Genomic DNA, 57,671 nt, shown 5'->3' with positions numbered 1-57,671 from the left:
GCGTGGCGGAGCGCGCGGACATTGCCGGGCCATTCGGCGGCGGCCAGCGCTTCTGCCGTGCCGGGCGCAAGGGTCGGGATCGGACGCCCGTAGCGTTCGGCATTGAGCGCGAGATAATGGTCGATCAGCGCCGCCACGTCCTCGCGCCGTTCACGCAGCGGCGGCAGCTCAATCTCGACGGTGTTGAGCCGGAACAGCAGGTCCTGTCGGAACTGGCGCGGATCGCGCAGGTCGGCGGGGGCAAGGTTGGTCGCGGCGATCACGCGGATATCGACCGGCACCGCGCGGTTCGATCCCACCGGCGTCACCCGCCGCTGTTCGAGCGCGGTGAGCAGCTTGGGCTGCAGATGGAGCGGCAGGTTGCCGATCTCGTCGAGGAACAGCGTGCCGCCATCGGCCGCCTGGATGCGGCCGGTCCGGTCGGCGCGCGCATCGGTGAAGGCGCCCTTTACATGGCCGAACAGCTCCGAATCGATGAGTTCGGGGGCGATCGCGCCGAGGTCGATCGTCACCATCGGCCGCTCGGCGCGCCGCGACTGGCGGTGGAGCGCGCGGGCGACCAGTTCCTTGCCGGTGCCGTTCTCGCCCAGGATCAGGACATTGGCCTCGGTCGGGGCGGCGCGGGCGATCAGCGCGTGGACGCGCGCCATGCCGGGCGAGCCGCCGATCAGGCCGCTGTCACCCGCCGGCGGGGGCGGGGGCGGGGGCGGTGTGCCGGGGGTCGCCCGCCGGCTCGCGCCGAGAGCCGCGGCGGTGCGGACGGCGGCGATCAGGCGGTCGTTCGACCATGGCTTGGCAACGAAGTCGGCGGCACCGCGCTTCATCGCCTCGACCGCGACATGGATGCCGGCATGCGCGGTAATCATCACGACGGGCAGCGCGGGGTCGGCGCGCAGCAGGTCGTCGAGCAGCGCCAGCCCCTCGACCGCGTCGGTCGCCCCGCGGGCGAAATTGGCGTCGAGCAGAACGATATCGGGCGATGCCTCCTGCACCACCCGGCGCGCTTCCTCCGGCGTGGTGCAGGTCGTCACGCCGGCGAACAGGCCGCGCAGCGCGAGGCGGGCCGCGACGAGAATGTCGGGATCGTCGTCGACGACCACGCACGATCCGAATTGCTGCTCCTGATGCGCCATAACCCCCCGGCTGTCCCGGCCGCATTCGTACAGCGGCCGTCCGGGATCGCACACACAAAAGCCGTGCCAACCGGGAAACATGCCTTCGAAAAGGCTTGGCACGGAAGCTGCTACCCGTCCGGGATGACGATGCACACCGAGGATGACCGGACGATGAAACCCGACCGCCTGCTGCCCCTGTCGATCGCGCTGCTGGCCGGCGCAGCAGGGGCGCTCACGGCCGCGATGCCTGCCTCATGGGCGGTCCGGCTCGACGTCGCCTCGGTCCGCCTGTCGATCAGCAGCGGCGGCGCGGCTGTCCGCAATCGGACGCCGCTGTTCGAAATCGGACAGGTGACGGAATGGCGGCGATGACGAGTGTCCGCACGCTCGACCGGCCCGCGACGGGCGGGGCGATGGACCGCGTGGTGGCGAAGCGGCGGCTTCCGCGCTGGGCGTGGGGCGTGGCCGCTGCTGCCGCGCTGGCCGTCGCCGCGCTCGTCTTCTGGCTCTATGCCCCGCGCGGCGACAGCCAGACCGTCGCGACCGACCGGCTGACGATCGCGACCGTCACCAACGGCAGCTTCGACGACTTCATCCCGCTGCGCGCGCGGGTGACGCCGCTGTTTACCGTCTATCTCGACGCGATCGAGGGTGGGCGCGTGGAAAAGATCCTGGTCGAGGATGGCGCGGTGCTGACTGCCGGCCAGCCGATCGTCGAACTGTCGAACGCCGAGCTCCAGCTATCCACGCTCGCCCGCCAGACCGAGGTGGAGCAGCAGATCAACAACATGCGCAGCCAGGAACTGGCACTGTCGCAGACGCGCCTCGCCAACGAGCGTGCGCTGCTGGAGGCGCAACTGGGGCTTCAGCGCGCGAAGCGGCAGTACGAGCGCGAAGCGCCGCTGGCGCAGAAGGGCTTCGTCGCCGGCCGCGTGTTTGCCGACACCAGCGACCAGTATCGCTACGAGCAGCGCCGCCTCGCCGCCGTCGCGCGCAGCCAGTCGAACGACGAGCGGCTGCAATCGAGTCAGTTGTCGCAGCAGCGCGCCTCGATCGGGTCGATGCGCGCCGGCCTCGACATCGCTCGCGCCAACCTCGCGGCGCTCAATCTGCGCGCGCCGGTGGCGGGCAAGCTGTCGGGCTTCGACCTTCAGGTCGGACAGAGCCTGCCGCGCGGCGAGCGGATCGGCCAGATCGACAGTCCCGGCCGCAACAAGCTGATGGCCGGGGTCGACGAATTCTATCTCGGCCGCATCGTCCTCGACCAGAAGGCGGCGGTAGAGCTCGGCGGGCGCAGCTATCCGGCGCGCGTGTCGAAAATCTATCCGCAGGTCGCCAATGGCCAGTTCCAGATCGACCTGCAATTCACCGGCGCCGAGCCTACCGGCATCTCGCGCGGGCAGACGCTTCAGGCGCGGCTGACGCTCGGCGATCCGGCGCACGCGCGGCTGATCCCCAACGGCGCCTTCTATGCCGAAAGCGGCGGGCGCCACGTCTTCGTCGTCGCCGCCGACGGACGGAGCGCGGTCAAGCGCCCGGTCCGCCTCGGCCGCCGCAACGCCGCCTCGATCGAGGTGCTCGACGGGCTCGACCCCGGCGAGCGCGTCATCACCTCTCCCTATACCGGGTTCGCCGACAAGGATCGGCTCGACCTCTCGCCCACGAAGGAATGACCATGCTTCAGATGCGCCAATTGTCCCGCGTCTATCAGACCGACACGGTGGAAACGACGGCGCTCGACGCCATCGACCTCGACGTGGGCGCGGGCGAGTTCGTCGCGATCATGGGACCGTCGGGGTGCGGCAAGTCGACGCTGCTCAACCTGATCGGGATGCTCGATCGCCCGTCGAGCGGCTCCTACGTCTTCGACGGACAGGAAGTCGCGACGCTGGGTGAGGCGCAGCTGTCGGCGGTGCGCAAGGCGAACCTCGGCTTCATCTTCCAGAGCTTCAACCTGGTCGACGAACTGACGGTGCGAGAGAATATCGAGCTGGCGCTCCTCTATCACGCGGTCCCGGCGGCCGAGCGGCGGGCGCGGACCGACGCGGTGATGGACCGCGTCGGCATCGCCCACCGCGCGCGCCATCGCCCCAGCCAGCTGTCGGGCGGGCAGCAGCAACGCGTGGCGGTCGCCCGCGCGCTGGTGGCCGAGCCCAAGCTCATTCTGGCGGACGAGCCGACCGGCAACCTCGACACCGCGCACGGCGAGGAAGTGATGCGGATGCTGCAGTCGCTGAATGCGGCTGGCGCGACGATCGTGATGGTCACGCACTCGCCCGCGCATGCCGACTATGCCGGTCGCATCGTCAATATGCTCGACGGCCGCATCCTCCAGGAACGCCGCCGCGCCGCCTGATCCTCTCGCCTGATTTCGGAGCCGTCCATCATGTGGCGCAACTATCTTCTCGTCGGCCTTCGCGCGCTCGCCAAGAGCCGGGTCTATGCCGCGATCAATATCGCCGGGCTCGCGCTCGGGCTGGCGGCGTGCCTGCTCATCCTGCTCTATGTCCGGTACGAGGCGGGTTACGACCGCTGGATGCCCGGTAGCGACCGTGCCTTCCAGCTCCAGACCTTCTACTCGGCGACGGAGACGGGCGGCGAGGAGATGAAGCTTCAGGTCAGCTCGATCGTCGCCGGCCGGGCGCTGGCCAAGGATTATCCCGATCAGGTCGAGCGCCGCGTCTGGGTCCGCGGCTTCTCGCCCGTCGTGATCCAGGACGGGCAGGCGAGCCAGATCGAGAAGCTGCGCATGGCCGACGGCAATCTGTTTGAGATCATGGACGTGCCATTCGTCCGTGGGTCGGCGGCGACCGCGCTGCCCGACGCGCACTCGATCGCGCTCAGCGAAAGCGAGGCGAAGCGGCGGTTCGGCGATGTCGACCCGACCGGTCGGACGCTGACGATCGTCGACAACAACGGGCCGGTCGACTACCGCGTCACCGCCGTGTTCAAGGACTGGCCGCGCAATTCGAGCTTCAGCGCGGGCGCCGTCGCGCGCTTCGACCTCGAGGCGCAGTTCGCCGACCGCCGCGATCAGTTGACGGCGTGGGACAGCCAGTCGGGCTGGAACTTCTATCGCCTGCGCGCGCCCGCCGATGCCGCGCTCATCATGTCGCGGATGCCGGCGTGGGAGAAGCGCAACATCCCCGACTATCCGGGTGGCGGGCGGCGGGTGAACCCCGGCGACTATCAGGACTATCGACTCGTCGCGCTTCCCGACGTGCATCTGGGCGAGGCGCAGAACAGCGGGCCGACGCCGGGCAACGACCGGGCGACCGTCGCCACCTTTGCGGTGATCGCGTTCCTCATCCTCGGCATGGCGTGCGTCAATTTCACCAACCTCGCCACCGCCCGCGCGTCGCAGCGCGCGCGAGAGGTGGCGCTGCGCAAAGTGCTGGGCGCCAGCCGCGGGCAATTGATCGCGCAGTTCCTGACCGAGGCGGTGCTGGTGACGGCGATCGCGATGCTGCTGGCGCTCGCCGCGGTCGAGTTGCTGCTGCCGTCGTTCAATGCCTTCCTCAAGGCGGACATGCAGCTTCAATATCTGGGCGGCGACGGCTGGCTCGGCTGGATCGTCCTGCTGACGCTGGTCGTGGGCCTGCTCGCGGGGCTATATCCCGCCTTCTATCTCGCCCGGTTCGAGCCGGCCAAGATCCTGAAGGCGAACAAGTCCGTTGCCGACGCGCAAGGGTCGGGGCGGTTGCGCAACGCGCTCGTCATCGGGCAGTTCGCGGTGTCGATCGGGCTCATCATCTGCACCGCGGTCATCGATGCCCAGACCGCCTATGCGCGCACCGCCGATGCCGGCTATGTCCGCGACGGCCTGCTCCAGATCGGCAATATCGGCTACAAGGGCGTCGACGGCCGCGACCAGCAAGTGGCCGAGCAGCTCCGCCGCGTGCCCGGCGTCGTCGCAGCCGCGCGCACCCAGATCGCGGTCGATCCCGACAATAATTCGATCAGCGCGATCTATACCGGGCCGAGTGCCGGCGATCAGGTCGATGTCGGGCGCTACGGCGTCGAGCCGGGCTTCTTCCGCGCGATGGGGATGAAGATCCTGGCCGGGCGCGACTTTTCCGAGGGCATCGGGCGCGACGACGCGACAACGCCCTATCCGCTCGATCGCGCCGCAGAACAGGCGTTCGCACAGCGCGGCGCGAACGTGGTCGTCACGCGCGAAGCGGCGCGGCGCCTCGGCTTCGCCAACCCCGCCGATGCGATCGGCAAGGCGCTCTATGCCAGCCTCTCGCTCGACGAGTTCGGGCGCGTGCCGATCACGATCGTCGGCGTGGTCGAGGATGCGCGCTTCCGCTCGATCCGCGATCCGCTCCAGCCGATCATGTACAACATGCAGCGCAACGGCTTCGACAGTCTGGTCGTGCGGTACGAGGGCGATCCGGCGGCGGTACGGGAGGCGGCTGAGCGCGTCTGGAAGCGAAACATTCCGCAAGTGCCGTTCGCGGCGCGCTATGCCGACGACATCGTGCGCGAACTCTACGATCGGGAAGCGGCGCGGGGGCAGTTGTTCGCGGCGTTTGCGATCCTTGCGGTCGTCATCGGCTGTCTCGGCCTGTTCGGGCTCGCCGCCTTTACCGCCGAGCGGCGGACCAAGGAGATCGGCATCCGCAAGGTGCTGGGCGCGCGCACCGTCGATATCGTCCGGCTGCTCGTCTGGCAGTTCAGCCGGCCCGTCCTGATCGCCAACCTGATCGCCTGGCCGGTCGCGTGGTGGCTGATGCGCGACTGGCTCAACGGCTTCGATCAGCGGATCGCGCTGACGCCGGTGCCGTTCCTGATCGCCGGGGGCCTCGCGATGGCAATCGCGGTGCTCACCGTCGCCAGCCACGCATGGCATGTCGCGCGGACCAGCCCGGTCCGGGCGCTCCGTTACGAGTAGCCGGCGTCAGCGCAGGATGAACTCGGCGCCGTGCTTGTGCGCCCGGATCTCGTGTTCGGTCAGGCCGTTGATTTCGTGCGGGAAGATCAGCCAGTCGCTCGTCTCGTGGACGAAGTAATCGGGCGTGAGGTCGGTCACGTTCCGCGACGGCTTGTAATAGACCGTTGCGACCCGGACGTCGTCGGGCATGTTCCTGCGGCACCGCTGGCGCAGTTCGGCGATGAGCGCGCGGATCGAGCGCCCTGTGTCGAACACGTCGTCGATCAGGAGCAGCCGGTCCTCAGGGTTCAGCACGTCGACCAGATGGCCGAGGCCGTAGATCCGCACCTGCGGCTCCTGCTGGTCGATGCCGGTATAGGACGCGGTGCGGATCGCGATGTGGTCGCTATGGACGCCGCGATATTCGAGCAGTTCCTGCACCGCGATGCCGACGGGCGCACCGCCGCGCCAGATCCCGACGATGTGGCTGGGGCGAAAGCCCGAGTCGTGGACGAGATTGGCGAGGCGGAAGGAATCGGCCAGCAGGCGATCGGCCGACAGGTAGAGTTTGGGGGGCGAGGCGCTTGTCATCGGCCGGTGACTAGCCGCCCCGCCACCCGTTGGGCAACCGCGCCAGGAGCGGGGAGGGGGGCGTCAGCGCCAGCCCTGCCGGATCGCCGCGGCTTCGCCCGCGCCGTCGAGCGGCTGCCCGGCCATCATATCCTGTGCCGCCGCCATCAGCCCGGCATCGGCCGACCCCGCCTGACGATAGGCGCCGCCCTCCGCCCGGCCGGATGCGGTGCGGCGCAGCGTCCAGGCATCGCCGTCGCGGCAGGCGATGCCGCTCGTCGCGCTGCCCGCGAACACGCGGCAATAGCCGCCGTCCGCCGCCCTGAAGCTCGCGAGCATCCGGACGCCGCTGGCCGCGCCGTCGCTGCCCGGCTGCGTGTCGAGCGCGCGCGCCAGCGTGCCGCGCGCGACGAGGCCGTCGGGGCCTGCCTCGATCGGGCCGCCCGGTGCGATCCCGCGACCGATCAGGAGGCCGAGGACGAGGCTGGCGGCGGCGGCCCCCGCCCAGCCGGCGGGGAAGCGGCGTTTCGGGCGGGCGGGGAAGGTGACGACATTGGACGCGGCGAGCTCGGCGATCCGCGGCGGCACTGGCGCGGCGGCGATGGGCGCGAAGGCCGCGCCGATCCGCGCCCGGAGCGCGCGCTGCGCCTCGACCTCCGCCGCCAGCGCGGGGTCGGCGGCGATCGCGCGTTCGACACGCCGCGTAGTCAGCGGGTCGCACTCGCCATCGGCATAGGCCATCAGCGTCTCGCGATCGATCGTCATGCCGCTTCTCCCAATTTCGTCATCAATGCCGCCCGCCCCCGGACGAGGCGCGAGGTGAGCGTCCCCATCGGAATGTCGAGCACGGCGGCCGCCTCCTTGTAGGCCAGCCCCTCGACCAGCACGAGCGCCACCGCCTCGCGCTGTTCGTCGGGCAGCGTCGCCATCGCGCGGCCGACGCGATCGAGTTCGACCCGCGCCTCGATCGCGCGGTCGCCCGCGTCGCCGACCTCGGCCCCCGCTTCCTCCGCGACGAAGGTCTGGGCAGCGCGTCGGCGCATCCGCGCGGTGTCGATCCAGGCGTTTCGCATGATCCGGTACATCCAGCTGTCCATCCGCGTCCCCGCCGTAAAGCTCGCCCGCGCGACCAGTGCGCGCTCCACCGCCACCTGTGTCAGGTCGTCGGCATCGGCCGCGTCGCGCGCCAGCGCATGCGCGAAGCGGCGCAGGCGCGGCAGCAGGGCGGTCAGGTCGCGCTCGAAACTCAACGGGGGTCCTTGGGGTCGGGCATGGGGATGAAACGGATGGGATCGTCCGTTTCATCCCGTGACAGCGCGATCATGTGCGTCAAGAAGGATCGGGATGACACGCCACCTCTTCGTCCTCCTGCTCGCCGCCGCCGCCCCGGCAAGCGCGCAGCTGCTGCCCGCGCTACCGCCCCGGATCGGTGCGCTGCCGGGGCAGGTGCTGGGGGCCGTCGACCGGGTGGCCGATGCCGCACCGCGGACGCTGGCGGCGGCGCGCATCGACCGGATCGCCGCGCTCGTCCGGTCGAGCGGCGGGCGCGTCGTCCGCGACGACCGCGGCGATGCGGCAGTCGCGGGCGAGGTCGTGCTGACCGACCCGACCGATGCGGCACTCGCCGCGCTGACGCGCGACGGCTTTCGCCTGATCGAGCGCGAGGAAGTCGAGGGGCTGGGCGTCGGCTATGCGCGGCTGGCGGTGCCGGCGGGGCTTCGGCTGGACCGGGCGCTTGCCCGCGCGCGGCGACAGGCGCCGTCGATCGCCGCCGACGTGATCCATTTCGAGAGCGGCAGGCTCGCCGCGTCGATTGCGATGCCTTCGTCGCCTCCAGCGGCGGCGGGGCCGATGGTGGGCATGATCGACGGCGGCGTCGCTGATGCCGGTGTGCGGCAACAGGGCTTCGCCGGTGGCGCGCCGCGGCCGAGCGACCATGGCAGCGCGATCGCCTGGCTGATCGGCCGCGGGGCGCCCGGCGCGCGCGTCGTCGCCGCCGATGTCTATGGCAGCGATCCGGCGGGCGGCGGCGCGGTCGCGATCGCGCGCGCGATCGGCTGGCTCGTCCGGTCGGGCGTGGGCACCGTGTCGATCAGCCTGGTCGGGCCGCCCAACCCGCTGCTGGCGCGCGTCGTCGCGGCGGCGCAGGCGCGGGGGATGACGATCGTCGCGGCGGTGGGCAATGACGGGCCTGCCGCGCCGCCCGCCTATCCCGCCTCCTATCCCGGCGTCGTCGCGGTGACCGGCGTCGACGCACGCGGCCGCGTCCTGATCGAGGCGGGGCGGGCGAGCCATCTCGATTATGCCGCGCCCGATACCGGGTTTGCCGCACCCGATGCGCGGGGGCGGATGCGGCCGGTGCGTGGCACCTCGTTCGCCGCGCCGCTCATCGCCGCGCGGCTTGCCGCGGTGGGCCGCGCGCGCGTCGATGCCGAGGCGGCGGCGGGGCGCGGCTATGGCCGCGGGCTCGTCTGCGGGGCGTGCGTGCCGGGACGCTAGAAAAAAGTTCGCGCGCCGGGATTAAGCGGGCACCGGGCGCCGTTCCCCTCTCGAAGCTGAGAGGAGACAAGAGATGCGTTCCATTCTGTTCACGACGGCGGCGCTCGCGCTGACGACGCTCGCGGCGCCTGCCTCTGCCCAGTTACTCGGCGGCGGCGGCCTTGGCGGCAGCCTCGGCGGGTCACTTGGTGGCAGCCTGGCCGGCACGCTCCGTTCGCCCGGCACGATGACCGAGAGCACGCTCAGGCGCACCGGCAGCGGCGAACTGCGGACCGACCGCCAGGTCGATCGGCGCAGCGGCCGCGTCCGCGCGGGCGGCAGCGCGTCGGGCGAGGGCGGGACGCTCATCGACGGGCGCTCACCGACCGGCGGCGGCAGCGCCGCGACGCGCGGCTCGGGCAGCGGCGCCGGCGCGGTCGATGCGCAACTGATCGGCACCGACGCCGTCCGTTCGACTGCGACCGGCGCGGTCGGCGAGGCCCGCGGCCTTGCGAACCGCGGGCGCGATACGCTTCGGCAGACGCGCGATGCCGTCGGCAGCGGCGCGGCGAACGCCGCGGGCAGCGCGAGCGGCACCGCGACCGGCAGCGCCGGGGCCGGCAACGGGATGCTCGCGCTGGCGGGCAGTGCCGCGGCGGCGGGTGCGGGCAGCTTCGCCGTGCAGCCGGGCATGACCGTCGTCGATGCGAAGGACCGGGTGATCGGCACCGTTCGCGACGTGCGCAGCGAGGCCGACGGCCGCGTTCGCGCTGTTCTCGTCCAGCTCGGCGACCGCGTGGCGACGCTTCCTGCCGCCAATTTCTCCGGCGAGGGCAGCGTCCTCGTCTCGGCGATGAAGCGCAGCGACGTGAAGCGCGAGGCGGCGGACTGAGGGCGAGGCGGGGCCGGCCGAGGGAGCCGGACGGCCCCGCATACGCTCGGCGATTGAAAACGCGGCGATTGGCTGCGATCACCCGGTCTTGAGATCGCGCGCCCCGCCGGGCGCCGGACCGGGAGACATGAATGTCCAACCCCCTGCGGGCCGCGCTGGCGAGCCTGTTCCTCCTGCCGATGGGCGTCGCCGCGGACGCGCAGGCGCCGGCCGCGAACCGCCTGACCGCCGCCGAGCGCAAGGCCGGCTGGACATTGCTGTTCGACGGCCGGGACCTGTCGGGCTGGCGATCCTTTGCCGGGGGCGCCGCGCCGCCGACCTGGCGGGTGAAGGACGGCACGATCGAGCTCGTGAAGGCCGACGGGCAGATGAGCGGCACCGACCTGGTTACCGCCGGGCGCTACGGCGCGTTCGAACTGACGCTCGACTGGAAGACGGCAAAGGGCGGCAACAGCGGCGTCCTCTATCTGGCGCGCAACCTTGCCGATACGAAGCAGGTCTATGAGACCGGGCTCGAGATGCAGGTGCTCGACGACGCCGGCCATTCGGACGGCAAGATCCCCTCGCACCGGGCCGGCGCGCTCTATGACATGACCGTGCCGCCGGCGGGGGCGGCGCGGCCGGCGGGCAGCTGGAACCACGCGCGGCTGCTGGTCGAGCCGGGCCGTATCCGCCAGTGGCTGAACGGGGTGATGACCGCCGACGTCAGCTATGGCGACGATGCGTGGCGCGCGCGTGTCGCCGAGTCCAAGTTCGCGAAGATGCCGCATTTCGGCACCTTCGGCAGCGGCGTCATCGCGCTTCAGGATCATGGCGAGCCCGTCGCCTATCGCAACATCAAGCTTCGCCCGATCGGGCCGAGCGCCATCGTGGACAAGCCATGACCCCCGGACAAGAAACCGCACCCGCAGACGTCATCATCGTGGGTTCTGGGGCCGCGGGCGGGATGGCCGCCTATACGCTGACCAAGGCGGGGCTGCGCTGCCTGATGCTGGAGGCGGGGCGCGACTACGACCCGCAGGCGGAGGTCAACATGCTTGCGCCCGAAAGCGACGCACCGCTGCGCGGCAGCGGCACGCCGGACAAGCCGTTCGGCTATTTCGACGCGACGGTCGATGGCGGCTGGGAGGTGACGGGCGAGCCCTATACCTCGGCGCCGGGCAGCGATTTCAAATGGTGGCGTCCGCGAATGCTGGGCGGACGGACCAACCATTGGGGCCGCCACGTGCCGCGCTGGGGCGCGTACGACTTCAAGCCCTTCTCGCGCGACGGGCTCGGCGTCGACTGGCCGATTTCCTATGACGACGTCGCGCCCTTCTATGACCGGGTCGAGAAGATGATCGGCGTCAACGGCGGTCCGATCGGGCTGGAGAACCACCCGGACTCGCCCGCCGAGTGCCTGATGCCGCCGCCAAAGCCCCGCATCCCCGAGATGCTCATCAAGGCGACGGCCGAGAGCATGGGCATTCCCGTCCGCGCAGCGCACACCGCGGTGCTGACGCGCGACATGCCCGATCCGGTCGCGCCGCGCGCCGCCTGCTACAACGCCTCGCCCTGCACGCGCGGCTGCACGATCGGGGCGATGTTCCAGACGACGACCTCGTTCCTGCCGCAGGCCAAGGCGACGGGGAAGCTCACCGTCCAGACCGATGCGATGGTCAGCCGCGTCCTGACCGACAAGGCGGGCCGCGCGACCGGCGTCGAATATGTCGATCGCAAGACGGGGATGCGGCACGAGGTCAAGGCGAAGGCGGTCGTCCTCGCCGCCGGCACCGGCGAGACGACGCGGCTGCTCCTCAATTCCGGCACGCCGGGCCGGGGCCTTGCCAATTCTTCGGGTGAGCTTGGCCGCAACCTGACCGATTCGACGGGTGCGTCGTTCACCGCCTACATCCCCGGCCTTGCCGGACGACCGCGCTATAACGAGGACGGGATCGGCGGGCAGCACATCTACATCCCGTTCTGGCTCTACGAGCAGCAGAAGCGCGGCGAGCTCGACTTCGCGCGCGGCTATCATTTCGAGGTTTGGGGGCGGTTCGGCGTGCCGTCGTCGAACGTCCTGCCGCGCGTCTGGGGCGCGGACCTCAAGAAGGCGGTGCGGCAGGCGTCGGGCGCGACGATCGGCATGGCGCTGCGCGGGGAGATGATCCCCAACAAGGACACCTATTGCGAGATCGATCCGGGCGTGAAGGACCGCTTCGGCATTCCGGTCCTGCGCTTCGCATTCAGGTTTTCGCAGCACGAGATCAACCAGGTCGCACACGGCCGAAAGACGGCGCACGCGATCTTCACGCGGATGGGCGGCCGCATCCTCGACGATCCCACCCTGCCGCCCGAAAAGATCATGGCCGCGGGGGGCGAGATCATTCACGAACTCGGCACCGCACGGATGGGCGCGGACAAAAGGTCCTCGGTGGTCGACGGCTATGGCCAGGCATGGGACGTCGACAATCTGGCGCTGATGGACGGTGCGATCTTTGCCTCGGGCGCGCACAAGAATCCGACGCTCACCATTCTCGCGCTGGCGCTGCGCTCGTCCGAGCGGCTGGCCGCGCGCTTCAAGTCGGGAGCTTTCGCATGACGCTGTCGCGCCGCACGACGATGCAGTGGATGATGGCCGCCGCTGCCCTGCCGCTCGCCCGCCTCGCCCCCGAAGCGGGCGCGGCGGTGGGGGAGGGCGCGCCGCTGCCCGTGGTCGCGGACTGGCCGGGGCCGGTCCCGCCGCTGCCGCCGACCAGGGGCTATGGCCGCGATCCCACGCTGATGGAGCCGAAGGTCGTCTGGCCGCTGACGCTGACCCCGGCGCAGCGCGCGTCGGTCGATCTGCTGGCCGACATGATCCTGCCCGCCGATGACGTGTCGCCGGGCGCCGCCAAGCTCGGCATCGGCGCGTTCGTCGACGAATGGATCAGCGCGCCCTATCCGGCGCAGCAAACCGACCGGACACTGATCCTCGGCGGCCTGACCTGGCTCGACCGCCAGGGCGAGGCGCAGTACCGCAAGCCATTCGCGGCGCTGGACGCGAAAACGCGGGGCGGGTTGCTCGAAACGCTCTGCACCGCGGCGCCCACAGGCGCGATGGCGATGCCCGTCCGGTTCATGGACCGGATGCGCGGGCTGCTCGTGCTCGGCTTCTATACTCTGCCCGAGGGGAAGGCGGACATGGGCTATATCGGCGACCAGCCGACCGAGGGGCCTTATCCCGGCCCGTCGCAGGAGGCGCTGGCCCACCTGTCCGCGCTCCTCGCGACGCTCAAGCTGACGCCCGCCTAGCCGCAGACGACAAGGCAACCTGAAAAGCCCCTGCCGAGCCATCGGTGGGGGCTTTTTGCGTTCGGGCTCGCAAAGAGGTGCCCAGCGATCATCCGAAAGGATCATCGAACAAACAAACAATCGATTGCAGGAAATCGATTGCATTGCTATGTGAACCCTCAACGCTGGGACCCGCAACGATGGTCCGCAAAAAGGGGAGGTTGTCTTGAACCGTACGCTGCTGCTCGCTTGCACGTCGCTGATCGGGGTCGCCGCGGGGAGCGCGCCCGCTTTTGCCCAGACGGCCACCGTGCCCCCCGCGCCGATCGATGCGCAGGCAGGACAGCCGAGCACCACCGACGCCGATCAGGGTGCGCTCGACGATATCGTCGTCACCGCCTCGGGCCGTGACAAGCGACAGCTCGACAGTTCGGTCTCGGTCACGACGATCTCTGCCGAGACGGTCCAGACCTTCCGCCCAAGCTCGGAATCGGAGGCGCTGCGCCTGATCCCCGGCATCCAGGTCGCGGGCACCGCCGGCCCGGGCGGCAATTCGAACATCGCGGTCCGCGGCCTGCCGGTAGCGACGGGCGGCTCGCCCTTCGTCCAGTTGCAGGAGGATGGTCTGCCGACGGTGCTGTTCGGCGACATGCAGTTCGGCAACAACGATTACTGGACCCGCTTCGACGCCTCGGTCGCCGACGTGCAGGCGGTGCGCGGCGGCGGCGCCGCCACCTTCGCCTCGCAGGCGCCGGGCGCGGTCATCAACTATATCAGCCATTATGGCGAGCAGGCGGGCGGCTATGTCGCCTTCAACCAGGGCATCGGCTATAACGAGCAGCGCGTCGATTTCCGCTACGGCGCGCCGATCGGCGAGACGACGCGCTTCCACATCGGCGGCTTCTATCGCACCGGCAAGGGGCCGCTGCGCGCCGATTACCGCGTCAGCGACAGCTATCAGATCAAGGGCAACGTCACCCAGACGTTCGACGACGGCAACGGCTATGTCCGCGTGCTGTTCAAGCTCGCCGACACGCGGGAGCCGAACTACACCGGCGCCCCCGCGCTCGCGACGATCAACGGGCTGAACGTCAGCGATGTGAAGCCGTTTCCGGGTTTCGACGGGCGGCGCGCGTCGAATTATTCGATCTACAATCGCGACTTCCTGATCTACGACCGCGACAGCACGCTTCGTCGTGTGCCGATGGACGGCATCACCACCAATGCCAAGGCGATCCAGGCGCAGTTCCACTACGACTGGGGCGATCACTTCACGATCGACAACAATGCCCGCTACACCGCGATGGACGGCGCGTTCTCCTCGCCGTTCCTGAACGTCGCGACGCGCGCCAGCGTGATCGGGTCGCAGCTGTCGCTGAACGGCGTCCCCTATGCCACCGTCGCGTCGATCCGCTACGCCAACGGGCCCCGCGCGGGCCAGGCGTTCACCGGCACCTATGTCGACAACAACGTCAACGTGCGCACCAACATCCGCGACGTGGGCAGCTTCGCCAACGACCTCGGCCTGTCGGGCAAGTTCGAGGCGGGCGGCTTCGGCCGCATCACCGCACGCGCGGGCCTGTTCTACATGAACCAGAAGATCGCGATGGACTGGCACGTCGACCGCTCGCTGCGCGAGGTGTCCGGCGACAATCCGGCGCAGCTCGACCTCTATGACGCGGCCGGCGCCAAGCTGACGCAGGAGGGGATTTCCGGCTACAACAACAACTGGGGCAGCTGCTGCAGCCGCGATTACGACTATTCGTACAAGAACACCGCGCCTTATGTCGGCCTCGACCTGACCGGCGACCAGTTCCAGATCGACGGCAGCGTCCGGTTCGAATCGGTGAAGGCCAGCGGCAGCGGGCGCGCGGGCGGGGCCGAGTTCTTCGTCAATTCGGGCGGGGTGCGCATCCCGACGATCACCGCCAACGGCCCGGTCGAGGTGCTCGACTATACCCGCAACTATGTCAGCTGGACGGTGGGCGGCGGGTTCAAGCCGGGCGCCAACACCAACATCTTCGCGCGCGCCTCGCGCGGCGGGCGGTTCAACAGCGATCGCCAGACGTTCGGCGGCAAGTTCTCGCGCGACGGCGACCTTTGCAACAGCGCCGATGCGCGGGCGGGGACCAACGGCTGCGCGGCCGACGGCCTCACCCCCTCGGTCGATTTCGTGAATCAGTACGAGATCGGCGTGAAGAACCAGGGCCGCTTCAGCTTCGGCCGCTATTCGGTCCAGCTCTCGCTGCTCAAGGCCAATTTCAAGCAGAGCACGTTCGAATTGTCGGCCACGCGCTGCCCCGGCGGCGCGGGTGGGTGCATCATCGACGCGAAGTTCAAGTCGCAGGGGCTCGAATGGACGGGCACCTTCGACAGCGGACCGTTCTCGCTGTTCACCAACGCGACCTATACCCAAGCGAAGCGGCTCAACACCGGCGCGGCCGACTATACGCGCTCGCCGAACCTGCCCGACCTCACCTACAACGTCGTCGCCAATTACCGGGTGGCGGAGATCGTCGGGCTGGGGCTCGCCATGACCGGCCAGACCAGCGCCACTGACGATGCCGGCCGCGAATATCCGGGCAAGGCGATATTCAACGCCAACGTGACCGTCGCGCCGCTCCGGAATGTCGAGCTCGGCGTCAACGTCTACAACCTGTTCGACACCTTCGACCTGCGCGGCAATGGCGGTGTCGCCGATCCGACCGTCACCCCGACGGTCATCAGCGGGCAGCCGGCGCTTGGCCGCACCTTCACCGGCTCGGTCCGTTTCAACTTCTGACCCCGGCCTCGCGGGCGGGCGCCGACTTGGCACCCGCCCGCGCTTTATCCTAACGATACCGCCAAAGGAGAGGGCGGCATGAGCGGCAACGACCGGCGCATCCGATCGGTGGCGATCGTCGGCGGCGGCACGGCGGGATGGATGACCGCCGCGGCGCTGGCACAGGCGCTGCAGCGCGGCACGACGATCACGCTGGTGGAGTCCGACGAGATCGGCACCGTCGGCGTCGGCGAGGCGACGATCCCGCCGATCCGCATCTTCAACGACACCCTCGGCATCGACGAGCGCCAGTTCGTTGCCGAGACGCAGGGGACGTTCAAGCTCGGCATCGAGTTTGTCGACTGGGCGAGGATCGGCCACCGCTATTTCCATCCGTTCGGCCCGCACGGCCGCAACTTCGACATCGTGCCGCTGCACCAGCACTGGCTGCGCGCGCGGGCGGAGGGCGAGGGGGCCTCGCTCGACGAGCATTCGATGGCCTGGCACTTGGCCCGCACGGGCCGGTTCGCGCCGCCGAGCCCCGATCAGCGCAGCGTCCTGTCGACCTACGACTATGCCTTTCACTTCGACGCCGGGCTCTATGCCCGCTTCCTGCGCCGCTATGCCGAGGGCAAGGGCGTCGTGCGCGTCGAGGGCAAGGTCCGGGATGTCTCCCTGAATGGTGAGACCGGCCATGTCGAGCGCGTGACGCTCGAGGACGGGCGCGCGATCGATGCCGATCTGTTCGTCGACTGCTCGGGCTTTCGAGGGCTGCTGATCGAGGGGGCGCTGGCGACTGGGTACGAGGAATGGACGCACTGGCTGCCCTGCGACCGCGCGGTCGCGGTGCCGTCCGCGCGGGCCGAGCCGCCGATCCCCTATACCCGCTCGACCGCGCGGGAGGCGGGGTGGCAGTGGCGCATCCCGCTCCAGCACCGCACCGGCAACGGCTATGTCTATTGCAGCGCACATCTGGACGATGACGCGGCGGCGGCGGCGCTGCTGGACCGGCTGGATGCACCCGCGCTCGCCGATCCGCGGCACCTGCGCTTCGTCACCGGGCGGCGGCGGCTGGCGTGGAACCGCAACGTCGTCGCGATCGGCCTGTCTTCGGGGTTTCTGGAGCCGCTCGAATCGACCTCGATCCACCTGATCCAGGCGGGCATCTCGAAGCTGCTGGCGCTGTTCCCCGACCGCGGTTTCGATCCCGCCACAATCGACGAGTTCAACCGCGTCACGTCGATCGAGACCGAGCGGATCCGCGACTTCCTGATCCTCCACTACAAGCTGACCGAGCGGACCGATGCCGAGCTGTGGCGCTATTGCGCGGCAATGGACGTGCCCGACACGCTGAAGCTGAAACTGGAGCATTTCCGCCGCCACGGCAGGCTGGTCGCGCGCGAGATGGACCTGTTCGCGCCGCCGAGCTGGCTCGCCGTCCATATCGGCCAGCTCAATTTCCCCCAGGGGCTCGATCCGCTGCTCGATCACCGCAGCGTCGATGCGCGCGGCTGGCTGGCGAAGCTGCGCGCGGCAATGGCGGCGGAAGCGGCCCGCGTGCCGACCCACGCCGAGTTCATCGAGCGCAATTGCCGGGCGGCGGCATGAACGAGGTTGCGGCCTGCCTCGACCGGGGCTTGGCACTGCGCGGCGAGGAGCGGATGGGTGAGGCCGATGCTGCCTTCACCCGCGCGCACGCGCTGGCGCCGCGCGATCCGGTCGCAGCGCGGTGCCTGGCACAGATCCGGTTCGAGCGCGGGTATCCGGCCGCCGCCCTGTTCGCGGCGGCGCGGGCGCTTGCCCCCGGCGACCGCGACCTGTTGCGCAACGAGGCGCTGGCGCTCGCCGCGGAGCGCGCGCCCGATCAGGGCGAGGCGCTGCTCGCCGATGCGGTCGCCGCGGCGCCCGACTGGCTCGACGGGCAGCGCGTGCTGGCGACCCTTCGCTGGACGCACGAGCTGGGTGATCCGTTCGCGGGCTATGCCGCAGGGGTCGAGGCAATGCCCGGCAACGCGGCGCTGTGGCTCGCTTGGTTCGCCGCGGTGGCGCAGCAGCGCGACTGGCCGGCGGCACGGACGATCCTTGACCAGGCATGCGCTGCGATCGGCGAAACGCGCGGATTGCTGCTTGCCGAGACGTTCATGGCGGTCGAGCGCGACGCCGATCGGGGCGAGGCCCGCCGTCTGCTTGACCTCACGACGGGCATTGACGACGCCGGCCTGTCGATCTGCCGTATCCGGTTCGCGCTACGTGAGGGGGACTGGGTGGGTGCCCGCGATACCGCGCAGGCGATGCTCGGCGGGCCGGCAGCGATGCTCGCTTGGCCATATCTGGCGTTGGCGTGGCGCCTGCTCGGCGATCCGGCGGCCGAGTGGCTGGAGGGCGATCCGCGGCTGGTCGGCGAATACCCGGTGGCGCTGTCCGACGCCGAATTTGGTGAGCTGACCGAGACGCTGCGGTCTCTGCACACCGCCCGCGCACCCTATGGCGAGCAGTCTGTGCGTGGCGGCACGCAGACCGATCGCTCGGTCCTGCTTCGCCACGAACCGATCCTCGCGCGCACGCGCGCCGCGCTGATGGCGGCGGTGGAGGCGCATGTCGCGCAACTGCCGCCGCCCGATCCGCGTCACCCGCTGATCGGGCGCCCGCGCGCGCCGCTGCGGCTTGCGGGCAGCTGGTCGGTCCGCCTCTCGGGCGGCGGGCGCAACGTGCCGCACACCCATCCGGCCGGCTGGCTGAGCTCGGCCTTCTACGTCACGCTGCCGGATGGTGAGGGTGGCGCCCTGGCGCTCGGCACGCCGCCGCCCGAGCTTGGCCTCGACCTTCCGCCGCGCCGCGTCGTCCGGCCCGTGGTCGGCCGGGTTGTCCTTTTCCCTTCAACGCTTTGGCATTCGACGTTACCGTTCACATCCGGCGAGCGGCTCAACATTGCGTTTGATATCGTACCTGCGGCAAGGCGGGGTGGATGACGAAGACCAACGATCCAGAAGGAACGCCGCCGCGGGTCCGCACGCTCGCCGATCTCGCGCGGCTGGCGGGGGTGACGGCGGGCACCGTGTCGCGCGCGCTGGCAGGCAAGGAGCTCATCAGCGCCGAAACGCGCGAGCGGATCCAGAAGCTGGCCGACGAGCACGGCTTTCGCCCCAACCAGATGGCGCGCCGCCTGCGCACGCAGCGGACCGGCGTCATCGGCGTCGTCGTGCCGCTGGGGCACGAGCGGCGCCAGCATCTGTCCGACCCGTTCTTCATGACGATCCTCGGCCACCTTGCCGATGCGCTGACCGAAAACGGGTACGACCTGATGCTCTCGCGCATCATTCCCGATGCCAACGACTGGCTGGAGCGCATCGTCACCTCGGGCATGCTCGACGGCGTGCTGCTGATCGGTCAGTCGGACCAGTTCGAGGCGATCGAGCGGGTCGCCGCGACCTATCGCCCGCTGGTCGTCTGGGGCAGTGCGCTGCCCGGACAGGTGCATTGCGCGGTCGGCGTCGACAACCGGATGGGAGGACGGCTTGCTGCCGAGCGGCTGATCGAACGCGGCTGCCGCCGGCTCGCATTCCTGGGGGAGGTGCGGACGCTCGAACTGATCGAGCGGCATCGCGGCGTCTGCGATGCGCTGGCCGCGGCGGGCCTGCCGCCGCCGTTGCAGCTCGATACGCACCTCGCCTCCGACATCATGGCCGACGAGATCGCGGGCCATGTCGATGCGCTGCCGCCCGAAGTCGACGGTATTGCCGCCGCGTCCGACGTGATCGCGATGCGGACGATCCGCGCGCTGGTCGATCGCGGCATATCGGTGCCCGGCCGCATCGCCGTCACCGGCTTCGACGACCTGCCGCTGTCCGAGAGCATCGTGCCGCGCCTGACGACGGTGCGACAGGACTTGGTCACCGGCGCGCGCGCGATGGTCGACGCGCTGTTCGCCCGGATCGGCGGCGCGGACGCCCCCTCGGTCGAGATGCCGCCGGTGCTGGTGCCGCGCGACAGCGCCTAGGCGACGGCGATCCGGTCGCCGTCGATCACCAGGTCGAAGAAGGGCGCCGGAACGCCGCCGAACGCCGCGCGCCGCGCCTCTGGCGTCGCGGGTTCGGTTGCGGGGCCGCCGCGCCAGTAATTGACGAAGCTCGCGACGCGAAACTCGTCCATCACCCACCAGCAATAGGCTTGGACCGGCGCCGATGCGGGGTTCGCGGCCACCAGCCCCGATCCGTTGACCGGTCGCCACGGCCCCTCGATCCGCTCGGCAACCATTGCATAGAGGCCGGAGGGCGCGCCGATCCCCGGCGCGAAGCGATGGGCGTGCGTCGACCAGAACAGATAATAGCGGCCGGCATGCACGACGATATGTGGTCGCTCGAGCTCGCTGTTGGTGCCCACGGCCGACACGATCGGCGGCAGCAGCGACCAGCCATCGCCGCTTGCCGTCGCGGCCCCGATCACGCCGTCGGGAAAGCGGTCGGCGCCGCCGGCATTCGCGGTGAAGAACAGATATTCGCGACTATCGGCGGGATCGCGGAAATAGCCCGGATCGCGAAAGCCTTTGATGCCCGTCGGCGCGGCGACGGCGTCGCGTGCGACCGTGTAATGCGCGCCATCGGCGACCACGCATTCGATCGGCGGGCTCCACGCGCCGAAGCGCGGCTCGCCGTCGACGACCGCGAAGGGGGCGCGTGTTTCGAACACTCGCTGCTCGAACGTCGTCGGCTCGCCCCGGCGACCGGCGGCGGTGAAGAAGTGCCGGACGCTGCCGTCGGCCGTCCGCACCGCCGATCCCGACCATTCGCGGCTGCCCGGGGTGAATCCCGGTTCGAACGTCCAGCCATGATCGCGCCACCCACCATCGCCATGACTCAGCAGGCGGATACGGGCATGGTCGTGCCGCGCCTCCGGATCGGGAAAGCGGGGCGTGGCGAGGAAGAACCACCAGCTTCGCCCGCCGTCGAACACCGTCGACCCGTCGGCCTCCGTCAGATGCCACATGTCCCACAGGTCGAGATCGGGAAGCCCCGGATCGTGCGAGACTTCGGCGAACGGCACGATCGCGGCACCCGGCTGCGCGGCGGCGAGCCGGGCGGCGTCCGCAGACCAGACCCCGGCGAGCGGGTGCGTTCGAGCCACGGTCATATCCTCCCCCACAACGATGACGGCCACCTTGGCGCAAAGCCGGATGCGTTTCAACAATCGATTGCATCGCTGCCTCTAACCGCCTAGCCTGCGTTCAAAGCAAGGGTGGAGAGGGCATGAGCGGCTATCAGGGCGTGGCACCGCAGGCATCGTCGATGGGCGGTCGCCGGATCAGGCAGGATGGCGCGCCGGTCCTGCTCAAGGCGCTGGTCTTCCTCATGTTCGCGATGTTCGCGATGACCACGGACTCGGTCGGCACCGTCATTCCGGAGGTGATCCGCGAATTCGGCCTTGGGCTGACCGCGGGCGGGTCTTTCCAGTATGCGACGATGTCGGGGATCGGCATTTCGGCGATCGCGCTCGGCTTTCTAGCGGATCGCATCGGGCGCAAGCCGACGATCCTGATCGGCCTTGCGCTTTTCGGCCTCGGTTCGGCCCTGTTCGCGGCGGGCCATGATTTCCTGTTCTTCACCTTTCTGCTGTTCGTTTCGGGCCTCGGCATCGGCATCTTCAAGGCGGGCGCGCTGGCGCTGATCGGCGACCTGACCCGCTCGACGCGCGAACATGCCGCGACGATGAACCTGGTCGAGGGGTTCTTCGGCGTAGGCGCGATCGTCGGCCCGGCGCTGGTGGCCGTACTGCTTCAGGGCGGGGCAAGCTGGAAGTGGGTGTATCTGGTCGCGGCGATGCTGTGCGGGCTGCTGGTGCTCGGCACCTTGTTCGCGCGCTTCCCGCAGCCGGTCGCGGCCGCGGCGGAAAGGCCGCAGGCGGGGGAGGCGCTGCGCCTGATCGGCGACCCGACCGCGATCTTCTTCGCCGCGGCCCTGATGCTCTACGTTGCAGCGGAGGCGGCGATCTATGTTTGGGCGCCGACCTATCTCGCCGATTACAAGGGCGAGTGGGCGTGGCTGGCGCTCTATGCGGTGTCGATCTTCTTCGTGCTGCGCGCCGGCGGGCGGTTCGTCGGCGTCTGGCTGCTCGGGCGGTTCGAATGGAGCACGGTGCTCGCGATCTGCAGCGGCGCGATGGCGGCGCTGTTCTGGCTGTCGGTGATCGGCGGGCGCGGCGTCGCCACCTTTGCGCTGCCCGCCACCGGGCTGTTCATGTCGGTGCTCTATCCGACGATCAACTCGACCGGGATCAGTTGCTTCGACAAGCGCCGTCACGGCGCGGTGGCGGGCTTGCTTCTGTTCTTCACCTGCCTGTCGGCGGTGCTCGCCCCGCTTGGCATGGCGGCGCTGGCGGAGGGGTTGGGCGATACGCGCTGGAGCATCGTCCTCGGCGCGGTGTTCGCTAGCGGGCTGGCGCTGCTGACGGGGTGGAACCTCATCGCTCGCCCGTTCGCCGCGCGGCTCGCGGCGCGAAACGCCGCGGACTACGAGCCGGGGGAGGCAGGTGCTAGCTGACCGGGCATCGCCCGCCCGTTTCGACCCGATCAAAGGTGTCTCACGCGAACAGCCGTCCTTTCGAACCACGCCGGTTTTTGTTACCGCTCGCAAAAAGGTTCAGGACAGGATTGCCAATGACGCTTCGCCCCCTTCTTCTCGCCGGCCTGTCATTTCTGGCGGCGAGTGCGGCCGAGGCGCAGACCTTTCCGATGCTCGACCGAAACGGCAGCCGGGTGGCGATCGAGCCCTATGGCCCCGGTATCGTCCATGTGACGATCGCGCTCGACCCCAAGGAGATCGAGAAGGGGCCGGGCTACGGCATCAGCGGCAAGCCTGCGCCCGCGGGCTGGACGCACCGCGCCGATGCGGCGGGCGATACGTACAGTTCGAGCGATCTGTCGGTGACGGTGAACGCGCAACCCTGGCCCAAGGCGCCGAGCCAGATGGAGCGGTACTTTGTGCCCTCGCTGCCGCCGGTGTCGATCGCGGTGCGGGGTGCGGACGGGCGCGAGATCACGGCGATGACCGGCTGGGAACTGGCCCCGCACGAGGTGAGCGGCGAAAAGACGTTCCGCATCGGCGCGACCTTCGCCGAACCGCGGGGCACACATTACTATGGGCTTGGGCAGAACCAGGAAGGTGCGCTCGACCTGCGCGGGCGGACGATCGATTGCCGTCACAATTACGATGCGCCGACCGGCGAGACGGTGTGCGTGCCCTTCCTCGTCACCGACAAGGGCTATGCGATCCTGTGGGACAACCCATCGGTCACGACGGTGTCGCCGGGGATCAACGACAGGACGCAGTTCCAGTCGCGCGTGGGCGAGCGGGTGTCGTTCTTTATCGTCACGGGCAAAACGACGGACGACCTCTACGCCGGCTATGCCAGACTCACTGGCCGGACCCCGCTGCCGCCTAAGGCCGCGTTCGGGCTGATCCAGTCTAAGGCGCGGTACGAGACGCAGGCTGAGCTCATGAGCATCGCCGACGGCTATGCGAAGCGTAACCTGCCGCTCGACGTGATGGTGCTCGACTGGTTCCACTGGACCCGCATGGGCCAGATGGACATCGACCGGACGGCCTTCCCCGATCCCGCCGGCATGAACCGCGAGCTGCATGCGCGCGGGCTGCACACGATGCTGTCGGTGTGGCCGCGATACGAGCGGGAGGGGCGCTATTATGACATGCTGGCCTCCAAGGGCTGGTTCCTGAAGGATCCGGACGGCGAGCCGGCCTATGGCCTTGCCATCCGGTCGGACCGGGTGGGGGCGCTGATCGACAGCACCAACCCCGACGCGCGGCAGTGGTTCTGGGGCAGGATCCGCGACAATCTGGCCAGCGAAGGCTTCGACTGGTTCTGGCTCGACGAGACCGAGCCGGATCTGGTGCCCGCGGGGAAGTTCTATTCGATCGGCTCGGGCGACCGCTTCTACAACCTCTTTCCGCTGGTCCACACCGGCGGCGTGGCGGAGGGGTCGGCGAAGGACCGGCCCGACTTCCGCAACCTGATCCTCGCGCGCGCGGCGTACACCGGCGCGCAGGCGTCGGGCGCGATCTTCTGGACCGCCGACGTGCACGCAAGCTGGGAAGCCTTGCAGCGACAGGTGCCCGCGACGCTGAACATGGCGGCAAGCGGCATCGCCTATACCAGCAGCGACACCGGCGGGTGGCAGTGGCCGAACGGGCCGAAGGCGGAGCGGCCGGTGCTGGTCGACCCCGCCGGCGCCACCGCGATGGGGCCGGATTACCGGGACTATCCCGAACTCTTCGTGCGCTGGTTCCAGTATAACAGCTTCACCCCAACGCTGCGCATCCATGGCCAGCGGCCGGCGACGGCGATCTGGGAATATGGCGCGGCGGCCGAGCCGATCCTCGCCGACTGGCTGCGGCTTCGCTACGCGATGATCCCATACCTCTATTCGCTGGGGCGACAGACGTACGAGGGCGGGGCGCCGTTCATGCGCGCGCTGTTCATGGATTTCGGCAGCGATCCGAAGGTCGCCGACATTCGCGACCAGTATATGTTCGGCCCCGCCTTCCTCGTCGCGCCCGTCGTCGAGCAGGGGCGGACGAGCCGGTCGGTGTACCTGCCCGCCGGGACCGACTGGTACGACTACTGGACCAACAAGCGTTACACCGGCGGTCAGACGATCGAGGCGGCGGCACCGATCGAGCGGATGCCGCTCTTCGTGCGCGCGGGGTCGATCGTGCCGATGGGCGCGGCGGTTAAGAATACAAGCGAGAAGCAGGCGCTGACCGCGATCCGCATCTATCCGGGGCGCGACGCGCGGTTCCCGCTTTATGACGATGACGGCGTGACCAACGCCTATCAGCGCGGCGGGGGGCGCAAGGCCGAGCTCGTCTGGAACGACGCGACCGGCCGGCTGTCGGCCAGCGGGCGGCTGCCGACCGGACAGGATGCCGCGTCGCTGGTCGAAGTAGTGCGCGGTCAGTGAGGGCGCTGCTAGCGCTCGCGCTGGTTGCGTCACCGATTGCTGCGCAGCAATCGCCGCGGCTGGAGACGAAGGACGGTCGCCACGCACTGATCGTCGACGGCAAGCCCTTTCTGATGCTGGGCGCACAGGCGAACAATTCGTCCAACTATCCCGCCGCGCTGCCCAAGGTGTGGCCGGTGGTCGAGGCGATGCACGCCAACACGCTCGAAATTCCGATCGCGTGGGAACAGGTCGAGCCGGTCGAGGGCCAGTTCGAATTCGGCTTTGTCGACACGCTGCTGGCGGAGGCGCGGGCGCACGACAGGCGGCTTGTCCTCCTGTGGTTCGGGACGTGGAAGAACACCGGCGCCAGCTATGCGCCCGAATGGGTGAAGCGCGACGGCAAACGCTTTCCGCGGATGCGGACTGCGGACGGCAGCGCGCATTATGCGCTTAGCCCGCACGGGACCGAGACGCTCGCCGCCGACCGCCGCGCCTTTGTCGCACTGATGACGCATCTGGCGAAGCACGACGCGCAGAACACCGTCATCATGGTGCAGGTCGAAAATGAGGCGGGCAGCTATCGCCTCGCCCGCGACCATGCCGCCGACAAGCTGTTCCGGGGGCCGGTGCCCGCCGAGCTCGTCCGCGCGCTGAAGGTCAATCCGGGGACGTGGGAGGTGGTGTTCGGCAAGCGGGCAGAGCAGTTCTTTCAGACCTGGCATCTCGCGCGATACGTCGATGCGATCGCCGCGGCGGGCAAGGCGGCGAAGCCGCTCCCCATGTACGTCAATGCCGCCCTTGGCAGCGCGTTCACCGACGAGGGGGGCGAGGTCGGCCCGTCGGGCGGGCCGAACTGGAACGTCATCCCGGTGTGGAAGGCGGCGGCCCCGCACATCGACCTGCTCGCGCCCGACATCTACAATCGCAAAGCGCCTGACGTGGCAGCCTTCCTCGACAAGTACGCCCGTCCCGACAATGCGCTGATGGTGCCCGAGATCGGCAACGCCGCCGACTATGCGCGCTTCTTCTGGCCCGCACTGGGCAAGGGCGCGATCGGCTTTGCGCCGTTCGGCATGGATGCGACGGGGTTCTTCAACTACCCACTGGGTGCCAAGAGCTTCGACGGCGGCGTGATCGAGGCGTTCGCTGCGCCCTATAAGCTGTTCGCGCCGATGGCCTCCGATTGGGCGCGGGTGGCCCGCGACCATCCGATTTGGGGCACGGCCAAGGACATGCCCCAACAGTCGGTCGTCATGGGCCGATGGAAGATCGCCGCCGAATACGGCCAGTGGCAGATGGGCGAGGCCGATTGGGGCACTTGGCTCAAGACCGAAAAGCATCCCGACGCGGACCGGCCCGTGGGCGGCATCGTCGCCGCGCAGATCGCCCCCGACACCTTCCTGATCGCCGGCGCGAACGTGCGTGCGCGGATCTCGCTGGCCGCCCCGGCGAAGGGCGAGGCGGGCGAGATACTAAGCGCCGAGGAAGGCAGCTTCGTCGCCGGCAAATGGGTGGCCGCGCGCCGCTGGAACGGCGACCAGACCGACTATGGCTTTAATTTCACAGGCGAACCTGTGATGCTGCGCGTAACGATGGGTAGCTATCGCTGACGAAAACGGGGAGTGGGTGATGACGGGACGTTTTGACCGCCGCGGGCTGATCGCGGGGGGCCTTGCCGCCTCGCTGCTGGCTGGCCCGGCCTTGGCGGAGGCGCGTCGCCGCGTCGCAGCGAGCGACAAGCTCCACGTCGGCGTCATCGGCTGCAAGGGGATGGGCTGGAGCGACCTTCAGGCGATGATGAAGGGCAGCGATGTCGTCCCCGTCGCGCTCGCCGATGTCGATGCGCGCGTGCTGGCGGAGCGAGGGGCGGAGCTGCGCAAGGCGGGACACAGCCCGCGCCTCTATGACGATTACCGCCGGATGCTCGACGACCCCTCCGTCGATGCGGTCATCATCGCGACGCCCGACCACTGGCACGCGCTGCAGCTGATCGACGCGCTGTCGGCGGGCAAGCACGCCTATTGCGAGAAACCGCTCGGCAACTCGATCGCCGAATGCCGGGCGATGGTTGCGGCACAGGCGCGGCACGGCGGCGTCGTGCAGGTGGGGCAATGGCAGCGCAGCGCCCGCCATTGGGGCGATGCGATCGCGCACGTCCAGTCGGGCAAGGTCGGCCGCGTGCGCAAGGTCAAGGCATGGGCCTATATGGGCTGGATGAAGCGCGTCGCGCCGCAGCCCGACGGTCCGGCGCCCGCGGGGGTGAACTACGACCGCTGGCTCGGTCCCGCACCCGCCCGCGCGTTCAACCCCAACCGCTTCCATTTCAGCTGGCGCTGGTACTGGGACTATGCCGGCGGGCTGATGACCGACTGGGGGGTCCACCTGATCGACATCGCGCGGATGGGGATGAAGGCGGACGTGCCGCGGGCCGTCACCTCGATCGGCGGGCCGTTCGGCTATCCGGACTCGGCGATGGAGACGCCGGATACGCAGACCGCGATCTTCGACTTCGGCGACCATCTGCTCGAATGGGAGCATGCGGTGGGGATCGGGCAGGGGCCCTATGGCGGGCGCGACCACGGCGTCGCCTTCATCGGCGAGCGCGGGACGGTGGTGGTTGATCGCGGTGGCTGGCAGGTGATCCCGGAGACGAGCGACGGCAAGCCGCTGAGCCCCGCGGTGCCGGTCACGCCCGGTCGCGACGACGGCCTCGTCCGCCACACCGCCGACTTCGTCGCGTGCATCAAGGATCGCTCGCGCATCCCTGCGTGCCCGATCGGCGAGGCGGCGGCGACGGCGATCGTCTGTCAGATGGGCAACGTCGCCTATCGCACCGGCCGCCGCGTCGAGTGGGATGCGCGCGCGGGCCGCTTCGGGAACGACGCGGGGGCCAATGCGCTCATCACGCCGCGCTACCGTGCGCCCTATCGACTGGCCGCGCGATGAGGGTGCTCCTCGCACTGCTGGCGCTCGCGGCGCCCGCGTCCGCGCAGCAGTCGATCGAGGCCGCGCGCGCGATCGCCGGCGATCCGGTCACGACGCCGCAGCGCCTGACGCTGACCGATATCCCGAAGACGACCGGCAAGCCGACCGCACTGTTCGACGGGCGCACCCTCGACGGGTGGCAGGCATGGCTCGGCTATGCCGACCCGGCGATCACCTACAATGCCGGTCCCGATGCGCGGCCGATCGGGCGGTCGCGCGACACCGGCGCCGATTTCGCCGTCCGCTCGATCGACGGCAGGCCCGCGATCTGGGTCAAGGGCGAGACTTGGGGCAGCCTGATCCACCGCGCCGACCTGTCCAACTACCACCTGCGGCTCCAGTTCAAGTGGGGCGGCAGGACGTACGCCCCGCGCGAAAAGCAGCCGCGCAACAATGGCCTGCTCTATCACAGCCACGGGCAGCCGGGGGAAGTGTTCGGCACCTGGCAACCCTCGACCGAGTTCGAGATCATGACCGGATCGACGGGCATGATCGTGGCGGTGGGCAGCCAGCTTCGGGGCCGGACGACGGTCGCGTTCGAACCGAAGATCATCGCTCCGCATCTGCGCTATCGCGCTGGCGGGCGGGAGGTCGATATCGTCAACGGCACGCCCACCTGGAACGTCGAGGCGGCGACCGATGCGGAGCGGCCGGTGGGGCAGTGGAACACGCTCGACCTCTACGTCGTCGGCGACCGCGCGGTGCACGTCGTCAACGGCGTGCCTGTGGCGGAAGTCCGCGACCTCGCGACGATCGCACCAGATGGTCGCCGCGTCCCGCTGACGCACGGGCGGATCCAGCTGCAGTCGGAGGGAGCGGAGACGTGGTTCCGGGATATCGTCGTCGAACCGATCGATCGCCTGCCACGCGTCCGCGCCGCCGGCTGACCCATCTGACGCATGGCGGTCAGAGCGCGGCGCGGCGCCTCGCGGTTTCGCGCCGATGGGCGATTTCGGTCGACACGCGTTCCTTCGCCTCGAGCTCGGTAAAGTCGAGCAGGTCGGCCATCACCCGGTCGAGGTGCGCGCGCATCGCCCGCCGCGCCGCGGCCGGATCGCGCTTCTCGATCGCCTCGAGGATGCGGTGATGGTCGGCGATGCGCGGGGTCTGTCCGGCGCGTGCGATCCGCTCGAGCATCTCGTGCGACAATGGCGATCGGCGGCGCAGGTCCCACATCGCCTCGACCATCATCGCCAGCACCGCATTCTGCGACGCCCGCGCGATGGCGAGGTGGAAAACGCGATCGGCGATCCACTCGGCACTGCCCTCGGCGCGCTCCTCCTTGTCCATGTCGGCGAGGATATCGCGCATCGCGGCGATCTGTTCGTCCGTCGCCTCGAGCGCGGCGAGTGCGGCGGTCTGCACTTCGACGATCCGACGCGCCTCGATCAGTTCGACGGGGCCGATATCGAGGCTGCCGGCCTGCGCGGCCTGTGTGACCCTGTTGCTGCGCACGAAAACGCCCGAGCCATGCCGCGGCTCGACCAGCCCGAGGATCTCGAGCCCGATCACCGCCTCGCGGATCGTCAGCCGGCTGACGTTGAAGCGTTCGACCAATCGCTTTTCGGAGGGCAGTCGATCGCCGGGTCGAAGCACGGCGCCTTCGATCTCGGCACGCAGCACGTCGATAACATGCCGGTACAGGCGCGCGCTGGGGGCGTTGCGGGTCCGCTCATCCTCTCGCGCCATGATCTTCCACCCCCGCCGGACCGCGATCTTATCCGACGAAAGTGGCGGATCGGCAACCGAAACCTGTCCGATCACCCTGCATTGACTTGTCTGATGAGTTGCCGCACCCAATGACGCGGACAGGCCGGTCGGTGCCGGCGGGAGGGGCGATCATGCGGACGCATGGGGCCGGGGAGAGGCGAATGACGGACGAGCCTTTGCATCGTGGCGGCGCATGCACGAGCGCGGCAGACGCATGACCGAGCGCACGCCCCCCGCGGCGGCGCTGCGACCCGCGCTGATCCTCACAGTCTGCCTGTTCTTCCTGTGGGGCATGGCCAACAACCTAAACGACATCCTGATCGCGCAGTTCAGGAAGGCGTTCGTCCTCAGCGATTTCGAGACGAGCTTCGTCCAGCAGGTCTTCTATCTCGGCTATTTCCTGTTCGCGGTGCCGGCGGCGATGCTGACGCGCGCGCGGGGGTACAAGCCCGCGATCGTCGCCGGGCTGCTGCTCTATGCCGCGGGCGCGACGCTGTTCTATCCCGCGGCGCAGTTCGGCGAATATCACTATTTTCTGGCCGCGCTGTTCGTCATCGCCTGCGGGCTCGCCTTCCTCGAAACCTCCGCCAATCCGCTGATGACCGAGATCGGCGACCCGGCGGGGGCGGCTCGGCGGCTGAACTGGGCACAGGCGGCCAATCCTGTCGGTACGCTCGCCGGGGTCGCGATCGGCAAATATTTCATCCTCGGCAAGGTCGCGCACGACGATGCCGCGATCGCCGCGATGCCCGCCGCGCAGCAGACGGCGGTCTACCGCGAAGCGGTATTGGCGGTGCAGGGGCCGTATCTGGTCATCGGCCTCGTCGTACTGGGGTTCGCGATCGCCGCGCTGCTGATCCGATTTCCGCAGCATTCGGCGCGCGAGTTCGAGGGGAGCGGCGGCCGCTTCGTCGACGTGCTGCGTCGCCCCCGCCTGCTCGGCGCGGCGGCGGCACAATTCTTCTATGTGGGGGCGCAGGTGGGGCTCTGGAGCTATACCATCCGCTATGTCCAGGCGGGCACGCCGGGGACGACCGAGGCGAGCGCCGCCGATTTCCTGTTCGCCAGCTTGCTGCTGTTCGGGGTCGGTCGGTTCGCGGGCTCGGCGCTGATGACGCGGATCGCGCCGGCGCGGCTGCTCGCGCTGTTCGCGGCGATCAGTTTCGCGCTGACGCTGGTCGCGTGGCTCGCGCCGGGCAGTGCCGGGCTCTATGCGCTGGTCGCGGCCAGCTTCTTCATGTCGATCCAGTTTCCGACGATCTTCGCGCTCGGGATGGAGGGGCTGGGGCCGCTGGCCCGGACGGGTGCGTCGCTCATCATCATGGCGATCATCGGCGGCGCGGTGTTGACCGGGCTGATGGGCTTTATGTCCGACCGCTTCGGCATCGCCGCTGCGATGCTGGTGCCGGCGGGTTGTTTCATGGCGGTGCTGCTCTTCGCACTGCGCGCGCGCCGGCCGGTGGGAGCGACGGCATGAAGACAATCGTCTGCGACCGCCCCGGCGTCCTCAGCCTTGCCGAGCGACCGCGACCCGAGCGGCAGCCGGGCGAAGTGCTGATCCGCATCCGCCGGGTGGGCATCTGCGGCACCGACTATCACATCTATGGCGGCAACCAGCCCTATCTGAATTATCCGCGCGTCATGGGCCACGAACTGGCCGGCACGGTCGAGGCGGCGGATGCCGGATCGCCGCTGGCACCGGGTCAGGTGGTCACGGTCATTCCCTATCTCGCCTGCGGATCCTGCGTCGCCTGTCGCCGGGGCAAGCCCAATTGCTGCATGCGGATCCGGGTACTGGGTGTCCACATCGACGGCGGCATGGCCGAATATCTGTCGGTGCAGGAAGCCTATGTGCTGCCGACCGAGGGGCTAACGCTGGATCAGGCCGTGATGATCGAGTTCCTCGCGATCGGCGCCCATGCCGTACGCCGCGCCGCGCTGACCGGGGGCGAGCGGGTGCTGGTGGTCGGGGCCGGGCCGATCGGGCTGGCCACGGGCATCTTCGCCCGCCTTGCCGGGGCGCAGGTGACGCTGGTCGATCGCGACGCCGATCGGCTGGCGCTTGGCCTTGCGGCGGCGGGGCTGGACCGGGGCGAGGTCGCCGATGCGGGGCTGGCCGAGCGGCTGGCCGCCGCGACCGAGGGCGAGTTCTACGACGCGGTCTTCGACGCCACGGGCAATCCGCAGGCGATGGCGGCGGGTTTCGGCTATGTCGCGCATGGCGGTGCCTATGTCCTCGTCAGCATCGTCGCGGCCGACATCGCTTTCAACGATCCCGAATTCCACAAGCGGGAGACGACGCTGCTCGGCTCGCGGAACGCGACGCACACCGATTTCGAGCAAGTCATCACCGCCGTTCGCGCGGGCAGGGTCTCGCTCGCGGCGCTCCACTCTCACAGCTTCGCCCTAGACGAGGCGCCCGCGCGGTTCCCCGAACTGATCGCGGGGCAAAGCGCGGTCATCAAGGCGATCGGCGCGATCTGATACGCGGCGTCATGGCTTCGGGATCAACCGACGCTATAGCCCCAGGGCATCCAGCCCCGGATGATCATCCGGGCGTCGGCCAAGCGGCCAGTGGAACAGCCGATCCCTCTCGGCGATCGGCACGTCGTTGATGCTGGCGATCCGGCGCGCCATCAGGCCGTCGGGCGCGAATTCCCAGTTCTCGTTGCCATAAGCGCGATACCAGTCGCCCGCCTCGTCATGCCATTCATAGGCAAAACGCACCGCAATCCGGTTGCCGTCATGCGCCCACAGCCCCTTGATGAGGCGATAGTCGTGCTCGCGCTGCCACTTCGTCGTCAGGAAGGCGACGATGGCGTCCCTTCCCTGAAGAAAGGCGGACCGGTTCCGCCACTGGCTGTCCGGGGTGTAGGCGAGCGCCACGCGTTCTGGATCGCGGCTGTTCCAGCCATCCTCGGCGGCGCGGACTTTCCGCAGCGCGGTTTCATGGGTGAAGGGGGGCAGGGGTGGTCGCGACATCGGCTCGATCCTTTCAGGCAAAGGGGGTTGCGAACTCGAGGCGGATGCCGCCCGGAATGAAGACGAGGAAATGGCGCGTCGTCGATCCGGGCGCGATGGGGCCGGGCGGCGCATCGACCACCACCTCGGGATGCGCCGTCACCGCCTCCCACGCCGCCGCCAGCGCCGCATCGTCGGCGACCGAGAGCGAGAGATGGTGGAGCCCGATATTGGCGCGCCGGTCGAAGGCTCGGGCGGTCGGCGGGTCGGCGGCGCGCCACAGGGTCAGCAGAATCGCGCCGTCCGAGACGAAGACAGAGGGATAATCGGGCACGCCGCCGACTTCCTCGAACCCCAGCGTGCCGCAGAAGAAGCCGCGCGCCTGATCGAGGTCGGGCACGGTCAGACCGACATGGTGGACGCCCTTGGTGAGCTTGGCGGTCATGATGCTTTCCCTTCCAGTTCCGCGACGCGAGCCCGCAGCACCGCGATCTCGTCGATCAGTGGCTGTGACGCGCAGCGCACCTCCGCCTCGGTGAACCGCGGGGTGATGTGCTGCGGGCAGTTCCAGTCGAAGCCCACGACGTCGATCAGGAAGGCGCGCTCCGGTTCGGCCGTATGGCCGGGCGGCATCAGCGCGGCGATGACCGCGGGGTCGTCGCTCGCCTGCGCATGGCCGATGATCTTAAGGCGACGGCGGTTCGGATAGTCCATCAGGAACAGCGCCACCCGGTCGTCGGCCGCGACATGCGCGGTTGAGAGATATTGGCGGTTGCCGCGATAATCGGCGAACCCGATGCGATTGCCGCCGACATGCCGGAGGAGGCCCGCCGGCCCGCCGCGATGCTGGACATAGGGCCAGCCCTGCTCGGAAATGCTCGCCATGTAGAAGCTGTCGCGGGCGGCGATGAAGTCGAGTTCCCGCGCCGTCAGCACGTCCAGCGGCCCCGCGCCGGCTTCCATGCGGGCATAGGCAGCGCGCGATCCCGCCGCCGCCTGCATTGCTCGTGCACGGGGCCCGAAAAACGTGTGGAGATAGGTCTGTGCCATGGCCAACGACATGGCGCGTTGCCGTCGCCGTGATAATCAGCGATCAACGGCATTCACTATTGCGCATCGAGGAATGATGGATCGCTTCGAGAGCCTGTCCGTGTTCGTCGCGGTGGCCGAAAAGCGGGGCTTCGCGGCGGCGGCGCGCGCGTTGGGCCTGTCGCCGCCCGCGATTACGCGCGCGGTCGCGGCACTTGAGCGGCATCTGGGCGTGACGCTCTTCCATCGCTCGACCCGGGCGGTGTCGCTGACCGACGATGGGGCGGGCCTGCTCGACCGGGCGCGGCGCATCCTGGCCGAGCTTCGCGAGGCGGAGCAGGTCGCCATGGGCAGTCGATCGGTCCCGCGGGGACAGCTTTACGTGACCGCGCCGGTCATGTTCGGGCGGCTGCACGTGCTGCCGGTCATCAACGCGCTGCTGGCCAGCCATGCCGATCTCAGCGCGCGCATGATGCTGCTCGACCGCAATGTCCGCATCGTCGAGGAGGGCGTGGACGTCGCGGTGCGGATCGGAGCGCTTGCTGACAGCAGCTTGCGCAGCGTGACGATCGGCGCGGTCCGGCAGACGATCGTGGCGAGCCCGGCCTATCTTGCCGCGCATGGCGAGCCCGTCGATCCCGTCGACCTTGCCGGCCATCACTGCATCATGGGCAGCGGCGTGCGCGCGGGCGGCGGATGGCCGTTCGGCGCGCGGGCTGAGAAGGCGGCGCGGCTGGTGCCTCGCTTGTCCATCAACGGTATCGACGCGATCCTCGCCGCCGCGGAGGCAGGGGTGGGGCTCGCCAATGTGCTGAGCTACCAGTCGGCGGCACAGATCGCGAGCGGGCGACTGGTCGAGGTGCTGGCGGCTCACGCCCCGCCGGCCATGCCGGTCAGCCTGCTCTACGACCCCGGTCGGGCGTCGATGCCGGCGGTGCGCGTATTCATCGATGCGATGCGCGAACGGGGGCGGCAGGACGTGTGGTAACGACCGCCGGTTACGGTTGCTGAATGTCCGTCGGCGGCGAGGGACGATCGCTCGCTTCCCCGACCCACAGGTGGAGCGGACCGGGCGGCAGCGTCGTCCTGAACCGGCAGCGGGTCGTGACGCCCGGATCGATCGTTCGACGCACGATGGCGGCGAGTTGCAGCCTTGGCCGGACATACGTTCCCGCCAGCGACCGATAGTAAAGTTGCAGGACGGCGGTCCCGGATCGGCGGCCGATGTTGGTGACATCGATTGCGACCTCAGTCTCGGACCCGGATTTCTCTACCGCGATCGCGCCGAGTTCGAAGCGGGTGAAGGAAAGCCCGTGGCCGAACCCGTAGCGCGCCCGATCGGGGGCGTCGCGCCAGTGCGCCTTGCCCGCGGCCATCGGATCGGCATCGCGGGCAGGGCGGCCTGTCGGCGGGCGGTCGTAGCTCCATGGCTGTTGCCCGGTCGAGAAGGGGAAGCTCACCGGCAACCGGCCGGTCGGCTCGGCGCGGCCGAAAACGATGTCCGCGACCGCATCGCCCGTCGTCTGTCCCAGGAACCAGGTTGCGAGGATCGCTGGCGCTCCGGCAACCGCGCCCTCCAGCGCGAGTGCGCGGCCATGGCGCAGGAGAACCACGATCGGCTTGCCCGTGGCCGCGACGGCTTCCGCCAGCGCCATCTGTGCGGTGGGGACGGTGATCTCAGTCCGGCTGTTGCCCTCGCCCGACATGTCCGCGCCCTCACCGATCGCGAGCAGGACGAGATCGGCGGCGCGCGCGGCGGCGACGGCACGCTCGATCCCGCCGGGCAGCGGGTCTTGGATGCCCGATCCTGGCTCGACCGCCAGATGCAGCGCGATGCGGGCGAGGCCGGTTGCCAGATCGACGCCGTCGTTCGTGCCGGCAAAGGACCACGGACCGTTCAGATGCTCCCGATCACGCACGAACGGCCCGATCAGGGCGATCCGCCTCGACGGATCGAGCGGGAGCAGGTTGCCCTCGTTGCGCAAGAGGACGATCGATCGCGTCGCCGCCTCGCGAGCGAGCGGTCGCAGGTCGGGGACTCGCGCCGGTTCGGCGAGCCCCGCATGGGGATCGTCGAACAGCCCGGCGGCGATCTTGAGCGCGAGGACCCGCGCGACCGCCTCGTCCACGCGCGCGATCGGCACGGCCCCCGCGGCGACCAGCGCGGGCAGGTGCGCGTTGTAGAGGCCGCTCTGCATCGACATGTCGATCCCCGCGAGGATCGCGAGGCGGGCGGCATCCGCCTCGTCGCGGGCGACGCCGTGCGCGACCAGTTCGCGATCCGCGTCGTAATCGGCGATGCAGACGCCGCCGAACCGCATCCGCTCGCGCAACCGGCGCGTCAGCAGGTCGCGATTGGCGGTCGCCGGGATGCCGTCCACTTCGGTGAATGCCGCCATTGTCGCGGCGGCGCCCGCGGCGAATGCGGCGGCGAAAGGGGGCAGGTGGATCGCCTCCAACTCGCGCTCGCTCATGTCGACGGGGCCGTATTCCATCCCGCCGCGCACCGCAGCATAGCCGGCGAAATGCTTGGGCGTCGCGAGGATGCCACCGCTCGCGAACCCGCGCACGCGGGCGGCGGCGAGCTGGCAGCCGAGATAGACGTCCTCGCCCGCGCCCTCCGCCACGCGGCCCCAGCGCTGGTCGCGGGCGACATCGACCATCGGCGCGAACGTCCAGTGAAGCCCGGCCGCGCGCATCTCCGCCGCGACGCCGCGCGCAACCCGTTCCGACAGGTCGGGGTCGAAGGCGGCGGCTTCGGCCAGCGGGATGGGGAAGATCGTGCGGCAGCCATGGATGACGTCGGCGGCGAAGATCAGCGGGATGCCGAGGCGGCTGCGGAGCGCCGCGGCCTGTGCGACGCGCGCACCCTCGACCCCATAGCCGTTGAACAGCATCCCGATCCGCCCCGCTTCGATTGCGCGAAGCTGTTCGGCGGTGCCGGTGCGGTTCACCTTCGGGTTGAACTCGGTGCCGACGGGGCGGATCTCGTCGCTGAAGCAGGAGAGCTGGCCCGCCTTCTCCTCGATCGTCATGCGCGCGATCAGGTCGTCGATGCGCGCGCGTTCGGCATGGGCAAGGTGGGGCAGCGCGGCGGTGCCGGCGATTAGGCCAAGGGCGGTGCGGCGGTCGATGCTCACTTGGCCGGCGGGCGAAGCGCCAGGAAGACCGTGCTCCAGAGCTGTGCCGCGTTCGATTCGTCGGCGTCGCCGCTCGATGCGCCGAACGGCGCGACGCGGTAGCCGCCGCCCGCATAGCTCCACGACCAGAGCTCCGACGTGCGCACCGCACCCGCTGCGTCGATCGCGCGCCAAAGCCGGGTGCGCAGCGCGGTGAGGCGCGCGCGGGTCGCGGGCGGCAGGTCGCGGCGCGCGAGCTGGCGGTCGATCCCCGCGGCCATCACCGCCTGTTGCCAGGACCACACGACGGTGCCGTGATACGCCTCCCGCCCAAAGCGGCCCTGCACGGCGGCGGGAGCGAAGGCGGGGTTGGCGACGAGCATCCCCACATCGGTGAACAGCCCGGCGGGGAAGGGGCGGCCGATTGCTGCGATCGAGCGGTCGAGTGCGGCGGGATCGGGATCGGTGAAGAGGAGCGCGAAGCCGTCGTCCGAATGTAGGACGGGCACCGGGCGGCCGGCGGCATCGAGCGACAGTGCATTGAACGCGAGCGGCGCGCTGCCGAGGCTGGCGAGCGCGGCGGCTGCGGGCACGCCGGCCTGTCGCGCATAGTCGGTGATGGCGCGGCGCGCGGCGGCATTGGGCAGTTCGGTCGTGAACAGCGCGGGGGCGGCACGGCGCCACACCTCGGCCTGACCGCCGGCGCGGGCGATCGCCGCACGCTCGGCCGGGGTGCCGTAGCGCGCGAGCAGCGGCAAGAGCCGTGCGATCGAGCGGAGCGCGGCGGGCACCCAGACCGCGTTGACGTCGTAAGGGTAGGTGCCGCGGCCCAGCCCCTCCTCGCTGTCGCGCCACTGGCCGGTCCTACGCCCGTCCTTGAGCGCGATCAGCCGCGCGAATCCCGGACGCTCGGCAAAGGCGGCGGTGCGGCCCACCGCCCAGGCGAAGTTTCGGGCGAGCAGGTCGCCGTTGCGCGCGCCATTGGCCGCGCGGGCGGACAGGAACTGCGCGGCGCGCGCCCGACCGCGCCCGGTCAGCCATGCCTCCGCCACCGACGGGAGCATGAAGTCGTCGTCGATCATCGCATAGTCGTAGATCGGCGTATCGACGCGTCCGCGGCCTTCCTTTGCGTTACGAAGCACCGCGAACTCGCCGATGTCCTCCTCGTGCGCGACTTCGCCCCCGGGCGACAGGCGGGCGAGGACCGATCCGATCCCCGCCTCGACCGCGGCGGGCTGGAGCACGGGCATCAGGAGCCGCACGCTCATCAGCGTGTCGCGCCCGAAATACGTGTCGAACCGCCACGACCCGGCGAGGAACTTCTCGCGATAGGACAGGAACTGGAGCGCATCGGCGGCGCGGGCGTCGGGCCGCGCGGCCGGGGTGAGCAGATCGCCTCCGCCGATCGGGGTGAGCGGCGTCTCGCCCGTCGCGGCCATGACGATCAGGCTGATGCGCCCCGACGGCCCGGCGCGCAGGCCGTCCTGCGTCACGACTGTCCCATCGATACCGATCAGTTGCAGCCAATAGCCCGACGCACCGTCCAGCCGATCGCGCGCCCACGTCACCGACGCCCCGCCGCCATGCAGACCCGGCGCGGTCGTGGGTGGCGCGACGACCTCGGCCGGCGCCTTTCGCAGCAGCTCGTAATCGCGCAGCACCCGGATCGAGGTGCCGAGGCCCTGACGGAAGCGGAGCTCGGCGGCATCGACCGATACGTGCGCGACGATGCCGTTCAGCCGGCGCCCCTTCGCATCGGCCGATCGGTCTGGCTGCGGTGCCCGGTCGATGCGCCACGTTACCGGCCGCGCGGTCTTCTCGAACCACAGGGCCACGCCGCTGTTGCCCGCGGGAAAGCCGACGAGGATACGCGGGTCGTCGCCCGATCGCAGCAGCAGGTGCGCGGCGACCGGCCGCTGCCGGACGAAAGCGTTGAGGTTGCGCCCCTCGTCGATGCGGAAGGCGAGCGGCGCTTCCTGCATCGAGGCCGCCGCCCCGGTGGTGGCCATCAGAACGAGGGCGGCGGCGTGCCGGATCATGCGTATCCTCTCGCGCGGGGTCAGAAGTCGAAGCGCAGCGAGGCGACCGCGTTCCGTCCGTTGACCGGCCGGGCGAAATAATAGTTCGAGCCGGTATTCTCGACGAAGCCGCCGCGCGGATTGCCCTCGGTCAGGCCGATCGTGTTGCCGATATTCTCAACCGAGGCGTTGAAGGTCACATCGTCGGTCAACTTGAACATGACGCCCGCGGAGAACAGGTCGTAGCCCGGCAGTTCCAGCGAGTTGGACACGTCGGCGTAGATCTTCCCGATCCGCTTCCAGCTTGCATAGATCTCGCCGCGCCCGCCGGGCAGGACGATGGCGGGGGTGACGGTGACGTTCACCGCAGGCGTCCGCTCCGGCTTGTTGCCGTCGAAGCCGTTCACCTGATCGCGCAGCGCCTGGGCGATCTGGTTGACGTCGATCGGGTTGCCGTTCTGGAAGGCCGAGAGCGAGCGGATGCTGATCTTCGAATCCTGGATGACGCCGACCGCCGACAGGCGGAACCAGTCGGTCGGGCGGATGGTCACGTCGAACTCGCCGCCATAGACCTTGATCCCCGAATTGGCCGTCAGCTGCTGCGTGACGGTGGTGCCGTTCACGGTCGTCTGCACGTCGCGCGACTGCGGATAGTCGAGAAAGTTGGTGTAGAAGCCGGTGACCGAGGCCTGCACCAGCGGGCTGGAATAGCGAAGGCCCGCCTCGGCAAAGCGCAGGTCGGTGGGCTCGTTCTGCTCCTGCGCCTGGAAGCCCGTTGCGTAGCGGCCATAGACGGCGAAGCGGTCGGTCAGGAGGTAGTTGGCGCCGATCGTCCAGGCGATCTTGTCGAACACGCGGCGCTGGCGCGAGAAGGTGCCGTCGAAGCTGCCGCCGCCGAACTGGGCGATGCAGTTGTTGGCGATGATGTTGTCATTGTCCTGCACGATCGCGCAGCCCGGGCCGAACGTCCCCTGACCCGCGACCGGCACCGCGCCCACGGTATTGCCGCCAAGCCGATTGAAGACGAAATGCTCATACCGGATGCCACCCTCGATCCGCAGCTTGTCCCACAGCGTCAGCTGATCGGTGGCATAGGCGGAGATCGAGCTGAACTTCGCCCGGCTCGGCCCCTCGCCGAAGGTGCCGTAGTTGAGGAAGCCGTTTTCGGTCAGCGAGCCGACGACCTGCCCGCCGGCATTCAGCGCCACCACGTCGACGCGGCGCGCGCGGTCCTGCACGTCGGTCAGGAACGTCGCCGCGCCGATCGCGTCGTTGTAGCGGCTGGACCGCGTGAACAACCCGCCGATCGTCAGCGAGTTCTTGCCCGTGTCCCAGGTGATGCCGGTGTCGCTGTTGAACTCCTTTACCGAGGCGCGGTTCTCGCCGATCACGCTTTCGGCGATCAGGCCATTGCCGTTGATCGCGTCGAGACTGGCGGCGCCGGCGATGATCTGTCCGGTATCGACATAGCGGATGCCGAGCTGCGTCGCGCCGCGCGGGGCGAAGGTGCGGAGGGTCAGCGCGCTGATCGCGTTCGAGCGCAGTCGTTCCGACGCGAGCTGAAGCGCCGAATTGTCGTAGGAGAAGATCGAATTGAAGTTGGTGCTGAAGTTCGTGTAGCGGCCGCGCGCGAAGAACGTCACCTCGTCGCCGAACCGTTGGGTGAGGTCGTAGCCATAGGATTGCGACCGGGTGTGGACCCCGTCGGTCAGGTCGATGTCCTTGAACGAGGCGCCCGTGGTCGGCGTGGTACGCACCGTCACGCGGCCGAAATCGCGGCTCTGGAGCAGGCCATGCGTCGCCGACAGGCCGGGGATCGACTGCGGATCGCCCACCCCCGTCACCGGGATCGGGACGTAGAAGATGTTGTGATCGTCAACGACCTTGGCCGACAGGGTGAGCTTGCCGGTGTTCCAACGCTGGCTGATCGCGGCGCGCAGCAGGCCGCCGATATTGGCGTCGTAACCCGGATCGCGGATGCCGTCGTCCTTGCGGAAGAAGCCGCTGATCGCGATCGCGGTATTCTCCCCGATCGGGCGGGTCATGAAGGCATCGACGCGTGCGGTGCCGAAGCTCGACGTGCTGAGCTGGAACGTGCCGCTGGCTTCGTCGAAGCTCGGCTTGCGGGTGATGAAGTTGATCGTCGCGCCCGCGCCGTTGACGGTCAGGATGCCCGATGCGCCCGACCGCACCGCCTCCAGCCGGTCGATCGCCACTTCCTGCTTCAGGATCGTGTCGCTGAGCGCGTTGATGTAGAAGACGGGCAGGCTGTCTTCCTGCACCTGCACGAATTGCTGCCCGCCGCCGGCCAGGCCGCGGACCGAGAAGTTGTTGGATACCTCGCCGCCCGATCCCTCGACGAAGATGCCGGGGATGAGCTCGAGCGCCTGTGCGGTCGATCGCGGCGCCTTGCGGTCTAGATCCTCGCGGCTGGCGACGGTGACGGCGGAGGAGGAGGTGAGGACGGTGGTGCCGCGGGCGCGGGTGCCGGTGACGATGATGTCCTCGCCCATCGGTTCGGCGGCGGCCTGTTCGGCGGGCGCGGGTGCCTCGGTCTGCGCGGTGTCCTGCGGCGTCGCGGCCTGCCCGGCGGCGAGGACAGCGGTGCTGCCGTCGAACGAGACGAGGCGCAGGCCGGTGGGGGCGATCAGGCGGCGCAGCCCCTCGGTCACGTCGAGGCGCCCGCGAACCTCGCCCGTCCGGCGCGCGCGGGTTGCATCCTCGGGCGCGATGATCTGGATGCCGGCCTGGCGCGAAAAGGCGACGATGCCGGCGGCGGCGGGCTGTGCCGACACCTCGAACGCGCGGGCGGGTCGTGCCTGGGCGACGGCGGGCGCGGCAAGGGCGATGAGGCTGACGGCGGGGACGAGCCCGATCCCGTACGGCGTGCGCATAATGATCCTCTCCCGATATCGCCCCGTCTGGCGCGGGGACATGGGCTAGACGCGCAGGGGGCGCGGTTCCGTCGCGCTCGGTCCGCAAATCAGCGGGTGATGCGAATTTTTCCCTCTGCCTGCTCGACCCGCCCGCCTGCGACGATCGCGGCGGCGCGGGCGAAGCCGTCGATGTCGCCCGCGCGAAAGCGGCCGACGATGCGGCGATCGGCGAGCGACGCCTCGACCGCAAGCTGGCGCGTGCTGTAGCGATTGAACTCGGCCGCGGCATCGCCCAGCGTCATGCCGTCGAGCACGACCTCGCCCGTGCGCCAGGCGAGCGCGTCGGCCACCGCGGCACCGACCCGCTCGGGCGCGGCGACGCCGGTCGCGCGCGATACCGCCGCACGCTGGCCCGCGTCCAGCGTGCTGAAGCGCGCGGGATTGGCCTCCGACCAGACGCGCACGCGCCCCTCGGTCACGACCACCTCGGCATCGTCGCCGGTCCGCCGTACGGCGAAGGCAGTGCCGACCGCCTCGACGCGGATATCGCCCGCCGAGACGATGAAAGGGCGGGCGCGATCGTGCGCGACCGCGAACCAGGCTTCGCCCGCCGACAGGTCGATGCGGCGGCGATCGGGCGTCATCGCGACGCTGGACGCGCTGGCGGTGTTGAGGATCATCGTCGATCCGTCCGCCAGCGCGACCCGGCGGCGCTGCCCGATTTCGGTCGCATAGGTCGCGGCGCGCTCGTTGCCGATCCATGTGCCTACGCCGCCGAGCACCGCGACAGCGGCGAGCCCTGCGGCCAGAAGCCCGCGACGGGAAGCTCGGGTCGCGGGCGGCGCCTCGGTACTCGCGTTCGCGCCCGCCATCGTCAGCCAGATCGCCTCGGCCCGGATCAGCGCGCCGCGGCGGCGGGTGTCGCCATCGGCCCAGCGCTCGATCGCGGCGGCGAGCACGGGGTCGCCGGGTGCGGCATCGCGCGCAGCGATCCAGCGGGCGGCGGCCGCCTCAATCTCTGCGGCCGGCTCACGCCCGTCCACGGCGACCCCCATTCGGGCGCAGCGCGGCGCGATCGTCCTCGCTCAGCCCCGCCATGACGATGCGCAGGCTGCGCGAGACGTCGTTCTCGACCACCGTTTCGGTGACGCCCAGTTTCGCTGCAATCTCGCGCTGCGACAGGCCCTCGATCCGGCGGAGCCAGACGATCCGGCGCGCGCGCTCGGGCAGGCGGTCCATCAGCGCCTCGACCCGCGCGAGCAGCGCACGGCCGGCGGTGATCCGCTCGGGCGAGCGATCGTCGGCGAGTGCGTCCTCCAGGTCCGCAGTCGACCCTACCGCCTCGATCCGCACGATCTTGGCGCGGCGCACGTCGCTCAGCGCCAGGTTGCGCGCGGTCTGGAACAGGTAGCGGCGCGGATCGTCGATGGCGGCGAGGTCCGTGACCGAGGCGATGCGGCAATAGCTTTCCTGCACGAGGTCGTCGGTATCGCACCCCGGAAACGCGCCGCGCAGCCACGCGCGAAGCGCGGCTTCGTGCGGCAGGATGTGGCGTGCGACCCAGGCGGGACGCTCATGATCGGCGACGGACCGTGACATGCCTACCCATGATGCCCCAGCGGCGCAGTTCCGTCACGGAAAGGATGTGGCCCCCTCGGATTGGCAGCGTCAGTCGCGCAGGTTCCAGCGCGCGATCATCGCCTGCGTCACACCATTGGTCCAGCCGAACCCGTCCTGCAGCGGGTACTCGCCGCCGCCGCCGGGGCGCACCGCCTCGACATCGTATTTCTCCACCAGCTTCCCGCTTGAGGCATAGCCGCGGCGAACCGTGGCGACCCAGGCGGCGGCGATGCGACGGGCGCGGCGGTCCTCGCCGTAATTCGCAAGCCCGTCCGCGGCGACCCATTGCAGCGGCGCCCAGCCATTGGGCGCATCCCATTGCTGGCCCGTCTCGACCAGCGTGGTGCGAAGCCCGCCGGGGGCGATCAGCTTGCTTTCGATCGTCACGGCGACGCGCGCGGCGCGGGCAGGAGTGGCGAGCCGCGCGAACAGCGGATAGGCGGTCGCCGCGGTCACGCCGGGGCGGATCGCACGGGTCGAGGTGTCGAAATCGCCGTAGCGACCCTCTGCCTCGTTCCAAAGCCAGCGCTCGACCGCGCGGCGTCGCGCATCGGCGCGCGCGGCGAAGGGCTCGGCACACGGGCGCTTCAGCGCGGCGCAGCGGCGGGCGATCGCCTGCTCCATGCCAAAGAGAAGGCTGTTGAGGTCGACGGGCACGATCGCGGTCGTGTCGATCGTCGCCAGCGTCCGTCCGTCGGCCAGCCAGCGCGAGGAAAAGTCCCAACCGCTCTCGGCCCCGGCGCGCAGGTCGCGATAGACGGTCTTCGCCGGACGCCCGCTGGAACGCGCGGTCAGCACGTCCTCGCGCCAGCTTTCGTCGCGCGGCGTCTCGCGATCGTCCCAATAGCGGTTGAGCACCGCGCCGTCGGGCATCCGCACTGTCCGCCCGCCGCGCATCCAATAGCCATGCTCGGCGATGAGCGCATCGAGCCGCCGGCCGAGGACCGCCGGTGCGGCCGCGTCGGAGAGGTCCATCATCGCGTAGAGAAAGGGCGGCTGCGACCGGCTGAGATAATAGCTGCGTGCGCCGTTCGGCACATGGCCGTGCCGACCGACCAGACCGACGAAGCCGTCGATCATCCCCTCGATCAGGTCGCGGCGGCCGTCGACCTTGAGGCCCAGCATCGTGAAATAGCTGTCCCAGTAATAAATCTCGCGGAACCGGCCGCCGGGGACGACATGACGCCCGTCGAAGCGAAGCGCCGACGATCCCGGCACCGGCACCACAGGTGGGCGGGCGAGCGTATCCCACAGGGCGCGGATGTGCTGCGTCAGCGGCCGCGTCGGTCCCTGGATCGGCCGCACCGCGGGCGGATCGTCGTCGGGCACCTCGAAATTGGCGAGCACGAAGGCCTTGAGCGCCTCGTCGCTCCAGTCGCGCCGGGCGCGATAGTCGGCCATGATGCGCGCGACCGGGCGGCGCGGCACGGCATCGACGAACGCCTTTCCATCGGCGAACAGCCGACGCATCTGCACTGCCTCGAACAGCGCGCGGTAGCGATCCGCCGGGCTGGCGACGGCATCGACCTGCGGCGGCAGCCGCGCCGCGCCCGGCATCGCGAGTGCAAGCGACGCAGCCACGATGGCGAGGGGGCGGAGATACCTTGAGCCCGGGTTCATATCGACTCTCCCATCTTGCCAAGCCAAGAAGGCGGCTCGGCGGCCTTTCCATTCCGGCTTGCGAACGGATGAGAGGTCGCTCCCCAGCGCCCGAAAGCATCGGCACGATAGCGCGTTCTGGTATTATGGCGACAACGGTCGGGCCACCCAATGGATGGCCGAAGTCTGGATCGTAGCTTTCAGAGGCCTGTTCGCCGTAAGGCCGCTCTCCAGGGACCGCCTTTCCGACGATCCCCCTGCATTTTTTTCAATGCGGAGAGAGTGGTGCCCAGAAGAGGACTCGAACCTCCACGCCCTTGCGAGCGCCAGCACCTGAAGCTGGTGCGTCTACCAATTCCGCCATCTGGGCACGGGGTAGGCCGGCGCCTCTAGGGGAGGGGCCGCGGGGTTGTCAACGCACTTTCGGCGGAAAAATGCGGAGCCTTGCTGACGACTTGCCGTTTCCGTTGCGACGCGGCATTGCGGGCCGCGAACGACCGGGTTCGAAAGGCAGTTTCCAAGACCATGCGCGACAAGCTCATCACCCTTATCGGCGGCGGCGGGTTCGTCGGCCGCTATGTGGCCCAGGAACTGATGGCGGCGGGCGCGCGCGTGCGCATCGCCCAGCGCGACCCGCGCCGTGCCTTTTTCCTGAAGCCGCTGGGCGGCCTCGGCCAGGTGCAGTTCGTCGGCACCGACATCAAGCGGCCGGACACGATCGCGCGGGCGGTGGACGGCGCGGATGCGGTGGTCAATCTGGTCGGCACCTTCACCGACTATCAGCGCATCCAGGTCGACGGCGCGCGGCTGGTGGCGGAAGCCGCCGCCGCGGCGGGGGTGGGGGCGCTCGTCCACATCTCCGCGATCGGCGCCGATCCGGCCAGCCCCTCGCACTACGGCCGAAGCAAGGCCGAGGGGGAGGCGGCGGTGAAGGCCGCATTCCCGGGCGCCACGATCCTGCGCCCCTCGATCGTGTTCGGGCGCGAGGACCAGTTCGTCAATCGCTTCGCCGCGATGATCGCCAGCCCGCTGCCGGTGATCCCGGTGCTGAAGCCGGATGCGCAGTTCCAGCCGGTGCACGTCGTCGACGTGGCGCGTGCGGCGGCAGCTTCGCTCACCGATCCGAAGGCGCATGGCGGCCATACCTATGAGCTCGGCGGCCCTGACGTGTTGACGATGCTCGACCTTCACCGCTGGATCGCCGAGGCGACGGGGCGGGACAAGATCTTCGCGCCGCTGCCCGATTTCGCGGGTTCGGCGCTGGCGAGCCTCGGCAAGCTGCCCGGTGCGCCGATCACGCGCGACCAGTGGCTGATGCTCCAGCGCGACAATGTCGTGGCGAACGGGGCGGCGGGGTTCGAGACGTTCGGCATCGCGCCGACGCCGATGGCCGCGGTCGCGCCCGGCTGGCTGGTGCTCTATCGCCGCCAGGGTCGGTTTGGCCAGACGAAACAACCGGTCTGACCGGTAAGCGAATTACTGACGACCAACGCCGGCGGGGGATTGCATGGGCGAGTTGCTGACGGTCCTCCTCTTGGGGGCGATCGAGGGTCTGACCGAGTTTCTGCCGGTATCATCGACCGGCCACCTCATCCTTGCGGGCGAGTTGCTCGGGTTCAACGATGCCAGTTCGGTGGCGTTCAAGATCGCGATCCAGCTCGGCGCGATCCTGGCGGTGCTGGTCATCTATTGGCGGCGGTTCTGGAACGTCGGTACCGGGATGATCGCCGGGCGGCCCGATGCGTGGCGGTTCGTGCGCAACATCCTGATCGGGTTCGCACCGGCGCTCGTCATCGGCGTCGTCGCCTATGACGCGGTGCGGGCGGCGATGCAGACGCCGGTGATCGTCGCGGTCGCGCTGATCGTCGGCGGCGTCGCGATCCTCCTCATCGAGCGGATGGTGAAGCGCGTCCGGGTGAACAGCGTCGAGGGGATGCCGCTCGGCATCGCCGCGACGATCGGTGTCGTCCAGTGCATGGCGATGGTGCCGGGCGTCAGCCGGTCGGGCGCGACGATCATGGGTGCGCTGCTGATGGGCGTCGAGCGCAAGACAGCCGCGGAGTTCAGCTTCTTCCTCGCCGTGCCGACGATGACCGCGGCGACGGCCTATGCGCTTTACAAGGACCGCGCGATGCTCAGCTTCGACGACCTGCACGCAATCGCGATCGGCTTCGCGGTGGCGTTCGTCGTCGCGCTGCTGGTGGTCAAGGCGTTCGTCGCGCTGGTCTCGCGCTACGGCTTTGCGCCGTTTGCCTGGTATCGGATCGTGGCGGGCAGCGCGGCGCTGATCTGGCTGCTGGCGAGGTAGGGCCGTATTGGTCCTATTAAGGATGGACGGGCAAAGCTGACCCAAGCGTGACACAGGCCGGAAAACTAATTAGGTAAGCATAGCTGCCTCAAGTGCCGTTTTGTGCGTGACAGCGAGCTTTGGTGAAATTATACGCGCCCTCGAACCGTGAGGGACGCGCCATGAATGCCACGTTGAAGTTTGTCGGGACCGCGCAGGACTATCCGTCGAAACGCGCTGCCGACGACCGCAACCGCGACTTCCGCGAGATCGCCGACCGTTTCGCGCCGCCCAAGGCGGGTGAGCAGGCGGGGCGGTGCTCGCAGTGCGGCGTGCCCTATTGCTCGGTGCACTGCCCGCTGCACAACCACATCCCAGATTGGCTACGCCTGACCGCCGAGGGGCGGCTGCGCGAAGCGTACGAGCTGTCGAACAGCACCTCGACCATGCCCGAGATCTGCGGCCGCATCTGTCCACAGGACCGGCTGTGCGAGGGCAATTGCGTGATCGAGTTCTCCGGCCACGGATCGGTGACGATCGGATCGGTCGAGAAGTACATCACCGACACCGCCTGGGAAGAGGGCTGGGTCGAGCCGCTGGTGCCCGGCCGTGCGCGCGGGCAGTCGGTGGGCGTGATCGGCGCGGGGCCGGCGGGGCTGACGACCGCCGAGTATCTGCGCGTCGCGGGCTATGAGGTGCACGTCTACGACCGGCACGACCGCGCGGGCGGGCTGCTGACCTATGGCATCCCCGGCTTCAAGCTGGAGAAGCACGTCGTCACGCGCCGGGTCGATCGGCTGAAGGCGGGCGGCATCGTCTTTCACGAGGGGTTCGAGGTCGGCCGCGACGCGACGCTCGACGAACTGCGCTCGCGCCACGATGCGATCCTGATCGCGACGGGCGTCTACAAGCCGCGCGCGATCAAGGCACCGGGCGTCGGATCGGGCGGCGTGGTCGACGCGCTTGATTATCTCATCACCTCGAACCGCAAGAGCTTCGGCGATGAGGTTGCGGCCTGGGACGACGGCAGCCTGAATGCGGCGGGCAAGGACGTGGTGGTGATCGGCGGCGGCGACACCGCGATGGACTGCGTGCGGACCGCGGTGCGGCAGGGCGCGAAGTCGGTGAAGTGCCTCTATCGCCGCGACCGCGCCAACATGCCCGGCAGCCAGCGCGAAGTCGCGAATGCCGAGGAAGAGGGCGTCGAGTTCGTGTGGCTCGCCGCGCCCGAGGGGTTCGAGGCGGCGGCCGAGGGGCATGTCGCCGGCGTGCGCGTGACGAAGATGCGCCTCGGCGCCCCTGACGCTAGCGGCCGCCGCGCCCCCGAACCCGATCCGGGCAGCGAGGAGACGCTTCGCGCCGACCTCGTCATCAAGGCGCTGGGCTTCGACCCCGAGGACCTGCCGGCGATGTTCGGTGCGCCCGAACTCGGCGTCAATCGCTGGGGGACGCTGCGCGTCGACAACAAGTCGATGATGACCAGCCTCGACGGCGTGTTCGCCGCCGGCGACATCGTGCGCGGCGCAAGCCTCGTCGTCTGGGCGATCCGCGACGGCCGCGACGTCGCTGACCGGATGCACGCCTGGCTCCGCGCCAAGGCTAAGGCGGCAAAGGTCGCCGCCTGATCTGATGGATTTTTGCGATCGCCCCCGCGCGATTGGAGACGATGAAATGAGCCTCGAAACTGAACGCCTCCGCCTCGCTACCGAAGGCATGTACCGCCCCGAGTTCGAGGGCGATGCCTGTGGCGTCGGCCTCGTCGCCGCGACCGACGGGAAGCCGAGCCGCCGGGTCGTCCAGTCGGCGATCGACGCGCTGCGCGCGGTGTGGCACCGCGGCGCGGTCGATGCGGACGGCAAGACCGGCGACGGCGCGGGCATCCATGTCGACCTGCCGCACCGCTTCTTTGACGACGCCGTGGTGGCGAGCGGGCACCGCGTGCTCCCCAACCGGCTGGCGGTCGGCATGGTGTTCATGCCGCGCACCGACCTTGGCGCGCAGGAGACGTGCCGCACGATCGTCGAGGCGGCGATCATCGAGGCGGGCTACACCATCTATGGCTGGCGCCAGGTGCCCGTCGACGTGTCGGTGATCGGCCAGAAGGCGCAGGCGACCCGGCCCGAGATCGAGCAGATCATGATCGCCGGCCCCTTGCCCGGCGACCAGGACGAAAGCGAGTTCGAGAAGAACCTCTACCTTGTCCGCCGCCGGATCGAGAAGCGGATCATCGCCGCGCAGATCACGGGCTTCTACATCTGCTCGCTGTCGTGCCGCTCGATCATCTACAAGGGGCTGTTTCTCGCCGAAAGCCTGTCGGACTTCTATCCCGACCTCAATGACGAGCGGTTCGAGAGCCGCGTCGCGATCTTTCACCAGCGTTATTCGACCAACACCTTCCCGCAATGGTGGCTGGCGCAGCCGTTCCGGTGCCTGGCGCACAACGGCGAGATCAACACGATCCGCGGCAACAAGAACTGGATGCTGAGCCACGAGATCAAGATGGCGAGCATCGCGTTCGGCGAGCATTCGGAGGACATCAAGCCGGTCATTCCAGCCGGCGCCAGCGACACCGCCGCGCTCGACGCCACGTTCGAGGCGATCTGCCGCTCGGGCCGCGACGCGCCCACCGCCAAGCTGATGCTGGTGCCCGAGGCGTGGCAGGACCGCGCCGACATGCCCGAGGCGCACAAGGCGATGTACACCTATCTCGCCAGCGTGATGGAGCCGTGGGACGGCCCCGCCGCGCTTGCGATGACCGACGGCCGCTGGGCGGTCGCGGGGCTCGACCGCAATGCGCTGCGCCCGCTTCGCTATACGCGGACCGCCGACGGTCTGCTGATCGTGGGGTCGGAGACGGGCATGGTCGTGGTGCCCGAGACGAGCGTGGTGGAGAAGGGCCGGCTCGGGCCGGGCGAGATGATCGCGGTGGACCTTGCCGAAGGGCGCCTGTTCCACGATGCCGAGATCAAAGACCGGATCGCGGGCGAGCATGACTATGCCGCGATGATCGGCGGCTATCTGTCGGTCGACGACCTGCCGCAGGTGGAGGCGGCGGACGTGCGCTTCGACCGGGCGGAGCTGGCGCGGCGACAGGTCGCGGCGGGGCAGACGCTCGAGGATATGGAGCTTATCCTCGCGCCGATGGTCGAAACCTCGAAGGAGGCGATCGGATCGATGGGCGACGACACGCCGCTCGCGGTCATCAGCGACAAGCCGCGGCTCATCAGCCAGTTCTTCCGCCAGAACTTCAGCCAGGTCACGAACCCGCCGATCGACCCGCTGCGCGAACGGCACGTGATGAGCCTGAAGACCCGCTTCGGCAATCTCGCCAACATCCTCGATGTCGAGGCGGCGAAGGGCCGGGTGCTGATCCTCGAATCCCCCGTGCTGGTCGGCAGCGAATGGGCGCGGCTCAAGGCCTATTTCGGCGGCCAGTCGGCGGAGATCGACACGACGTTCGAGGCGGGCAGCGGGGCCGAGGGCCTGCGCGCCGCGATCGCGCAGCTTCGCGCCCAAGCCGAGCAGGCAGTGCGCGAGGGGCGGACCGAGCTGTTCCTGACCGACGAGCGGATCGACGAGGATCGGGTGGCAATCCCCGGCGTGCTCGCCGCCGCCGCGGTCCACACGCACCTCGTCCGCCGGGGCCTGCGCTCCTATGCCAGCGTCAATGTGCGGACCGCCGAGTGCCTCGACACGCATTATTTCGCCGTTCTGATCGGCGTCGGCGCGACGACAGTGAACGCCTATCTGGCCGAGGCGGCGATCGCCGATCGGCAGGCGCGCGGGCTGTTCGGCGACCTCACCCTCGCCGACTGCCTCAAGCGCTATCGCAAGGCGATCGACGAGGGGCTGCTCAAGATCATGTCGAAGATGGGGATCGCGGTGATCTCCAGCTATCGCGGCGGCTATAATTTCGAGGCGGTGGGCCTCAGCCGCGCGCTGGTCGCCGACCTGTTTCCCGGCATGCCGGCCAAGATCTCGGGCGAGGGCTATGCCTCGCTCTACGTCAACGCCAGCCAGCGGCACGAGGCGGCGTTCGACGCCGCGGTCGTCAACCTGCCGATCGGCGGCTTCTATCGTCAGCGCCATTCGGGCGAGACGCACGCCTATTCGGCGCAGCTGATGCACCTGCTCCAGTCGTCGGTGTCGACCGACAGCTATTCGACCTATCTGCAATTCGCGCGCGGCGTCCGCGACCTGCCGCCCGTGTACTTGCGCGATCTCCTCGAGTTCAATTTCCCGCGTGAGGGGGTGAACATCGACCAGGTCGAGGCGATCACCGAAATCCGCAAGCGGTTCATCACGCCCGGCATGTCGCTGGGCGCACTGTCGCCCGAGGCGCACGAGACGCTGGCGATCGCAATGAACCGCATCGGCGCCAAGGCGGTGTCGGGCGAGGGCGGCGAGGACAAGGTCCGCTACACGCCCTACGAGAATGGCGACAACGCCAACTCGGTCATCAAGCAGGTGGCCTCCGGGCGCTTCGGCGTGACGGCGGAATATCTCAACGCCTGCGACGAGATCGAGATCAAGGTCGCGCAGGGAGCCAAGCCAGGCGAGGGCGGGCAGCTCCCCGGCTTCAAGGTGACCGAGTTCATCGCCAAGCTGCGTCACTCGACGCCGGGTGTGACGCTCATCTCGCCGCCGCCGCACCACGACATCTATTCGATCGAGGATCTGGCGCAGCTCATCTACGACCTGAAGCAGATCAACCCGCGCGCGCGCGTCTGCGTGAAGCTGGTCAGCTCGGCGGGCATCGGCACGGTTGCGGCGGGCGTGGCGAAGGCGCATGCCGACGTGATCCTCGTCTCCGGCCATGTCGGCGGGACGGGCGCCAGCCCGCAGACGTCGATCAAGTACGCCGGCACGCCGTGGGAAATGGGGCTGTCGGAGGTCAATCAGACGCTGACGCTCAACGGCCTGCGCGGGCGGGTGAAGCTGCGCACCGATGGCGGCCTCAAGACCGGGCGCGACATCGTCATCGCCGCGATCCTGGGTGCCGAGGAGTTCGGCATCGGCACATTGAGCCTCGTCGCGATGGGCTGCATCATGGTGCGCCAGTGCCACTCGAACACCTGTCCGGTCGGCGTGTGCACCCAGGACGAGAAGCTGCGCGCCAAGTTCGTCGGCACGCCGGAGAAGGTCATCAACCTCATGACCTTCATCGCCGAGGAAGTGCGCGAGATCCTCGCCCGCCTCGGCGTCCGCAGCCTCGACGAGATCATCGGGCGGACCGAATTGCTGCGGCAGGTCAGCCGCGGGGCCGAGCATCTCGACGACCTCGACCTCAATCCCATCCTCGCCAAGGTCGATGCGAGCGATGCGGAGCGGCGCTTCAGCCTCGACACCTTCCGCAACGAGGTGCCCGACAGCCTCGATGCGCAGATGATCAAGGACGCCGCGCCCGTTTTCGCGCGGGGCGAGAAGATGCAGCTCACCTATTCGGTGCGGAACACCCACCGCGCGGTCGGCACCCGCCTGTCGAGCGAGATCACGCGGCGGTTCGGCATGTCGAAGCTTGCCGACGGGCACGTCCATGTCCGGCTGCGTGGCAGCGCGGGCCAGTCGCTCGGCGCCTTCCTGTGCAAGGGCGTGACGCTCGAGGTATTCGGCGACGCCAACGACTACGTCGGCAAGGGCCTCTCGGGCGGGCGGATCGTCGTGCGGCCGATGGTTTCCTCGCCGCTGGCCAGTCAGGAGAACACGATCCTCGGCAACACCGTCCTCTATGGCGCGACCTCGGGCGAGCTCTATGCCGCGGGGCAGGCGGGCGAGCGGTTCGCGGTCCGCAATTCGGGCGTGAAGGTGGTGGTCGAGGGCTGCGGCGCCAATGGCTGCGAATACATGACCGGCGGCATCGCGGTCGTTCTCGGGCCGGTCGGCACCAATTTCGGCGCGGGCATGACCGGCGGCATGGCCTTCGTCTACGATCCCGAGGGCAAGTTCCCCGAGCGGGCCAATGGCGAGAGCCTGACCTGGCATCGCCTGGCCTCGGCGCATTGGGAGGGGGTGCTCAAGGACCTGATCGCCGCCCACGCCGAGGCGACCGACAGCAAATGGTCGAACGGCCTGCTCGACGACTGGGACCGCACGCTCGGCGCGTTCTGGCAGGTGGTGCCGCGCGAGATGCTGGAACGGCTCGAAGCGCCGATCGACGACCGTACGGCGCCGGAAGTGGTCGCGGCGGAGTAGCGGTCAGGCGGTGCGCGCGGCCCTTCGCCGGCGCACCGCCAGCCATCCGGCGAGGCCGAAGATCGACAGCGCCGGCCAGCCGCCATCGGTGACGAACAGATACGCCGCGCCGATCCCCGCACAACCGATCAGCGACGCGATCCGCCAGCCGAAGGCGATCGGGCGCGGCAGCCAGAAGATGCCGGTTGCCATCGCCGCAAGCGCGTTGGCCGCCAGCCACAGATAGGACGCGTCGCGCCCGATCGACCCGGCGAGCGGCAGCTTGATCATCGCATAGCCGCGCATCGCATTGGGAAAGCAGTCGGCGGCCAGATGGATGCCGATCCCGATCGCGAGGCCGGGTGCGATCGCCCGCCCGCCGCGCCGTGCCGCCAGCAGGACGATCGGCAGCACGCTGTGCGTCAGCGCGCTCCGGTGGGCGAGCATCAGCGCGAAGTCGAGATCGGGCAGGGTGGTGCCCGCCACGCAGGCGAGCAGCGTCCCCGCGGCCCACGCCAAGTCGTCGTGAGGTCGCCAGCGCGAGACGAGCCACGCGCCCGACAACCAGATGATGCTTTCCACGCTCGCCTCTTCCCCTTGGGTGACGGCCCCGATAACAGACGGGCATGTGGCTTCTCTACCAGTTCCCGCTCTGCCCCTTCTCGCGCAAGGTCCGCCTGCTGCTGGCCGAGAAGGGGGTGGGGTACGAGCCGGTGCGCGAATCGCCCTGGCTGCGGCGCGACGAGTTCCTCGACATGAACCCGGCGGGCGAGACGCCGGTGATGGTGAATGCCGAAAAGCCCGGTCGCCCGATGATCGATTCGATGGCGATCTGCGAATATTTCGAGGAAACCGTCGACAAGGCGGCGATGATCAACGGTACCGCCGCCGACCGCGCCGAGATCCGCCGGCTGGTGACGTGGTTCGACGTTCACTTTTATCGCGACATCACGCGCCCGCTGCTGACCGAGCGCATGGAGAAGCGCCTTGTCCTGCGCACCTCGCCGGATTCAGGTCGCCTGCGCGAGGCAATGAAGGCGGCGGTCGCGCATCTCGATTATGTCGATTACCTGCTCGACCATCGCCAGTGGCTGGCGGGATCGACCATCAGCCTTGCCGATCTCGCCGCCGCGGCGCAGATTTCGGTCGCCGACTATCTCGGCGGGATCGACTGGAAAAGCCATGAGCAGTCCAAGCGCTGGTATCTGGGCATGAAGAGCCGCCCGTCGTTCCGCCCGCTGCTCGCCGAGCGGATGGAAGTGATCGCGCCGCACGCCGACTATGAAAAGCTGGACCACTGACATGCTCGAACACGTCCCCGGCTGGCTGGGCAAGGCGCTGAAGGGCCTGCGCGCAGGCGAGGAGAAATTGGCGATCGTCCAGCCGGGGCTGGGGAGTTTCGCGTCGCTCAATCTCGCCAGCCCCGCCTTTGCCAACGGCGCGCGGCTGCCTGAGCGGTTCACCGCCGATGGCGAAGGGGTGTCGCCGCCGCTGTTCTGGACGGGTGTGCCCGCCGAAGCCGTGCGCCTCGCGCTGCTGGTCGAGGATGCCGACGCGCCGACGCCGTCGCCGCTGGTCCATGCGGTCGTCTGGGACCTGCCCGCCGGTGACGGCGAGCTGAAGGAAGGCGCGATCGTCGCCGATGGCGAGGGCGGGGAGGGCGGCGATGTCGGCCGCAACAGCTATCTGGCGGAAGGCTGGCTGCCGCCCGATCCGCCGACCGGCCACGGCGTCCACCACTACGCCTTCCAGCTTTTCGCGCTGGGCGAAGGACCCGACCTCAAGCGCAATCCCAGTCGCTCGGCGATGCTCAAGGCGATGAGCGGGCGCGTGCTTGCCGCGGGGGTGCTGACCGGCACCTATTCGCGCGGTGAGGAGAAGCCGGTGGGGCCGGCAACCGCCGCGGTGCCGGCGGCCGGCTGACCCGCCACCTCAAACCGTCACATGTGCGTGCAAGGCTAATTCCCGCGATGCGTTCCTTCCTGATCCTGCCCGCCATCCTCGCCGCAGCACCCGCCGCGGCGCAGATCGTCCCCGTGCCGCAGCAGCCCGCCTCGGCCGAGGCGGCGCGCGGCGGTGTGGACGTGTTCTTTCCCAATGAGGGGCCGGCACCCGCCGACCCGCGTGCGCCCGACACGATCGAGGTGACCGCCGCGGACGGCAGCCGCCTGAGGCTGAACCGCGACGGCCCGGCGCTGTTGCCGGTCCCTGCCGGCGGCTTTGCCCGGGCGCGCTATCGACTGGCCGACGTCGCGGTGGCCGAGGCCGCGCCGCCGCCGCCCGCCACCCCCATTGCCGAAGCCGCGGAGGCGATCGAGGCGTCGCGCGAGCAGGAAGTGCTGGGCTCCGCCGGCACCGCCTCGGCCATCGCCTCGCGCTTCACGCCCTATCGCCCGACCTACGGCGTCTTCGGTCTGAACGACGCCGGCGCGAAGCTGCAGTTCAGCTTCGCCTTCCAGCCGTTCGAGACCAACGGCGCGCTCAACGGCCTGCGCTTCGCGTACACGCAGACGATGTTCTGGCGGATCGACCTGCCCTCCGGCCCGTTCGTTTCGACCAACTACAGTCCGGAGGTCTTCTACGAAGTGCCGCTGACGCAGGATGCCGTCGCCGCGGTCGGCTATGCGCACGACTCAAACGGGCGGGGGAGCGTCGGGTCGATCGACGTCAACCGCATCTATGCCCGCGTGACGCGCAAGTTCGACCTCGGCGACGACTGGTATGCAGAGGTGACGCCGCAGATCTGGTTCTATGTCGGCGGTCAAGGCGTGGCGGGCGATATCGAGCGGTATCTGGGTTATGGGCAAGTGGGTGCCGCAATCGGGCGCACCGACGGCCTCAAGCTGCAACTGACCGCGCGCGGCAATCCGGGGACGGGGCGCGGGGCGGGGGAGCTGTTCGCTTCCTATCCACTGGCGCAGCTCGGCTGGGGCCTTGGCCTCCATGCCTTCGGGCAGGTGTTCACCGGCTATGGCGAGGCGCTGGACGATTATAATCGTCGCAACACGCACGCTCGGTTCGGGATCGCCCTTAGCCGGTAATCGACAAGGGTCGCGGGCGGGCGTAGCGTCGCGCCAAATCTGGGAGAGATCGACCATGCGCATTATCCGCACCGCCGCCATCGCCGCCGCCGCCCTGTTTGCGCTGCCCGCCGCCGCCGCGCTGGCGCCGGGCGTCAAGGCGCCCGACTTCACGACGCAGGGCGCGCTCGCCGGCAAGGTGTTCCGCGTGAACCTGGCCCAGCAACTGAAGAAGGGGCCGGTTGTCCTCTACTTCTTCCCGGCGGCCTTCACCTCGGGCTGCAATGCCGAGGCCAAGGCCTTTGCCGAGGCGGTGCCGCAGTTCCGCACGGCCGGCGCGCAGGTGATCGGCATGTCAGCGGACGCGGTGCCGCAACTCCAGAAGTTCTCGACCGAGCATTGTGCGGGCAAGTTCCCCGTCGCCAGCGCGACCCCGGCGCTCCTCAAGCAGTATGACGTGCTCCTCGACCGCGCGGGCATGCCGCGCCCGATGAGCGATCGGACGAGCTATGTCATCGCCCGCGACGGCAAGGTCGCCTTTGTTCACAGCGACATGAGCCCGGTCGATCACGTGCGTCAGACGCTGGCGGCGGTAAAGGCGCTGAAGGCACGCTGATCCGCGGTTTTCGGGCTTTCGCTGACGGGTTGTTAGGCATTACAGACTAGGCATCTAGTCGTGTCGAACCGGAAGGGGTCCGGGTCGTCGGGGGAGCCATGCCACAGAGAATGCCGCCGCTCGAGCATCTGCCCGGCGCCCAAGGCGGCACCGATTCGCGCGCCTTGTTCGCGCGGATCGGCGACTTTCTGTTCGCGCAGGCGCTGTCGCCCACGCCCGCCAATTTCGCGCTCGCCTATGCCGTGCTTACAGAGCCGGCGAGCGCGGTGGCAAAGGCGATCGCCGATCGCACCGACGGCGGCGTGCGGCTAAGCCAGCGGGACATCGACGAACTGGGGCTGCGCATCGAGCAGGGCGCCGATGCCGCGCGTTCGGCGGCAGATGGCCCGGACCCTGCCGAGATCCTCGCCGCGCGGGCGCAGACGCAGATGGCCGGCTTTGCCGACGTCGTGGTTCGCATGCACAGCCATGCGCGCGACTTCGGCCGCGACCTGATCGCCAGTGCCGATGCCATCGAGCGCAGCCGCGTCGAGCAGGGTCCGTCGCGCCTGTTCGTCGACGATGTCGCGCGGATCACCAGCGCGATGATCGACCGCGTGCGCGAGGCCGAACAGCGGCTGGAGGCCGCGCGATCGGAGGCCGAGGAACTGCGTCAGGCGCTCGAGGAAGCGCGCGGCGATGCGCTCAGCGATCCGCTGACGGGCCTGCCCAACCGCCGCGCGTTCGAGGAAGCCTTTGCCGACCGGATCGCCGCGGGCGGCAG

The 57,671-nt window shown here is 69.4% G+C and carries 46 protein-coding genes and 1 tRNA gene (2 of these 47 cut by a window edge); 30 read left to right on the top strand and 17 right to left on the bottom strand.

All coding sequences use genetic code 11. The features are described 5' to 3' along the window. A protein-coding gene (locus FHR19_RS12300; protein ID WP_184028773.1) for a sigma-54-dependent transcriptional regulator crosses the window boundary here: on the bottom strand, positions 1-1,133 show its 5' portion. Its footprint begins 256 nt before the window's first position; only the first 1,133 of its 1,389 coding nucleotides appear in the window; it begins with the start codon at positions 1,131-1,133; its stop codon lies beyond the left edge, outside the window. A gap of 123 nt (positions 1,134-1,256) precedes the next feature. Here FHR19_RS12300 and FHR19_RS12295 point away from each other — a divergent pair, with 123 nt between their 5' ends. Genes FHR19_RS12295 through FHR19_RS12280 form a run of 4 tightly spaced genes read left to right on the top strand, consistent with a single transcriptional unit; the run spans position 1,257 to position 6,012 of the window. After that, positions 1,257-1,487 carry a hypothetical protein gene (locus FHR19_RS12295; RefSeq protein WP_184028771.1) on the top strand — a complete coding sequence of 77 codons (231 nt, stop codon included), beginning with the start codon at positions 1,257-1,259 and terminating at the stop codon, positions 1,485-1,487. Further along, positions 1,484-2,788 carry an efflux RND transporter periplasmic adaptor subunit gene (locus FHR19_RS12290; RefSeq protein ID WP_246359481.1) on the top strand — a complete coding sequence of 435 codons (1,305 nt, stop codon included), beginning with the start codon at positions 1,484-1,486 and terminating at the stop codon, positions 2,786-2,788. The genes FHR19_RS12295 and FHR19_RS12290 overlap by 4 nt, the downstream gene beginning before the upstream one ends. Positions 2,789-2,790: 2 nt before the next feature. After that, positions 2,791-3,471, top strand: a complete 681-nt coding sequence (locus tag FHR19_RS12285) for an ABC transporter ATP-binding protein (RefSeq protein WP_184028768.1) — start codon at positions 2,791-2,793, stop codon at positions 3,469-3,471. 30 nt (positions 3,472-3,501) lie between these two features. Beyond that, the gene (locus FHR19_RS12280) at positions 3,502-6,012 is read left to right on the top strand and encodes an FtsX-like permease family protein (protein ID WP_184028765.1); all 2,511 of its coding nucleotides are present in this window, start codon (positions 3,502-3,504) and stop codon (positions 6,010-6,012) included. A 6-nt stretch (positions 6,013-6,018) separates the two neighbouring features. Here the strand turns inward: FHR19_RS12280 and FHR19_RS12275 are convergent, their stop codons facing one another. From FHR19_RS12275 to FHR19_RS12265, 3 genes are all read right to left on the bottom strand, one after another. Beyond that, positions 6,019-6,582 (bottom strand): phosphoribosyltransferase, encoded by a 564-nt coding sequence (locus FHR19_RS12275; RefSeq protein WP_184028762.1) that lies wholly within the window; start codon positions 6,580-6,582, stop codon positions 6,019-6,021. Between the two features lie 63 nt (positions 6,583-6,645). Then, the gene (locus tag FHR19_RS12270) at positions 6,646-7,326 is read right to left on the bottom strand and encodes an anti-sigma factor (RefSeq protein ID WP_184028759.1); all 681 of its coding nucleotides are present in this window, start codon (positions 7,324-7,326) and stop codon (positions 6,646-6,648) included. Beyond that, on the bottom strand, positions 7,323-7,811 hold the full coding sequence (locus tag FHR19_RS12265) for a sigma-70 family RNA polymerase sigma factor (protein ID WP_184028756.1): 489 nt from the start codon (positions 7,809-7,811) through the stop codon (positions 7,323-7,325). The genes FHR19_RS12270 and FHR19_RS12265 overlap by 4 nt, the downstream gene beginning before the upstream one ends. Before the next feature lie 94 nt (positions 7,812-7,905). Between FHR19_RS12265 and FHR19_RS12260 the strand changes: the two genes are divergently transcribed. The 9 genes from FHR19_RS12260 to FHR19_RS12220 all read left to right on the top strand — a co-directional run bounded on the left by FHR19_RS12260 (position 7,906) and on the right by FHR19_RS12220 (position 19,941). Next, a complete protein-coding gene (locus FHR19_RS12260) occupies positions 7,906-9,060 on the top strand; it encodes a S8 family serine peptidase (RefSeq protein WP_184028753.1) in 1,155 nt (384 codons plus the stop codon). Positions 9,061-9,133: 73 nt separating this feature from the next. Beyond that, positions 9,134-9,931 carry a PRC-barrel domain-containing protein gene (locus FHR19_RS12255; protein WP_184028750.1) on the top strand — a complete coding sequence of 266 codons (798 nt, stop codon included), beginning with the start codon at positions 9,134-9,136 and terminating at the stop codon, positions 9,929-9,931. A gap of 131 nt (positions 9,932-10,062) precedes the next feature. Continuing rightward, positions 10,063-10,815 (top strand): 3-keto-disaccharide hydrolase, encoded by a 753-nt coding sequence (locus FHR19_RS12250; protein WP_184028747.1) that lies wholly within the window; start codon positions 10,063-10,065, stop codon positions 10,813-10,815. Next, complete coding sequence (locus tag FHR19_RS12245; RefSeq protein WP_184028744.1) at positions 10,812-12,512, top strand: GMC family oxidoreductase; 1,701 nt, start codon at positions 10,812-10,814, stop codon at positions 12,510-12,512. Before FHR19_RS12250 ends, FHR19_RS12245 begins: the two co-directional genes overlap by 4 nt. Next, on the top strand, positions 12,509-13,204 hold the full coding sequence (locus FHR19_RS12240) for a gluconate 2-dehydrogenase subunit 3 family protein (protein WP_184028741.1): 696 nt from the start codon (positions 12,509-12,511) through the stop codon (positions 13,202-13,204). Before FHR19_RS12245 ends, FHR19_RS12240 begins: the two co-directional genes overlap by 4 nt. A 205-nt stretch (positions 13,205-13,409) precedes the next feature. Next, positions 13,410-15,965 carry a TonB-dependent receptor gene (locus FHR19_RS12235; protein WP_246359480.1) on the top strand — a complete coding sequence of 852 codons (2,556 nt, stop codon included), beginning with the start codon at positions 13,410-13,412 and terminating at the stop codon, positions 15,963-15,965. Positions 15,966-16,043: 78 nt separating this feature from the next. Then, entirely contained in the window at positions 16,044-17,552 is a 1,509-nt protein-coding gene (locus FHR19_RS12230; protein WP_184028738.1) for a tryptophan halogenase family protein, read from the top strand. Further along, entirely contained in the window at positions 17,549-18,913 is a 1,365-nt protein-coding gene (locus FHR19_RS12225) for a putative 2OG-Fe(II) oxygenase (protein WP_184028735.1), read from the top strand. The genes FHR19_RS12230 and FHR19_RS12225 overlap by 4 nt, the downstream gene beginning before the upstream one ends. Further along, on the top strand, positions 18,910-19,941 hold the full coding sequence (locus FHR19_RS12220) for a LacI family DNA-binding transcriptional regulator (RefSeq protein WP_184028732.1): 1,032 nt from the start codon (positions 18,910-18,912) through the stop codon (positions 19,939-19,941). The genes FHR19_RS12225 and FHR19_RS12220 overlap by 4 nt, the downstream gene beginning before the upstream one ends. On the opposite strand, the gene FHR19_RS12215 is transcribed toward FHR19_RS12220, so the two are convergent. Beyond that, positions 19,938-21,071, bottom strand: a complete 1,134-nt coding sequence (locus tag FHR19_RS12215) for a glycoside hydrolase family 68 protein (RefSeq protein WP_184028730.1) — start codon at positions 21,069-21,071, stop codon at positions 19,938-19,940. The two genes, FHR19_RS12220 and FHR19_RS12215, sit on opposite strands and share 4 nt — an antisense overlap. Positions 21,072-21,187: 116 nt before the next feature. Here FHR19_RS12215 and FHR19_RS12210 point away from each other — a divergent pair, with 116 nt between their 5' ends. From FHR19_RS12210 to FHR19_RS12190, 5 genes are all read left to right on the top strand, one after another. After that, positions 21,188-22,477 (top strand): MFS transporter, encoded by a 1,290-nt coding sequence (locus FHR19_RS12210; RefSeq protein ID WP_246359479.1) that lies wholly within the window; start codon positions 21,188-21,190, stop codon positions 22,475-22,477. A gap of 116 nt (positions 22,478-22,593) precedes the next feature. Continuing rightward, complete coding sequence (locus FHR19_RS12205) at positions 22,594-24,915, top strand: glycoside hydrolase family 31 protein (protein WP_184028727.1); 2,322 nt, start codon at positions 22,594-22,596, stop codon at positions 24,913-24,915. Beyond that, positions 24,912-26,507: a DUF5597 domain-containing protein gene (locus tag FHR19_RS12200; protein ID WP_184028724.1), complete on the top strand. Its 1,596-nt coding sequence runs from the start codon at positions 24,912-24,914 to the stop codon at positions 26,505-26,507. The genes FHR19_RS12205 and FHR19_RS12200 overlap by 4 nt, the downstream gene beginning before the upstream one ends. 19 nt (positions 26,508-26,526) lie before the next feature. Continuing rightward, positions 26,527-27,843 carry a Gfo/Idh/MocA family protein gene (locus FHR19_RS12195; RefSeq protein ID WP_184028722.1) on the top strand — a complete coding sequence of 439 codons (1,317 nt, stop codon included), beginning with the start codon at positions 26,527-26,529 and terminating at the stop codon, positions 27,841-27,843. Beyond that, positions 27,840-28,769 carry a 3-keto-disaccharide hydrolase gene (locus tag FHR19_RS12190; RefSeq protein ID WP_184028719.1) on the top strand — a complete coding sequence of 310 codons (930 nt, stop codon included), beginning with the start codon at positions 27,840-27,842 and terminating at the stop codon, positions 28,767-28,769. The genes FHR19_RS12195 and FHR19_RS12190 overlap by 4 nt, the downstream gene beginning before the upstream one ends. A gap of 19 nt (positions 28,770-28,788) precedes the next feature. On the opposite strand, the gene FHR19_RS12185 is transcribed toward FHR19_RS12190, so the two are convergent. After that, positions 28,789-29,571 carry a FadR/GntR family transcriptional regulator gene (locus FHR19_RS12185; protein ID WP_184028716.1) on the bottom strand — a complete coding sequence of 261 codons (783 nt, stop codon included), beginning with the start codon at positions 29,569-29,571 and terminating at the stop codon, positions 28,789-28,791. A 235-nt stretch (positions 29,572-29,806) separates the two neighbouring features. Between FHR19_RS12185 and fucP the strand changes: the two genes are divergently transcribed. Together fucP and FHR19_RS12175 are read left to right on the top strand one after the other, a co-directional pair. Next, positions 29,807-31,069, top strand: a complete 1,263-nt coding sequence (fucP, locus tag FHR19_RS12180; protein WP_184028714.1) for an L-fucose:H+ symporter permease — start codon at positions 29,807-29,809, stop codon at positions 31,067-31,069. After that, entirely contained in the window at positions 31,066-32,076 is a 1,011-nt protein-coding gene (locus FHR19_RS12175; protein ID WP_184028711.1) for a zinc-binding alcohol dehydrogenase family protein, read from the top strand. The genes fucP and FHR19_RS12175 overlap by 4 nt, the downstream gene beginning before the upstream one ends. 33 nt (positions 32,077-32,109) lie before the next feature. Here FHR19_RS12175 and FHR19_RS12170 read toward each other — a convergent pair whose 3' ends face one another. The 3 genes from FHR19_RS12170 to FHR19_RS12160 are packed head-to-tail and all read right to left on the bottom strand — an operon-like array spanning position 32,110 to position 33,603. Next, positions 32,110-32,574 carry a nuclear transport factor 2 family protein gene (locus tag FHR19_RS12170; RefSeq protein WP_184028708.1) on the bottom strand — a complete coding sequence of 155 codons (465 nt, stop codon included), beginning with the start codon at positions 32,572-32,574 and terminating at the stop codon, positions 32,110-32,112. 13 nt (positions 32,575-32,587) lie between these two features. Then, entirely contained in the window at positions 32,588-32,998 is a 411-nt protein-coding gene (locus tag FHR19_RS12165) for a VOC family protein (protein WP_184028706.1), read from the bottom strand. Continuing rightward, positions 32,995-33,603 carry a pyridoxamine 5'-phosphate oxidase family protein gene (locus FHR19_RS12160; RefSeq protein WP_184028704.1) on the bottom strand — a complete coding sequence of 203 codons (609 nt, stop codon included), beginning with the start codon at positions 33,601-33,603 and terminating at the stop codon, positions 32,995-32,997. The genes FHR19_RS12165 and FHR19_RS12160 overlap by 4 nt, the downstream gene beginning before the upstream one ends. A gap of 76 nt (positions 33,604-33,679) precedes the next feature. Between FHR19_RS12160 and FHR19_RS12155 the strand changes: the two genes are divergently transcribed. After that, positions 33,680-34,570, top strand: a complete 891-nt coding sequence (locus tag FHR19_RS12155; RefSeq protein WP_184028702.1) for a LysR family transcriptional regulator — start codon at positions 33,680-33,682, stop codon at positions 34,568-34,570. Between the two features lie 10 nt (positions 34,571-34,580). On the opposite strand, the gene FHR19_RS12150 is transcribed toward FHR19_RS12155, so the two are convergent. The 7 genes from FHR19_RS12150 to FHR19_RS12120 all read right to left on the bottom strand — a co-directional run bounded on the left by FHR19_RS12150 (position 34,581) and on the right by FHR19_RS12120 (position 45,184). Continuing rightward, positions 34,581-36,722 carry a glycoside hydrolase family 3 N-terminal domain-containing protein gene (locus FHR19_RS12150; RefSeq protein ID WP_343053254.1) on the bottom strand — a complete coding sequence of 714 codons (2,142 nt, stop codon included), beginning with the start codon at positions 36,720-36,722 and terminating at the stop codon, positions 34,581-34,583. After that, a complete protein-coding gene (locus tag FHR19_RS12145; RefSeq protein ID WP_221228499.1) occupies positions 36,719-38,740 on the bottom strand; it encodes a hypothetical protein in 2,022 nt (673 codons plus the stop codon). Before FHR19_RS12145 ends, FHR19_RS12150 begins: the two co-directional genes overlap by 4 nt. 20 nt (positions 38,741-38,760) lie before the next feature. Further along, on the bottom strand, positions 38,761-41,613 hold the full coding sequence (locus FHR19_RS12140; RefSeq protein ID WP_184028700.1) for a TonB-dependent siderophore receptor: 2,853 nt from the start codon (positions 41,611-41,613) through the stop codon (positions 38,761-38,763). Between the two features lie 89 nt (positions 41,614-41,702). Next, complete coding sequence (locus tag FHR19_RS17720) at positions 41,703-42,638, bottom strand: FecR domain-containing protein (protein WP_184028697.1); 936 nt, start codon at positions 42,636-42,638, stop codon at positions 41,703-41,705. Beyond that, the gene (locus FHR19_RS12130) at positions 42,625-43,194 is read right to left on the bottom strand and encodes an RNA polymerase sigma factor (protein ID WP_184028695.1); all 570 of its coding nucleotides are present in this window, start codon (positions 43,192-43,194) and stop codon (positions 42,625-42,627) included. Before FHR19_RS12130 ends, FHR19_RS17720 begins: the two co-directional genes overlap by 14 nt. A 69-nt stretch (positions 43,195-43,263) precedes the next feature. Continuing rightward, complete coding sequence (gene treF / locus FHR19_RS12125) at positions 43,264-44,796, bottom strand: alpha,alpha-trehalase TreF (RefSeq protein ID WP_343053253.1); 1,533 nt, start codon at positions 44,794-44,796, stop codon at positions 43,264-43,266. Positions 44,797-45,097: 301 nt separating this feature from the next. After that, positions 45,098-45,184, bottom strand: a tRNA-Leu gene (locus FHR19_RS12120). 155 nt (positions 45,185-45,339) lie between these two features. Between FHR19_RS12120 and FHR19_RS12115 the strand changes: the two genes are divergently transcribed. From FHR19_RS12115 to gltB, 4 genes are all read left to right on the top strand, one after another. Further along, positions 45,340-46,278 (top strand): complex I NDUFA9 subunit family protein, encoded by a 939-nt coding sequence (locus FHR19_RS12115; RefSeq protein ID WP_184028691.1) that lies wholly within the window; start codon positions 45,340-45,342, stop codon positions 46,276-46,278. Positions 46,279-46,321: 43 nt separating this feature from the next. Further along, positions 46,322-47,122 (top strand): undecaprenyl-diphosphate phosphatase, encoded by an 801-nt coding sequence (locus tag FHR19_RS12110; RefSeq protein ID WP_184028688.1) that lies wholly within the window; start codon positions 46,322-46,324, stop codon positions 47,120-47,122. Between the two features lie 161 nt (positions 47,123-47,283). Beyond that, positions 47,284-48,726 carry an NAD(P)-dependent oxidoreductase gene (locus FHR19_RS12105; RefSeq protein WP_184028686.1) on the top strand — a complete coding sequence of 481 codons (1,443 nt, stop codon included), beginning with the start codon at positions 47,284-47,286 and terminating at the stop codon, positions 48,724-48,726. Between the two features lie 46 nt (positions 48,727-48,772). Further along, the gene (gene gltB / locus FHR19_RS12100; RefSeq protein ID WP_184028684.1) at positions 48,773-53,293 is read left to right on the top strand and encodes a glutamate synthase large subunit; all 4,521 of its coding nucleotides are present in this window, start codon (positions 48,773-48,775) and stop codon (positions 53,291-53,293) included. A gap of 3 nt (positions 53,294-53,296) precedes the next feature. Here gltB and FHR19_RS12095 read toward each other — a convergent pair whose 3' ends face one another. Next, positions 53,297-53,854 carry a hypothetical protein gene (locus FHR19_RS12095; protein WP_184028682.1) on the bottom strand — a complete coding sequence of 186 codons (558 nt, stop codon included), beginning with the start codon at positions 53,852-53,854 and terminating at the stop codon, positions 53,297-53,299. 44 nt (positions 53,855-53,898) lie between these two features. On the opposite strand from FHR19_RS12095, the gene FHR19_RS12090 reads away from it, so the two are divergent. The 5 genes from FHR19_RS12090 to FHR19_RS12070 form a co-directional block, all read left to right on the top strand. Continuing rightward, positions 53,899-54,573, top strand: a complete 675-nt coding sequence (locus FHR19_RS12090) for a glutathione S-transferase family protein (RefSeq protein ID WP_184028680.1) — start codon at positions 53,899-53,901, stop codon at positions 54,571-54,573. 1 nt (position 54,574) lies between these two features. After that, positions 54,575-55,195, top strand: coding sequence for a YbhB/YbcL family Raf kinase inhibitor-like protein (locus tag FHR19_RS12085; RefSeq protein ID WP_184028678.1), 621 nt, complete (start codon positions 54,575-54,577; stop codon positions 55,193-55,195). A 47-nt stretch (positions 55,196-55,242) separates the two neighbouring features. Then, a complete protein-coding gene (locus tag FHR19_RS12080; RefSeq protein WP_184028676.1) occupies positions 55,243-56,313 on the top strand; it encodes a phospholipase A in 1,071 nt (356 codons plus the stop codon). A 55-nt stretch (positions 56,314-56,368) separates the two neighbouring features. Beyond that, complete coding sequence (locus FHR19_RS12075; RefSeq protein ID WP_184028674.1) at positions 56,369-56,908, top strand: peroxiredoxin; 540 nt, start codon at positions 56,369-56,371, stop codon at positions 56,906-56,908. A gap of 110 nt (positions 56,909-57,018) precedes the next feature. Next, a protein-coding gene (locus FHR19_RS12070) for a GGDEF domain-containing protein (protein WP_184028671.1) crosses the window boundary here: on the top strand, positions 57,019-57,671 show its 5' portion. Its footprint extends 409 nt past the window's final position; 653 of the gene's 1,062 nt are visible here — the first part of the coding sequence; the start codon lies at positions 57,019-57,021; its stop codon lies off the right edge, out of view.

The sequence above is a fragment of the Sphingomonas yantingensis genome, assembly GCF_014199325.1.
Taxonomy (GTDB): Bacteria; Pseudomonadota; Alphaproteobacteria; order Sphingomonadales; family Sphingomonadaceae; genus Sphingomonas; species Sphingomonas yantingensis.
This window is presented reverse-complemented; position numbering and strand designations above follow the sequence as displayed.

What these genes read in the sequence shown, in the direction of transcription:
- FHR19_RS12255 (WP_184028750.1), top strand. Translation starts at nt 9,134, where the DNA reads ATGCGTTCCATTCTGTTCACGACGGCGGCGCTCGCGCTGACGACGCTC.
- FHR19_RS12185 (WP_184028716.1), bottom strand. Translation starts at nt 29,571, where the DNA reads ATGGCGCGAGAGGATGAGCGGACCCGCAACGCCCCCAGCGCGCGCCTG.
- FHR19_RS12190 (WP_184028719.1), top strand. Translation starts at nt 27,840, where the DNA reads ATGAGGGTGCTCCTCGCACTGCTGGCGCTCGCGGCGCCCGCGTCCGCG.
- FHR19_RS12215 (WP_184028730.1), bottom strand. Translation starts at nt 21,071, where the DNA reads ATGACCGTGGCTCGAACGCACCCGCTCGCCGGGGTCTGGTCTGCGGAC.
- FHR19_RS12280 (WP_184028765.1), top strand. Translation starts at nt 3,502, where the DNA reads ATGTGGCGCAACTATCTTCTCGTCGGCCTTCGCGCGCTCGCCAAGAGC.
- FHR19_RS12205 (WP_184028727.1), top strand. Translation starts at nt 22,594, where the DNA reads ATGACGCTTCGCCCCCTTCTTCTCGCCGGCCTGTCATTTCTGGCGGCG.
- FHR19_RS12245 (WP_184028744.1), top strand. Translation starts at nt 10,812, where the DNA reads ATGACCCCCGGACAAGAAACCGCACCCGCAGACGTCATCATCGTGGGT.
- FHR19_RS12295 (WP_184028771.1), top strand. Translation starts at nt 1,257, where the DNA reads ATGACGATGCACACCGAGGATGACCGGACGATGAAACCCGACCGCCTG.
- FHR19_RS12230 (WP_184028738.1), top strand. Translation starts at nt 16,044, where the DNA reads ATGAGCGGCAACGACCGGCGCATCCGATCGGTGGCGATCGTCGGCGGC.
- FHR19_RS12210 (WP_246359479.1), top strand. Translation starts at nt 21,188, where the DNA reads ATGAGCGGCTATCAGGGCGTGGCACCGCAGGCATCGTCGATGGGCGGT.
- FHR19_RS12290 (WP_246359481.1), top strand. Translation starts at nt 1,484, where the DNA reads ATGACGAGTGTCCGCACGCTCGACCGGCCCGCGACGGGCGGGGCGATG.
- FHR19_RS12165 (WP_184028706.1), bottom strand. Translation starts at nt 32,998, where the DNA reads ATGACCGCCAAGCTCACCAAGGGCGTCCACCATGTCGGTCTGACCGTG.
- FHR19_RS12275 (WP_184028762.1), bottom strand. Translation starts at nt 6,582, where the DNA reads ATGACAAGCGCCTCGCCCCCCAAACTCTACCTGTCGGCCGATCGCCTG.
- FHR19_RS12090 (WP_184028680.1), top strand. Translation starts at nt 53,899, where the DNA reads ATGTGGCTTCTCTACCAGTTCCCGCTCTGCCCCTTCTCGCGCAAGGTC.
- FHR19_RS12250 (WP_184028747.1), top strand. Translation starts at nt 10,063, where the DNA reads ATGTCCAACCCCCTGCGGGCCGCGCTGGCGAGCCTGTTCCTCCTGCCG.
- FHR19_RS12155 (WP_184028702.1), top strand. Translation starts at nt 33,680, where the DNA reads ATGGATCGCTTCGAGAGCCTGTCCGTGTTCGTCGCGGTGGCCGAAAAG.
- FHR19_RS12140 (WP_184028700.1), bottom strand. Translation starts at nt 41,613, where the DNA reads ATGCGCACGCCGTACGGGATCGGGCTCGTCCCCGCCGTCAGCCTCATC.
- FHR19_RS12115 (WP_184028691.1), top strand. Translation starts at nt 45,340, where the DNA reads ATGCGCGACAAGCTCATCACCCTTATCGGCGGCGGCGGGTTCGTCGGC.
- FHR19_RS12225 (WP_184028735.1), top strand. Translation starts at nt 17,549, where the DNA reads ATGAACGAGGTTGCGGCCTGCCTCGACCGGGGCTTGGCACTGCGCGGC.
- FHR19_RS12285 (WP_184028768.1), top strand. Translation starts at nt 2,791, where the DNA reads ATGCTTCAGATGCGCCAATTGTCCCGCGTCTATCAGACCGACACGGTG.
- FHR19_RS12080 (WP_184028676.1), top strand. Translation starts at nt 55,243, where the DNA reads ATGCGTTCCTTCCTGATCCTGCCCGCCATCCTCGCCGCAGCACCCGCC.
- gltB (WP_184028684.1), top strand. Translation starts at nt 48,773, where the DNA reads ATGAGCCTCGAAACTGAACGCCTCCGCCTCGCTACCGAAGGCATGTAC.
- FHR19_RS12160 (WP_184028704.1), bottom strand. Translation starts at nt 33,603, where the DNA reads ATGGCACAGACCTATCTCCACACGTTTTTCGGGCCCCGTGCACGAGCA.
- FHR19_RS12075 (WP_184028674.1), top strand. Translation starts at nt 56,369, where the DNA reads ATGCGCATTATCCGCACCGCCGCCATCGCCGCCGCCGCCCTGTTTGCG.
- FHR19_RS12270 (WP_184028759.1), bottom strand. Translation starts at nt 7,326, where the DNA reads ATGACGATCGATCGCGAGACGCTGATGGCCTATGCCGATGGCGAGTGC.
- FHR19_RS12145 (WP_221228499.1), bottom strand. Translation starts at nt 38,740, where the DNA reads ATGATCCGGCACGCCGCCGCCCTCGTTCTGATGGCCACCACCGGGGCG.
- fucP (WP_184028714.1), top strand. Translation starts at nt 29,807, where the DNA reads ATGACCGAGCGCACGCCCCCCGCGGCGGCGCTGCGACCCGCGCTGATC.
- FHR19_RS12085 (WP_184028678.1), top strand. Translation starts at nt 54,575, where the DNA reads ATGCTCGAACACGTCCCCGGCTGGCTGGGCAAGGCGCTGAAGGGCCTG.
- FHR19_RS12240 (WP_184028741.1), top strand. Translation starts at nt 12,509, where the DNA reads ATGACGCTGTCGCGCCGCACGACGATGCAGTGGATGATGGCCGCCGCT.
- FHR19_RS12105 (WP_184028686.1), top strand. Translation starts at nt 47,284, where the DNA reads ATGAATGCCACGTTGAAGTTTGTCGGGACCGCGCAGGACTATCCGTCG.
- FHR19_RS12260 (WP_184028753.1), top strand. Translation starts at nt 7,906, where the DNA reads ATGACACGCCACCTCTTCGTCCTCCTGCTCGCCGCCGCCGCCCCGGCA.
- FHR19_RS12110 (WP_184028688.1), top strand. Translation starts at nt 46,322, where the DNA reads ATGGGCGAGTTGCTGACGGTCCTCCTCTTGGGGGCGATCGAGGGTCTG.
- FHR19_RS12175 (WP_184028711.1), top strand. Translation starts at nt 31,066, where the DNA reads ATGAAGACAATCGTCTGCGACCGCCCCGGCGTCCTCAGCCTTGCCGAG.
- FHR19_RS12195 (WP_184028722.1), top strand. Translation starts at nt 26,527, where the DNA reads ATGACGGGACGTTTTGACCGCCGCGGGCTGATCGCGGGGGGCCTTGCC.
- FHR19_RS12220 (WP_184028732.1), top strand. Translation starts at nt 18,910, where the DNA reads ATGACGAAGACCAACGATCCAGAAGGAACGCCGCCGCGGGTCCGCACG.
- FHR19_RS12130 (WP_184028695.1), bottom strand. Translation starts at nt 43,194, where the DNA reads ATGTCACGGTCCGTCGCCGATCATGAGCGTCCCGCCTGGGTCGCACGC.
- FHR19_RS12170 (WP_184028708.1), bottom strand. Translation starts at nt 32,574, where the DNA reads ATGTCGCGACCACCCCTGCCCCCCTTCACCCATGAAACCGCGCTGCGG.